The organism is Cupriavidus sp. SS-3 (assembly GCF_035818815.1).
Taxonomy (GTDB): domain Bacteria; phylum Pseudomonadota; class Gammaproteobacteria; order Burkholderiales; family Burkholderiaceae; genus Cupriavidus; species Cupriavidus taiwanensis_C.
The window spans coordinates 113,436-169,277 of record NZ_JAYLVT010000003.1 but is presented as its reverse complement, the minus strand read 5'-3'; the positions used below and the strand labels follow the sequence as shown (position 1 = coordinate 169,277).

Annotated in this window: 48 protein-coding genes (2 of these 48 running past the window's edge); 25 read left to right on the top strand and 23 right to left on the bottom strand. The window is 68.7% G+C overall.

Annotated elements, in window-relative coordinates; translation table 11 throughout:
* On the bottom strand, positions 1-2,621 hold the 5' portion of the coding sequence (glnE, locus tag U9J39_RS06675; protein WP_326346787.1) for a bifunctional [glutamate--ammonia ligase]-adenylyl-L-tyrosine phosphorylase/[glutamate--ammonia-ligase] adenylyltransferase. The gene continues 370 nt to the left of window position 1, outside the view; 2,621 of the gene's 2,991 nt are visible here — the first part of the coding sequence; the start codon lies at positions 2,619-2,621; its stop codon lies off the left edge, out of view.
* Positions 2,622-2,761: 140 nt separating this feature from the next.
* Here glnE and U9J39_RS06670 point away from each other — a divergent pair, with 140 nt between their 5' ends.
* The 3 genes from U9J39_RS06670 (at position 2,762) to tldD (ending at position 9,492) form a co-directional block, all read left to right on the top strand.
* A complete protein-coding gene (locus U9J39_RS06670; protein WP_326346786.1) occupies positions 2,762-7,081 on the top strand; it encodes a YhdP family protein in 4,320 nt (1,439 codons plus the stop codon).
* A gap of 17 nt (positions 7,082-7,098) precedes the next feature.
* Positions 7,099-7,935, top strand: a complete 837-nt coding sequence (locus U9J39_RS06665) for a carbon-nitrogen hydrolase family protein (RefSeq protein WP_115708866.1) — start codon at positions 7,099-7,101, stop codon at positions 7,933-7,935.
* A 96-nt stretch (positions 7,936-8,031) separates the two neighbouring features.
* Positions 8,032-9,492 (top strand): metalloprotease TldD, encoded by a 1,461-nt coding sequence (tldD, locus tag U9J39_RS06660; protein ID WP_115708864.1) that lies wholly within the window; start codon positions 8,032-8,034, stop codon positions 9,490-9,492.
* A gap of 68 nt (positions 9,493-9,560) precedes the next feature.
* On the opposite strand, the gene U9J39_RS06655 is transcribed toward tldD, so the two are convergent.
* Entirely contained in the window at positions 9,561-10,616 is a 1,056-nt protein-coding gene (locus U9J39_RS06655; protein WP_115708862.1) for a class I SAM-dependent methyltransferase, read from the bottom strand.
* 185 nt (positions 10,617-10,801) lie between these two features.
* Here U9J39_RS06655 and U9J39_RS06650 point away from each other — a divergent pair, with 185 nt between their 5' ends.
* Together U9J39_RS06650 and aroG are read left to right on the top strand one after the other, a co-directional pair.
* Complete coding sequence (locus tag U9J39_RS06650) at positions 10,802-10,963, top strand: hypothetical protein (protein WP_172581727.1); 162 nt, start codon at positions 10,802-10,804, stop codon at positions 10,961-10,963.
* 165 nt (positions 10,964-11,128) lie between these two features.
* A complete protein-coding gene (gene aroG, locus U9J39_RS06645; RefSeq protein WP_092313941.1) occupies positions 11,129-12,208 on the top strand; it encodes a 3-deoxy-7-phosphoheptulonate synthase AroG in 1,080 nt (359 codons plus the stop codon).
* 54 nt (positions 12,209-12,262) lie between these two features.
* Here the strand turns inward: aroG and U9J39_RS06640 are convergent, their stop codons facing one another.
* The 6 genes from U9J39_RS06640 to nosZ are packed head-to-tail and all read right to left on the bottom strand — an operon-like array spanning position 12,263 to position 20,431.
* On the bottom strand, positions 12,263-12,808 hold the full coding sequence (locus tag U9J39_RS06640) for a nitrous oxide reductase accessory protein NosL (protein ID WP_115708861.1): 546 nt from the start codon (positions 12,806-12,808) through the stop codon (positions 12,263-12,265).
* Entirely contained in the window at positions 12,808-13,644 is an 837-nt protein-coding gene (locus U9J39_RS06635; protein ID WP_373429535.1) for an ABC transporter permease, read from the bottom strand. The genes U9J39_RS06640 and U9J39_RS06635 overlap by 1 nt, the downstream gene beginning before the upstream one ends.
* Before the next feature lie 10 nt (positions 13,645-13,654).
* Positions 13,655-14,563, bottom strand: a complete 909-nt coding sequence (locus U9J39_RS06630; protein ID WP_240987655.1) for an ABC transporter ATP-binding protein — start codon at positions 14,561-14,563, stop codon at positions 13,655-13,657.
* A 7-nt stretch (positions 14,564-14,570) separates the two neighbouring features.
* A complete protein-coding gene (locus U9J39_RS06625) occupies positions 14,571-15,857 on the bottom strand; it encodes a nitrous oxide reductase family maturation protein NosD (protein ID WP_326346785.1) in 1,287 nt (428 codons plus the stop codon).
* Positions 15,854-18,460 carry a 4Fe-4S binding protein gene (locus tag U9J39_RS06620; RefSeq protein WP_116313252.1) on the bottom strand — a complete coding sequence of 869 codons (2,607 nt, stop codon included), beginning with the start codon at positions 18,458-18,460 and terminating at the stop codon, positions 15,854-15,856. Before U9J39_RS06620 ends, U9J39_RS06625 begins: the two co-directional genes overlap by 4 nt.
* Positions 18,461-18,490: 30 nt before the next feature.
* Positions 18,491-20,431 carry a TAT-dependent nitrous-oxide reductase gene (gene nosZ / locus U9J39_RS06615; RefSeq protein ID WP_326346784.1) on the bottom strand — a complete coding sequence of 647 codons (1,941 nt, stop codon included), beginning with the start codon at positions 20,429-20,431 and terminating at the stop codon, positions 18,491-18,493.
* Positions 20,432-20,800: 369 nt separating this feature from the next.
* Here nosZ and U9J39_RS06610 point away from each other — a divergent pair, with 369 nt between their 5' ends.
* Positions 20,801-21,751: an FAD:protein FMN transferase gene (locus U9J39_RS06610; protein WP_326346862.1), complete on the top strand. Its 951-nt coding sequence runs from the start codon at positions 20,801-20,803 to the stop codon at positions 21,749-21,751.
* Positions 21,752-21,826: 75 nt separating this feature from the next.
* On the opposite strand, the gene U9J39_RS06605 is transcribed toward U9J39_RS06610, so the two are convergent.
* Positions 21,827-22,225: a c-type cytochrome gene (locus tag U9J39_RS06605; protein ID WP_012352395.1), complete on the bottom strand. Its 399-nt coding sequence runs from the start codon at positions 22,223-22,225 to the stop codon at positions 21,827-21,829.
* Between the two features lie 11 nt (positions 22,226-22,236).
* Complete coding sequence (locus U9J39_RS06600; protein ID WP_012352394.1) at positions 22,237-22,584, bottom strand: c-type cytochrome; 348 nt, start codon at positions 22,582-22,584, stop codon at positions 22,237-22,239.
* 541 nt (positions 22,585-23,125) lie between these two features.
* On the opposite strand from U9J39_RS06600, the gene U9J39_RS06595 reads away from it, so the two are divergent.
* The 3 genes from U9J39_RS06595 to U9J39_RS06585 are packed head-to-tail and all read left to right on the top strand — an operon-like array spanning position 23,126 to position 25,832.
* Positions 23,126-24,007, top strand: coding sequence for an AAA family ATPase (locus U9J39_RS06595; protein WP_115708849.1), 882 nt, complete (start codon positions 23,126-23,128; stop codon positions 24,005-24,007).
* A gap of 17 nt (positions 24,008-24,024) precedes the next feature.
* Complete coding sequence (locus U9J39_RS06590; protein ID WP_115708847.1) at positions 24,025-24,627, top strand: GNAT family N-acetyltransferase; 603 nt, start codon at positions 24,025-24,027, stop codon at positions 24,625-24,627.
* A 29-nt stretch (positions 24,628-24,656) separates the two neighbouring features.
* The gene (locus U9J39_RS06585) at positions 24,657-25,832 is read left to right on the top strand and encodes a vWA domain-containing protein (protein ID WP_116312348.1); all 1,176 of its coding nucleotides are present in this window, start codon (positions 24,657-24,659) and stop codon (positions 25,830-25,832) included.
* Positions 25,833-25,939: 107 nt separating this feature from the next.
* Here U9J39_RS06585 and U9J39_RS06580 read toward each other — a convergent pair whose 3' ends face one another.
* The gene (locus U9J39_RS06580; protein ID WP_115679868.1) at positions 25,940-26,848 is read right to left on the bottom strand and encodes a LysR substrate-binding domain-containing protein; all 909 of its coding nucleotides are present in this window, start codon (positions 26,846-26,848) and stop codon (positions 25,940-25,942) included.
* Between the two features lie 130 nt (positions 26,849-26,978).
* Here U9J39_RS06580 and U9J39_RS06575 point away from each other — a divergent pair, with 130 nt between their 5' ends.
* From U9J39_RS06575 to U9J39_RS06565, 3 genes are all read left to right on the top strand, one after another.
* Entirely contained in the window at positions 26,979-27,965 is a 987-nt protein-coding gene (locus tag U9J39_RS06575; protein WP_115679867.1) for a tripartite tricarboxylate transporter substrate binding protein BugE, read from the top strand.
* A 14-nt stretch (positions 27,966-27,979) separates the two neighbouring features.
* The gene (locus U9J39_RS06570; protein WP_115679866.1) at positions 27,980-28,867 is read left to right on the top strand and encodes an N-formylglutamate amidohydrolase; all 888 of its coding nucleotides are present in this window, start codon (positions 27,980-27,982) and stop codon (positions 28,865-28,867) included.
* A 249-nt stretch (positions 28,868-29,116) separates the two neighbouring features.
* Positions 29,117-29,914, top strand: coding sequence for a BspC domain-containing protein (locus U9J39_RS06565; protein ID WP_442784888.1), 798 nt, complete (start codon positions 29,117-29,119; stop codon positions 29,912-29,914).
* An 82-nt stretch (positions 29,915-29,996) separates the two neighbouring features.
* Here U9J39_RS06565 and U9J39_RS06560 read toward each other — a convergent pair whose 3' ends face one another.
* Together U9J39_RS06560 and yaaA are read right to left on the bottom strand one after the other, a co-directional pair.
* On the bottom strand, positions 29,997-31,130 hold the full coding sequence (locus tag U9J39_RS06560; protein WP_115708842.1) for a M14 family metallopeptidase: 1,134 nt from the start codon (positions 31,128-31,130) through the stop codon (positions 29,997-29,999).
* A 38-nt stretch (positions 31,131-31,168) separates the two neighbouring features.
* Positions 31,169-31,954, bottom strand: a complete 786-nt coding sequence (gene yaaA, locus U9J39_RS06555) for a peroxide stress protein YaaA (RefSeq protein ID WP_115711604.1) — start codon at positions 31,952-31,954, stop codon at positions 31,169-31,171.
* A 49-nt stretch (positions 31,955-32,003) separates the two neighbouring features.
* On the opposite strand from yaaA, the gene U9J39_RS06550 reads away from it, so the two are divergent.
* Entirely contained in the window at positions 32,004-32,552 is a 549-nt protein-coding gene (locus U9J39_RS06550) for a PIN domain-containing protein (protein WP_116312346.1), read from the top strand.
* 73 nt (positions 32,553-32,625) lie between these two features.
* The gene (locus U9J39_RS06545) at positions 32,626-33,798 is read left to right on the top strand and encodes a pyridoxal phosphate-dependent aminotransferase (protein ID WP_115708838.1); all 1,173 of its coding nucleotides are present in this window, start codon (positions 32,626-32,628) and stop codon (positions 33,796-33,798) included.
* A gap of 109 nt (positions 33,799-33,907) precedes the next feature.
* Here U9J39_RS06545 and U9J39_RS06540 read toward each other — a convergent pair whose 3' ends face one another.
* Positions 33,908-34,549, bottom strand: a complete 642-nt coding sequence (locus U9J39_RS06540) for a glutathione S-transferase (RefSeq protein WP_115708836.1) — start codon at positions 34,547-34,549, stop codon at positions 33,908-33,910.
* 187 nt (positions 34,550-34,736) lie between these two features.
* Between U9J39_RS06540 and U9J39_RS06535 the strand changes: the two genes are divergently transcribed.
* The 5 genes from U9J39_RS06535 (at position 34,737) to U9J39_RS06515 (ending at position 39,890) form a co-directional block, all read left to right on the top strand.
* Positions 34,737-36,260 (top strand): 3-hydroxyacyl-CoA dehydrogenase, encoded by a 1,524-nt coding sequence (locus U9J39_RS06535; RefSeq protein WP_326346783.1) that lies wholly within the window; start codon positions 34,737-34,739, stop codon positions 36,258-36,260.
* A gap of 42 nt (positions 36,261-36,302) precedes the next feature.
* Positions 36,303-37,082 carry an oxepin-CoA hydrolase, alternative type gene (locus tag U9J39_RS06530; RefSeq protein WP_115708832.1) on the top strand — a complete coding sequence of 260 codons (780 nt, stop codon included), beginning with the start codon at positions 36,303-36,305 and terminating at the stop codon, positions 37,080-37,082.
* Positions 37,083-37,155: 73 nt separating this feature from the next.
* On the top strand, positions 37,156-37,884 hold the full coding sequence (locus U9J39_RS06525; RefSeq protein WP_115708830.1) for a histidine phosphatase family protein: 729 nt from the start codon (positions 37,156-37,158) through the stop codon (positions 37,882-37,884).
* A gap of 59 nt (positions 37,885-37,943) precedes the next feature.
* Positions 37,944-39,020 carry a phosphotransferase gene (locus U9J39_RS06520; protein WP_115679858.1) on the top strand — a complete coding sequence of 359 codons (1,077 nt, stop codon included), beginning with the start codon at positions 37,944-37,946 and terminating at the stop codon, positions 39,018-39,020.
* Between the two features lie 120 nt (positions 39,021-39,140).
* Complete coding sequence (locus U9J39_RS06515; protein ID WP_326346782.1) at positions 39,141-39,890, top strand: hypothetical protein; 750 nt, start codon at positions 39,141-39,143, stop codon at positions 39,888-39,890.
* Positions 39,891-39,981: 91 nt separating this feature from the next.
* Here the strand turns inward: U9J39_RS06515 and ggt are convergent, their stop codons facing one another.
* Entirely contained in the window at positions 39,982-41,862 is a 1,881-nt protein-coding gene (gene ggt / locus U9J39_RS06510; protein WP_326346781.1) for a gamma-glutamyltransferase, read from the bottom strand.
* Positions 41,863-42,069: 207 nt separating this feature from the next.
* Between ggt and U9J39_RS06505 the strand changes: the two genes are divergently transcribed.
* The 3 genes from U9J39_RS06505 to U9J39_RS06495 all read left to right on the top strand — a co-directional run bounded on the left by U9J39_RS06505 (position 42,070) and on the right by U9J39_RS06495 (position 45,672).
* Positions 42,070-43,788, top strand: coding sequence for a vWA domain-containing protein (locus tag U9J39_RS06505; protein WP_326346780.1), 1,719 nt, complete (start codon positions 42,070-42,072; stop codon positions 43,786-43,788).
* Positions 43,789-43,864: 76 nt separating this feature from the next.
* On the top strand, positions 43,865-44,479 hold the full coding sequence (locus U9J39_RS06500) for a sigma-70 family RNA polymerase sigma factor (protein ID WP_326346779.1): 615 nt from the start codon (positions 43,865-43,867) through the stop codon (positions 44,477-44,479).
* Positions 44,476-45,672 (top strand): hypothetical protein, encoded by a 1,197-nt coding sequence (locus U9J39_RS06495; protein WP_326346778.1) that lies wholly within the window; start codon positions 44,476-44,478, stop codon positions 45,670-45,672. The genes U9J39_RS06500 and U9J39_RS06495 overlap by 4 nt, the downstream gene beginning before the upstream one ends.
* 19 nt (positions 45,673-45,691) lie before the next feature.
* Here U9J39_RS06495 and U9J39_RS06490 read toward each other — a convergent pair whose 3' ends face one another.
* Both U9J39_RS06490 and U9J39_RS06485 read right to left on the bottom strand, forming a co-directional pair.
* On the bottom strand, positions 45,692-46,924 hold the full coding sequence (locus tag U9J39_RS06490; protein ID WP_442784887.1) for a CAP domain-containing protein: 1,233 nt from the start codon (positions 46,922-46,924) through the stop codon (positions 45,692-45,694).
* Positions 46,925-47,177: 253 nt separating this feature from the next.
* The gene (locus U9J39_RS06485; protein WP_062797837.1) at positions 47,178-48,116 is read right to left on the bottom strand and encodes a LysR family transcriptional regulator; all 939 of its coding nucleotides are present in this window, start codon (positions 48,114-48,116) and stop codon (positions 47,178-47,180) included.
* Positions 48,117-48,293: 177 nt separating this feature from the next.
* Here U9J39_RS06485 and U9J39_RS06480 point away from each other — a divergent pair, with 177 nt between their 5' ends.
* Both U9J39_RS06480 and U9J39_RS06475 read left to right on the top strand, forming a co-directional pair.
* A complete protein-coding gene (locus tag U9J39_RS06480) occupies positions 48,294-49,556 on the top strand; it encodes an acyl-CoA dehydrogenase family protein (protein ID WP_115679851.1) in 1,263 nt (420 codons plus the stop codon).
* Between the two features lie 166 nt (positions 49,557-49,722).
* A complete protein-coding gene (locus U9J39_RS06475; protein ID WP_115679850.1) occupies positions 49,723-50,415 on the top strand; it encodes a glutathione binding-like protein in 693 nt (230 codons plus the stop codon).
* A 35-nt stretch (positions 50,416-50,450) separates the two neighbouring features.
* On the opposite strand, the gene U9J39_RS06470 is transcribed toward U9J39_RS06475, so the two are convergent.
* Positions 50,451-51,296, bottom strand: coding sequence for a hypothetical protein (locus tag U9J39_RS06470; protein ID WP_326346776.1), 846 nt, complete (start codon positions 51,294-51,296; stop codon positions 50,451-50,453).
* 296 nt (positions 51,297-51,592) lie between these two features.
* Between U9J39_RS06470 and U9J39_RS06465 the strand changes: the two genes are divergently transcribed.
* Complete coding sequence (locus tag U9J39_RS06465) at positions 51,593-52,012, top strand: helix-turn-helix domain-containing protein (protein ID WP_240073985.1); 420 nt, start codon at positions 51,593-51,595, stop codon at positions 52,010-52,012.
* Here U9J39_RS06465 and ureG read toward each other — a convergent pair.
* The 5 genes from ureG to ureC form a co-directional block, all read right to left on the bottom strand.
* Positions 52,009-52,638 (bottom strand): urease accessory protein UreG, encoded by a 630-nt coding sequence (gene ureG / locus U9J39_RS06460; RefSeq protein WP_062797828.1) that lies wholly within the window; start codon positions 52,636-52,638, stop codon positions 52,009-52,011. The genes U9J39_RS06465 and ureG overlap by 4 nt on opposite strands.
* 14 nt (positions 52,639-52,652) lie before the next feature.
* A complete protein-coding gene (locus U9J39_RS06455) occupies positions 52,653-53,345 on the bottom strand; it encodes an urease accessory protein UreF (RefSeq protein WP_116312337.1) in 693 nt (230 codons plus the stop codon).
* Positions 53,342-53,692: an endonuclease domain-containing protein gene (locus U9J39_RS06450; protein ID WP_326346775.1), complete on the bottom strand. Its 351-nt coding sequence runs from the start codon at positions 53,690-53,692 to the stop codon at positions 53,342-53,344. The genes U9J39_RS06455 and U9J39_RS06450 overlap by 4 nt, the downstream gene beginning before the upstream one ends.
* A 260-nt stretch (positions 53,693-53,952) precedes the next feature.
* Positions 53,953-54,579, bottom strand: a complete 627-nt coding sequence (gene ureE / locus U9J39_RS06445; RefSeq protein WP_326346774.1) for an urease accessory protein UreE — start codon at positions 54,577-54,579, stop codon at positions 53,953-53,955.
* A gap of 30 nt (positions 54,580-54,609) precedes the next feature.
* Positions 54,610-55,842, bottom strand: the 3' portion of a protein-coding gene (ureC, locus tag U9J39_RS06440; protein WP_442784886.1) for an urease subunit alpha. The gene runs 483 nt beyond the window's last position; only the last 1,233 of its 1,716 coding nucleotides appear in the window; its start codon lies beyond the right edge, outside the window; its stop codon occupies positions 54,610-54,612.

Genomic DNA, 55,842 nt, shown 5'->3' with positions numbered 1-55,842 from the left:
ATCTCGCCGCGCAGCACCGCGGCGTCGCGCTCCTGGCACAGCACCTCGTCGCGCAACGCCTCGAAGCGCGCGCCGATGGCGGCGTCGCCGGCGCAGAAGCGTGCGCGCGTCAGCGCCTGGTGTTCCCACACCCAGGCGGTGTTGTCGCCCTCGCGCAGCTGGTAGCGGCGAAACGCGTCGAAGCTGGTCACCAGCAGGCCGGCCGCGCCATTGGGACGCAGCCGCGTGTCGACGTCGAACAGCGCGCCGGCCGCGGTATGGCTGGTGAGCCAGGTGATCAGGCGGCGCGCATAGGCGGCATAGACCTCGGGCGCGCGCTCGTGCTCGTCGTCGTACAAGAAGATGATGTCCAGGTCCGAGGCATAGCCCAGTTCCTTGCCGCCCAGCCGTCCATACGCGATCACGGCGAAGCGCGGCACCTCGCGATGGCGCGTGGCGAGCTGGCGCCACACCGTTTCCAGGGTCGCGTCGAGCATGGCATCGGCCAGGTCCGACAGGCGGTCGGCCACCTGCTCGACCGTCAGCATGCCCTGCAGGTCCTGCAGCAGCACGCGGAAGGTCTCCGCATGGTGCTCGCGGCGCAGGATGTCCATCTGCTGCTCGACCTGCCCCTCCGCGGCCAGCAGCCGTTCATGCAGGCGCTTGCGGAACGCGGCCCAGTCGGGCGCGCCGGCCAGCGCGTCGCTGTCGAGCAGTTCGTCCAGCAGTTGCGGATGGCGCGTCAGGTAGGCCGCGGCCCAGCGCGAGGCGTGCAGCGTCTGCGCGACGCGGTCCATCGCCTGCGGATATTCGGACAGCAGCGACAGGTAGGAGGCGCGCCGGCTGATCGCCTCGAGGAAGTCGATAAAGCGTCCGATGGTGCTGTCGGGATCGTCCTGGCGCGCGGCCAGGTCGAGCGCGCGGTTGACCAGCTGGTCGAAGCGCGCGCGGCTGGCTTCGGACAGCGCGCGATAGCGCAGCGACGCAGCAGTCGCGCGCAGCCGGTCCAGCAGCGCATTGCAGTCGGTAAAGCCGGCAGCCTGCAGCCGCTGGCACGGCACCGCGCTGTCGGCTTCGGCCTGCGACGCATCCTGGCGCGGGGTGTCCTGCGCGCGCGCGGCGCTGTCTTCCATGACGATGTCCGGCCACAGGGCCTCGCACGGGCCGGCGTCGGGGTCGGAAAAGGTGGCCTCGAACTGCTGCGCGACCGGTTCCTGCAGCTCGGCCAGCCGCGACAGCAACGCCGGCCAGTCGGCGCAGCCCATCATCCGCGCCACGGCCTGCTGCTCGTCCGGTGAAGTGGGCAGGTGGTGGGTCTGCGCGTCGTCGCGGTATTGCAGCCGGTGTTCGAGCTGGCGCAGGAAGCGATAGGCATCGCCCAGCTGTGCGGCCTGCCCGGCGGGCAGCAGGCCGCGCTCGACCGCCACCGCCAGCACCTCCAGCGTCGGCCGGATCCGCAGCGCGGGATCCTGGCCGCCGCGGATCAGCTGGAACACCTGCGCCATGAATTCGATCTCGCGGATACCGCCGCGGCCCAGCTTGATATTGAACGAGCGCTGGTTGACACCGTGCCCGGGCAGGCCGCCGCTGCGCTTGGCGGCCTCGCTGCGGATCTGCGCATGCAGCGAGCGGATCGCCGCGATCACGCCGTAGTCGAGGTAGCGCCGGAACACGAACGGCGACGTCAGCCGCGCCAGCAGGCCGGCGGTACGCTGCGCATGGGGCGAGTCCAGCGCCGACACCACGCGGCCCTTGATCCAGGCGTAGCGCTCCCACTCGCGCCCCTGCACCACCAGGTATTCCTCGAGCATGCCCAGGCTGCAGGCCAGCGGCCCGGCATCGCCATTGGGACGCAGCCGCATGTCGACACGGAAGACGTAGCCGTCGGCGGTCACGTCGGCAAGCAGGTTGATCAGCCGGCGGCCCAGGCGGATGAAGTACTCGTGGTTGGACAGTGTGCGCGGGCCGCCCTGGGTCTCGCCGTCCTCGTCGTAGAGGAAGATCAGGTCGATATCGGACGAGACATTGAGCTCGCGCCCGCCCAGCTTGCCCATGCCCACCACCACCAGTTCCTGCACCTCGCCGCTGTGCGCGCCGACCGGGCGGCCGAAGGTGGCGGCAAGATCGTCGCCCAGCACCGCCAGGCCATGCTGGATCGCCAGTTCGGCAAGGTCCGTCATGGCACCGGTGACCTCGCCCAGCGTCGCCAGGCCGCGCAGGTCGCGCTCGATCACCGCGCACATGACCTCGGCACGCAGCCGGCGCAGCGCGCGCTTGGCGGCATCTTCGGCATCGGCTGAGGGCGTGTGCAACGCCTGCAGCCGCGCTGCCATCCAGGCGCGCGTGAGCGGCTGCGCCACCGCGGCGGCGAGGATTTCCGGCAGGTCCGGGCGGGCCTGCAGCACGCGCCGCGCGTAGTGCGAGTACGCGGCCGAGTACAATACGTCGCCGCCTGCCCGGGCGCCTTCGCCATCCGGCTGCAGCGCCTGCGCCGCGGTGACGGCAAAGGCGCCGGCGGCCATGGTGCCGAGGCCCTGCCCCGGTGCGACGGACGCCGCATGGGCGGGTTCCGGTGTGGCGCGCGCGCCATGTTGGTCAGCAGCGTCGCCAGCGGCGGAACTCGTCGGATCAGAGGCAGTCATTCCAGTATTTGAAATGCAAGCAAAGGTGCGAAAGGTGCGGCCAGGGGTACCCGCCGCGGTGCGCGCAGCTTGCGCATTTCTTGTTTTAGCCGGCCGGGCACCAGATTGGAGAGCGGCTAGTATTGTCGGATAATCTGCGCATGTCCAGCCGCGCCCCACAACCCGCTGACGGTTCTCCCCCCAATGGCGGCGCGGGCGGGCACGAGGCCGCCACCACGCTGCCCGCTACGCCCACCGGTTCCCTTGTCATTGACGCCCCCGACGCCCCCCGGCGGAGTTCCACGTGGGCGCGCGCCGGGGCACTGGCCCGCGCCAGTGCGCGAGTGGTCGCGGCGGCCGTGCGCCATCCGTTCTGGCGCGCCCTGGGCCGCGGCCTGGTACGCGTGGCGCTGGTGCTGGCCGTGCTGGCGCTGGCGGCCGGGCTGCTGATCCGCTTCGTGCTGTGGCCGCAGGCCTCGGCCGCGCGCGAGTGGCTGGAACAGCGCGGCTCGCAGGCGCTGTCGGCGCAGGTCAGGATCGGCTCGCTCGATACCTATTGGGACGGCTGGCACCCCGCCTTCCGCGCGCGCGGCCTGAGCGCGGTGGACAGCCAGCAGCGCGCGCTGCTGTCGGCGGCCACGCTCGACGGCAAGCTGGCGTGGCGTTCGCTCATCAGCATGAACCTGCAGTTCGTCAGCCTGAGCGCCAGCGGCACCGACATCCTGGTGCGCCGCACGCCCGAGGGCCGGCTGCTGGTCGCCGGCATGGTGGTCGACGCCACCGGCGGCCAGCAGGACGACGACCGCTTCCTTGGCTGGCTGATGTCGCAAGGGCGCGTGGCGCTGTCCGACGGCAAGCTGCGCTGGCTCGACGAGAAGGCGCGCCTGCCCCGGCTCGACATCGGCGAGATCCGCCTCGACACCCGCCGCGACGGCGCGCGCCACACCTTCCACCTGGAAGCGCGCTCGCCGGCGCTGGGCCCGCGCCCGCTCGAGGTGCGCTCGACCTTCCGCGACGACTACCTGCACAGCGCCGGCAACTGGCGCCACTGGACCGGCCAGGCCACCTGGGACCTCGGCCAGCTGCAGCTGCCGGTGCTGCAGCGCTACCTGGCGATGTTCGAGCGCGTCGCCAGCGGCACCTTCAGCACCGACGGCAGCATCGAATTCCGCCAGGGGCGCATCGTGCGCAGCCAGACCCGGCTGCGCGCCAGCGGCGTCGACCTGCAGCTGGCCGGCGCCGCCGCGCCGCTGCGACTGGCCAACGCGCAGGCCCTGCTGCTGCACCGGACCGAGCGCGACGGCAGCAACCTGCTGACGGTCGACACGCTGCTATGGCAGCCGCAGGCCCAGCAGCCGGCAGTGCCCGATGCCAGCAACGCGCCCGCGGTGGCCGACGGCAGCTGGCGCGAAGGCATGCGCAAGGTCGCCATCGGCTGGGCCCGGGCCAGGGACGGCACCCTGAACAAGTTCTCGCTGAAGGCGCCCTCGCTGGACCTGAACACGGTGCGCGCGCTGGCCACCTCGATGCCGATCGATACCGCGGTGCTGCGCCAGTTGCGCGCGCTGCAGCCGGCGGGGCACATCGACAACCTCAACGTCAGCTGGACCCGCGCGCGCACCGGCATGCTCGAGCGCGGCGGCGGCAAGCCCCACTACAGCATCCAGGGCACGCTGCGCGAGGTCTCGATCAACGGGCAGCCCGCGGTGCCGGCGCTCGACGCCGCCGGGCATCCGCGGCTGGGCACGCCGGGCTTCTCGCGCCTGTCCGGCACCTTCACCCTCGACGACCAGCAGGGCACGGCGCGCTTCGAGGGCAATGACGCGGCGCTGGTGCTGCCGGGGCTGTTCGAAGACCCGCGCCTGCCGTTCGACCAGATCGGCGGCGACGTGCGCTGGCAGCGCCGCGACGGCAAGCTCGCGGTGACGCTGGAGAGCGTGCGCTTTGCCAATGCCGACGCCGCCGGCTCGGTGCGCGGCACCTGGCGCGAGGGCGGCGATGGCGTCTCGGGCATCGCCGACCTGGCCGGCGAGATGACCCGCGCAAGAGTCGCGCGGGTGCCGCGCTACCTGCCGCTGAGCATCCCCGCCGCGACCCGCCACTACCTGTCCGGCGCGCTCACCGGCGGCGAGGCTGCCGGGGTCAGCTTCGTGCTGCGCGGCGACCTCGCGCACTTCCCGTTCCAGGCACCGCACGAGCAGGCGGGCGAGTTCCGCGTCGAGGTCCCGATCGAACACGTCAGCTACCAGATCGCACCGCATGACGCGAGCCACGAGCCCGCGCACGGCACCCCCGGCGCATCGTCATGGCCGGTGTTCACCGACATCGCCGGGCGCGTGGTGTTCGACCGCGGCGGCATGACCTTCCTGGCGCGCCGGGCCACGGTGCAGGACATTGCCGGCGTCACGCTGCACGATGTCAGCGGCCGCATCGACGACCTGAGCCCGCGCGGCAAGCTCGCCATCGACGGCAGCGCCACCGGGCCAGTGCAAGGCTTCGTACGCTACATCAACGCCTCGCCGGTGCGCGAGTGGACCGGACACGTGGCCGATGCGGCCCGGGCCGGCGGCAACGGCGAGCTGAAGCTCAAGCTCGAGATGCCGCTGGAACACGCCGACGCGGCCAGGGTCGATGGCCGCTTCCGCTTTCCCGGCAACGATGTCGCGCTCAGCCCGCAACTGCCGCTGCTGGGCAATGCCAGCGGCGTCATTACCTTCAACGAGCATGGCTTTGGGCTGGAAAACATTCGCGCGCGCTTTCTTGGCGGCGAGCTGCGCCTTGCCGGCGGCACCCAGCCGGACGGCGCCACGCGCGTGAACGCCAGCGGCCAGGCCTCGGCCGCCGGACTGCGCGAGGCCGCCGCGGGCACGGCGCTGGCGCCGCTGGCGGCGCGGCTGGAAGGCGCCACCGGCTACAGCGCAGTGATCGGCGTGCGCGAACGGCAGATGCAGGTCCAGCTGAACTCCGAGCTCAACGGCATGGCGCTGCAGCTGCCGGCGCCGCTGGCAAAGGCCGCCGCGCCCGCATTGCCGCTGCGCGTCGAGCTGCGCCCGGCCGCGCAGGCGGCCAATGCCGCGCGCGCCGGCACCGACGAACTGTCGCTGCAGCTGGGCAATGTGCTCAACGCCCGCTACCTGCTGCGCCGCGATGGCGGCAGCGGCTTCGAGGTGCTGGCGGGCGGCATCGGCGTGCAGCAGGCGGCGCCGCTGCCGGCCGCCGGCGTCAGCGCCGCCGCCACCTTCGACCAGCTCGATATCGATGCCTGGCGCGCTGCCTTCGGCGCAGGCGCCGACGGGGCGGGTGCCGGCGAGCCGCCCTCGCCGTTCCTGCCGCACCGCATCGCGCTGCGCGCGCGCACGCTGCACGGCATGGGCCGCACGCTGGACGAGGTCGCCCTCGACGCGAGCCGCGAAGCCGAGGGCTGGAACGCGCGGATCGATTCCCGCCAGATTGCCGGCGCGGTGCAGTGGCGCCCGGGCGGATCGCCTGCCGCCGGCTCGCTGCGCTTGCGCCTGGCACGCCTGAACGTGCCCGATGCCAGCGACGAGCACAACGTGGTCGATGCACTGGCCAGCAGCATCGACACCTTGCCCGCGATCGACCTGGTCGCCGACCAGTTCATGCTGCGCGGCCACGACTTCGGCAAGCTCGAGGTCAAGGCGCATACCGAGACCAGTACCGGCGGCACCGATCCGGTCTGGACCCTGGACAAGCTGCAGATCGAACAGCCCGGCGCCACCCTGACCGGCAACGGCAGCTGGCGCGTGCCGCGCCGCCTGCGCGCCGACGCCAGCGCCGAGCGCCGCACGCTGCTGTCGTTCGCCATCGACGTGCGCGATGCCGGCGCGACGCTGGACCGGCTGGGGCTGCCGCATACCCTCAGCGACGGCAAGGGCAAGCTCGAGGGCCGCGTGGCGTGGCGCGGCTCGCCGCTGTCGATCGACTATCCGACGCTGACCGGCAAGTTGTCGCTGGACCTGGAGAACGGCCAGATCCTCAGCGTCGAGCCGGGCGCGGCCCGCCTGCTGGGCGTGCTCAGCCTGCAGGGCCTGCTGCGCTTTGCCACGCTGGACTTCCGCACGCTCTCGGGGCGCGGGCTGCTGTTCGACCGCATCACCGGCAGCGGCACCATCGAGAACGGCGTCGGCACCATCCAGGACTTCCGTCTGCGCAGCCCGCAGATCATCGCCAGCATGAGCGGCACCGCCAACCTGCTGCGCGAGACCCAGGACCTGCGCGTGGAGGTAGTGCCGCGCATCAACGCCACCACCACATCGATCGCGGCGGCCTTTATCAACCCGGCGCTGGGCATCGGCACGCTCGCCGCGCAGTTGCTGTTCGCCGACGAGTTCTCCAAGATGTTCACCCAGCACTACCGGATCTCGGGCAGCTGGGCCAACCCACAGGTCGGCAAAGTGGAGGACAATAAGGCGCAAGGCCCGACCTTCGACAACCGCGCGGACCCGGCCTTCCCGCGCTAGAAGAAGATGCCGCCCCCATGAGCCCAGCCAATCCAGCCAGCCCTGCCCCGTTCCGCGTTGCCGCCGTCCAGACCGTGACCGGCACCTCGCTCGACGCCAACCTGGCGCGCGCCGAGGCGCGCATCGCCGAGGCCGCCGCCGGCGGTGCCGAGCTGGTGCTGCTGCCCGAGTATTTCTGCATCATGGGCCGCGCCGAATCCGACAAGGTGGCCGTGCGCGAGCACGACGGCGACGGCCCGGTGCAGCAGTTCCTGGCCGACGCGGCGCGCCGCCATGGCATCTGGCTGGTCGGCGGCACGCTGCCGATGTGGTGCGACGACCCGCAGCGCGTGTACAACACCTCGCTCGCCTTCAACCCGCGCGGCGAGCGCGTGGCGCGCTACGACAAGATCCACCTGTTCGGTTTCACCCGCGGAACCGAGAGCTATGACGAATCGCGCACCATCCTGGCCGGGCGCACGCCGGTCAGCTTCGATGCGCCCTGCGGCCGGGTGGCGATGTCGGTGTGCTATGACCTGCGCTTCCCGGAGCTGTACCGCGGCCTGGCCGCCGACGGCGGCACCAGCCTGATCCTGATGCCGGCCGCCTTCACCTACACCACCGGGCAGGCGCACTGGGAAATCCTGCTGCGCGCCCGCGCCATCGAGAACCAGTGCTATGTGCTGGCGGCGGCGCAGGGCGGCAAGCACGAGAACGGCCGGCGCACCTGGGGCCATTCGATGCTGGTCGACCCGTGGGGCGAAGTCCTGGCGATGCTGCCCGAGGGCGAAGGCGTGGTCGGTGGCGTGATCGACCCGGCGCGGCTGGAGGAAGTCCGGCAGAACCTGCCGGCATTGCGGCACCGGGTGCTGTAGCATGTACGCAACTGCGGGGGCCGATGGCGCCCTCGCCCACAGGATTGTCTGCCGCGCCGGCCAGCCCGCGCGGCCCAAGGAAAAAAAGGACCTCTCATGAACGCCGGCGATCTCGGAATCCGCAACCTGGCCACCGCGCAGCAATTGCTGCTGGCGCCGTACGGCCTGGACGAAGCCAGGCTCCAGCGCGTGCTGGCCGATATCTTCACGCACAAGGTCGACTACGCCGACCTGTACTTCCAGTACACCCGCAACGAGGCCTGGAGCCTGGAGGAAGGCATCGTCAAGTCGGGCAGCTTCAGCATCGACCAGGGCGTGGGCGTACGCGCCGTCTCGGGCGACCGCACCGCCTTCGCCTACTCGGATGACATCAGCCTGCCCGCGCTGTCGCAGGCGGCAGCCGCCACGCGCACCATCGGCAAGGCCGGCAGCGGCCGCGTCAAGGTCGCCGGGGAGCTGGCCACGCACGCGGGGCGCAACCTGTACACCCCCAACGATCCGCTCGACTCCATGAGCGCGGCGGAAAAGGTGGCGCTGCTGGAGCGCATCGAGCGCATGGCACGCGCCAAGGACCCGCGCGTGGTGCAGGTCATGGCAGGGCTGGCCGGCGAATACGACGTGGTGCTGGTGGCGCGCAGCGACGGCGTGATTGCCGCCGACGTGCGCCCGCTGGTGCGGGTCTCGGTCACGGTGATCGCCGAACAGGGCGGGCGCCGCGAGATCGGCTCGTCCGGCGGCGGCGGCCGCTATGCCTACGGCTATTTCACCGACGACCTGCTGCAGCAGTACGTGGACGAAGCGGTGTCGTCGGCGCTGGTCAACCTGGACGCGCGCCCGGCCCCGGCCGGCGCCATGACCGTGGTGCTGGGCCCGGGCTGGCCCGGCGTGCTGCTGCACGAGGCGGTCGGCCACGGCCTCGAAGGCGACTTCAACCGCAAGGGCTCGTCGGCGTTCGCCGGCCGCATGGGCGAACGCGTCGCGGCCAGGGGCGTGACCGTGGTCGACGACGGCACGCTGGCCAACCGCCGCGGCTCGCTCAACCTCGACGACGAAGGCAATCCGACCCAGTGCACCACGCTGATCGAGGACGGCATCCTGCGCGGCTATATCCAGGACACGCTCAACGCGCGCCTGATGAAGATGCCGGTCACCGGCAACGCGCGCCGCGAAAGCTATGCCGCGCTGCCGATGCCGCGCATGACCAACACCTACATGCTCAACGGCGACAAGGACCCGCAGGAGATCATCGCGAGCGTCAAGCGCGGCCTGTATGCGGTCAATTTCGGCGGCGGCCAGGTCGACATCACCAACGGCAAGTTCGTGTTCTCGGCCAGCGAGGCCTACATGATCGAGGACGGCAAGATCACCTACCCGGTCAAGGGCGCGACCCTGGTCGGCAACGGCCCGGAATCGCTCAAGGACGTGACCATGATCGGCAACGACATGCGGCTGGATTCGGGCGTGGGCGTGTGCGGCAAGGAAGGCCAGAGCGTTCCGGTGGGCGTGGGCCAGCCGACGCTGCGCATCGAGAACATGACGGTGGGTGGGACCGCCTGAGGCCGCTGGTTTGCTCCCTCTCCCGCTTGCGGGAGAGGAGTACCCAATCAGCTAGCCAGACGGCCCTCTCACGGCCGCACCTCATACACCAGATTGAACGGCGTCTGCGCCGCCCGCCGGAAGCTGCGGAAGCCCGCCTGCTCCGCCACCGCGCGCATGCGCGTCTCGCCCGCCTGCGCGCCCAGGCACAGGCCGACTTCCTGCGAGCGCGATGCCGGCGTGCAGATGAAGGTCGACGCGGAATAGAACACCCGGCCCACCGGGTTCAGGTTCTGCTCCAGCGCGTCGTTGGCAAAGGGTTCGACGATCATCCAGGCGCCGTCGGCGCGCAGGGTCTCGCGCACGTGGCGCGCCGCGCCCACGGGATCGCCCATGTCGTGCAGGCAGTCGAACACCGCCACCAGGTCATAGTCCTTGCCGTCGTAGTCCTTGGCGCTGGCCACTTCGAAGCGCACGCGCTCGGACACGCCGGCGCGGCGCGCGGCCTCGGCCGCATGGCGCACCGAAGGCTCGTGGTAGTCGAAGCCGACGAAGCGCGACGCCGGAAACGCCTGCGCCATGATGATGGTCGACGCCCCATGGCCGCAGCCCACGTCGGCCACCATGGCCCCGGCCTTGAGCCGCGCCGCGATGCCGTCGAGCGCCGGGATCCATTCCGACACCAGGTGCGCCGCATAGCCGGGCCGGAAGAAGCGTTCAGTGCCGTGGAACAGCGCGGGGTCGTGCTCGTGCCAGCCCAGCCCGCGGCCATTGCGGAAGATGTCGATCATCTTCGGAATCGCGCGGAACTGCGCCACCGCGATCTGGAACGCGCCCGGGATAAAGGCCGGGCTGCCTTCCTGCGCCAGCGCATAGGCCTGTTCCTCGTTCAGGCTGAACTGCCCCGAACCCGCGTCATAGTCGACATAGCCGCTGGCCGCCTGCGCCGACAGCCATTCGCGCAGGTAGCGCTCGTCGGTATGGGTCTTGGCCGCCAGCATGGCGACGGTCATCGGTTTTTCCGCCAGCGCCTTGTACAGCCCGAGTTCATCGCCGACGACCACGGTCGCGGCATGCATCACCGCGCCGATATCGCCGACGAATTTTTCCATGAAGGCATTCAGCCTCGCTTCATCGACGCTCATGATGCACCTCCCCGTGCCCACTGCTCCCCGCTTCCAATATAGCCATCGGCTATGCCCGGAAAAGCCGAAAAGCGACGGCAACAGCAACCTCGCAAGGCATCGCCGAAATGCAAGGCGGGTGGGTGCGCCAGCGCACGGCATGGCTGCGGCGACACTTGCCAACCCCGGCAAAAGGCGCTATAAAGATGCTTCGTCGCGCGGCCAGCAGCCAATGCGCAACGAAAATTATCGAAGCGGCGCGCAATTTCCTGCCTTTCTGCCACGCAGTGCAGCATAAATCCAGCGCCCGCGAAGAAAATCGTTTCAAGCTGACCCAAGCCAACGCCTTTTCCCGCCATGTCCGCTAAGTTTTACTTTTACTTTTTTGGCGATCTCACACCGCTGGCGGATAGGGAGGGATGGCTGTAAGCAGCGCCCCGAATACAAAAAAAACCGCCAGCGACCCTGGCGGTTTTTTTATACCCCTTTGTTTTCCCACCCACTCACGACCTCACAAGAATCCTGGAGCCATCATGCTGAAGAACACCGACGACCTGCGCATCCGCGAACTCAAGGAGCTGCTGCCGCCCGCGCACCTGATCCGCGAGTTCGGCTGCTCCGAACAGGCTTCGGACGTGATCTACGGCGCGCGCCAGGCCATGCACCGCATCCTGCACGGCATGGATGACCGGCTGATCGTCATCATCGGCCCGTGCTCGATCCACGATACCCGCGCCGCGCTGGAATACGCCAAGCTGCTCAAGGTGCAGCGCGAGCGCTTCGCCGGCGAGCTCGAGGTGGTGATGCGGGTGTATTTCGAGAAGCCGCGCACCACGGTGGGCTGGAAGGGCCTGATCAACGACCCGCACATGGACGGCAGCTTCAAGATCAACGACGGCCTGCGCACCGCGCGCGAGCTGCTGCTGACCATCAGCGAAATGGGCGTGCCGACCGGCACCGAGTACCTCGACATGATCAGCCCGCAATACATCGCCGACCTGGTCAGCTGGGGCGCGATCGGCGCGCGCACCACCGAGTCGCAGGTGCACCGCGAGCTGGCGTCGGGTCTGTCGTGCCCGGTCGGCTTCAAGAACGGCACCGACGGCAACGTCAAGATCGCGGTCGACGCGATCAAGGCCGCATCGCAGCCGCACCATTTCCTGTCGGTGACCAAGGGCGGACATTCGGCGATCGTGTCGACCTCGGGCAACGAGGACTGCCACGTGATCCTGCGCGGCGGCAAGGCGCCCAACTACGACGCCGCCAGCGTGCAGGAAGCCTGCGACGCCATCGCCAAGGCCGGCCTGGCCTCGCGCCTGATGATCGACGCCTCGCATGCCAACAGCAGCAAGAAGCACGAGAACCAGATCCCGGTGTGCGCCGAGATCGGCCGCCAGATTGCTGCCGGCGACCAGCGCATCATCGGCGTGATGGTCGAATCGCACCTGGTGGCCGGCCGCCAGGACCACGTCCAGGGCCAGCCGGTCGACGAGCTGACCTATGGCCAGTCCGTCACCGATGCCTGCATCGGCTGGGACGACTCGGTCAAGGTGCTCGAGGGCCTGGCCGAGTCGGTGCGCCAGCGCCGGCTGGTGTCGGGCAGCGGCAACTGAAGCGCAGACGCAAGCAACGACTGAAGCAACACGGCGGGCACTCAGCCCGCCGTGCTACATCCGGCTGTCGTGCATGGCGCCGCCGCTGAGGTCGGCCAGGTCCGGCGTCACCTCGGCGTAGCGCAGCAGTTTCCCACCATGACGGGCAGCGAAGGCGGCCGCATCGCGTTCCGTGCTGAAGCTTGCCAGCGTCGGTCCCATCGATCCGTGGCGCCGGCTGCCGGCCACGTAGACGCCGGTGGTGGCATCGAACCAGTGGCCGCGCGGCCGCTCCCAGTCGGCGCGGGCCATGTCCTGCACGAAGGCCGCCTGCACCGGCCGCACCTGTTCCGGCCGCAGCAGCGCGTGGAACATCTCCACCGTATCGCAGAACCAGTGCGGGCGCGCCTCGCCCACATAGAACACCTGCGCCTTGGGCCCGGCGTAATCGGCCAGCAGCATGCCGTCCAGCGCGCAGGCGGTGGCGGCGTCGAACTCTTGCGGCCGAGCCGGGGCTTGCGGCTTGCGGCCGCAGCCGGCGAGCAGCACGGCGCTGCCGGCAAGCGTCAGCAACAGGTGGCGGCGAGGCCATGAGAACGGGGTACACAGCGGGGTACACATCAGCGGAAACTCCTGGCGGCAAGGGCCAGCGGCACGGCGATCCACGCCAGCAGCGCCGCGCCGGTCGGCCAGGGGCTGGCCAGCGCGGGCGGCACGATGCTGGCAACGCCCCCGGCGCTGCGCAGCTGGTCCAGTGAAAAGGCATTGACGATGCGAAACAGGTCGGCGGGGTTGAGCAACAGCAGCCACGCGATCCAGTCGGTGGCGGCATGCTGTGCGTCCGCGCCGCTGCCGGCGACCAGCATGCCGAGCAGCAGCAGGTCGAACACCAGCACGAAGAAGAACCACAGCCCGATCGCCAGCCCCGACGCCTGCGCGCGGTCGCGGCTCAGCACCGACAGCCACAGTGCCAGGCTCAGGAACGCCAGCCCCAACAGCACCGCACTGGCGACGAAGCCGAGGGTGTGATACAGCCCCGCCCAGCCGAACTGGCGCGCCAGCAGCAGCGCCATCAGCGCAAAGCCGCCGGCCGTGGCCAGCACCAGCGCGGCGGCCAGGCCGAGGTACTTGCCCAGCAGCAGCTCGCCGCGCGTCAGCGGCAGCGACAGCAGCAGGTCCAGCGAGCCGCGCTCGCGCTCGCCCACCACCGCGTCGAAGCCGAGCAGCAGCGCGATCATCGGCACCAGGTAGATCACCAGGCTGGCCAGGCTGGTGATGACGAGCTCCAGCGAGCGCGGGCCCAGCACGCCCTGCTCCGCGCCACCGAAGTAGCCGATCGCCAGCGACAGCGCCGTGAACACCGCCGCCACCGCCAGCACCCAGCGATTGCGCATGCGGTCGCGGAATTCCCTGCCGGCCAGCGCCGCCACCTGCCGCGCATCGAACCACTCGCCCATGCTCATGCCCTCATCCCCTCATGCCGAGAAACAGGTCCTCGAGCGACGGCTCGCGGATCTGCAGGTCCAGCAGCCGGCCGGCGAGCGGTTGCAGCGCCGCCAGCACCGTCATCTTGGCGGCGGGCGCACAACGCACCGTCAGTGCGTCGGGCAGCGCACTGTCGATCTCCAGCGCAGGCAGCGCGCTTAGCCGCCGCAGCGCCTCGTCGCGCGCGCCCGCCTCGACCCGCAGCACCAGCGTCAGCGGCAGTCCGGCCCGGGCGCGCAGCGCCTCGAGGCTGCCGGCGGCCTGCAGCCGGCCCGCGGACAGGATGGCAAAGCGGTCGATGCGCTGCTGCAGCTCGGCCAGGATGTGCGAGGTGATGACGATGGTGACGCCGCGCCCGCGCAGCGCGTTCAGCATGGCGTAGCAGTCGCGGATCGCGGCGGGGTCCAGGCCGTTGGTCGGCTCGTCCAGGAACAGCACGCGCGGCGCGCCCAGCAGCGCCTGTGCAAAGCCCAGGCGCTGGCGCATGCCCTTCGAGTATTCGCGCACCGGACGCGCGGCGGCACAGGACAGGCCCACCTGCCCGAGCATCGGCGCGCAGGCTTCCGCCTTCACGCCCTTCAGCCGCGCGAAGAAGCGCAGGGTCTCAAGGCCGCTCAGGTTGTCATGGAGCACCAGATGTTCGGGCAGGTAGCCGATGCCGCGGCGTGCCGCACGAAATGCGCGGCTGCCCACGTTGGCACCGGCCACGCGCAAGGTGCCGTGCGTCGGCGGCAACAAGCCCAGCATCATCCGGAACAGCGTGCTCTTGCCCGCGCCGTTATGGCCGATCAGCCCGAGCAGCTCGCCCTGCCCCACGCTCAGGCTGACATCGTCGACGGCGCGCAGCGCGCCGAAGTGCTTGCTGACGTTGGACAACACGATGGCATCCATGGCCGGTTCAGCGGCTGGCGTCGGCCGGCTCATGCCATTGCCTCCAGTCGGCGCGGGCCGGACGCATGCGCGGATATTGATCGACCACTCCCGGCGCACGGATCACCGGAAACTGGCGCCCCGCCAGCCGCAGCGCCTGCAGCGCCGGACTGCCCAACAGCAGCGCCACGCCCGGATAACGCCAGCTGAGCCGGTCGACCACGTCATTGGCCCGGTACGGGATATCGCCCACGCCATCGGCATCGCGGTCCCAGCCCAGGTAGTTGCTCCAGTAGTTGCCTTGCGCGCGCTCGGACCGGTCGCGTCCGCCCCAGGCCTCGTCGCGCGCGCCGACATAGCGCACCGGCTCGCGGTTGCCGATAAAGTCGTTGCCCTGCACCACGTTGCGCGTCGATCCCGCCGACAGGTGCACGCCGATGGCGTTGCCGAGCACCAGGTTGCCGCGTAGCTGCGCATACTCGACATCGTAGATAAAGAACCCGCGCTGGTTGTGCGCGACCACGTTGCCTTCGATCACCGAGTCCTGCAGCGTGCGCAGCATGATGCCGTGGTCGGCATTGGCCCAGGTGCGGTTGTTGCGCACCACCTGGTCGCGTACTTCCATCAGCGCCAGTCCGCCGCGGTTGCGGTAGCTGTCGTTGTTCTCCCACAGGTTGTGGTACGAGTTCATGTAATGGGTGCCGTAGCGGCTATGGTGCAGCCGGTTGCCGCGAAACACGGCATGGTGCGAGACGTCGACGTAGAGCGCGTCGCGCACAAAGCTGATGTGGTTGTCGAGAATGCGCGCGCCGCGCGTGTTGTAGAGCTGCACGCCGTTGCCGCGCTGCGCCGAGTTGTAGTCGCGCTTGCCGGTGATGGTGTTGGCCTCGACGCGGACCTCGTCGGCCTTTTCGATCCACAGGCCGAACAGGTTGTAGGTCAGCTCGCAGTGCCGCACTACCGCGCGGTGCGCGCCCGGCTGGATGTAGATGCCGGCGTTCTGGTCCTTCAGGCTGTCGCCGGAGTCGCGCACGATCAGCCCCTCGACCGTCACGTCGGGCGCGGCGATGCGCAGCGTATCGCCGCGCAGCGCGCCGCTGAGCGTCGGCCGCGCGATGCCGCGCAGCACCAGCGGCCTGGCGACGGTGAAGTTGCCGGTGTAGTGGCCGCGCGCGATCTCGATGGTATCGCCGGCAACAGCGGCATCGATCGCCGCCTGCAGCGACTGGCCGGGCTGCACGCGCCAGGTCGCTGACTGCACGCAGCCTGCCTCGCACGCAAGCCATAGGAGTGCGATACCGGACAGCAGCTTCATGCGGCCAGCATCCCCATCGCCTTCAGCGCCAGGAACAACACGGCACCAACGAGCAGGTTTTTGAAGCCGACATAGCTGAGCATGTCCATCACGGTGGCGCGACGATGGCGGCCGCGCCACCACGGGCCATCCTTGACATAGCGCTTTGCCGACAGGCGGATCAGCACCTCGTAGAGGCTCCAGCCCAGCCACCAGCCGATCACCGCGCCGGCGCGCAGTTGTCCGCTGGCCGCCAGCGCCCACGCCACGGTTGCCGCCAGCGCGACCGCCACGCCCGCCAGCTGCAACGCCGCGGCGGAGCGCCAGCCCTGCCCGCTCCAGGGCCACAGGTGGTCCCACAGCTCGGCGAAGAGGCGCGCGGCGCCCTTGGTGGCGGCGTAGTGCGGCGCTACGGGCTCGGTCGGCATGCGTGGATCGGGGTCCGACGGTTGTGCCGCGGCGGCCGTTACCGGCACCAGCGGAATGAAATACCCGTCGCGGCCCACCGGCGTCAGCGGCAGCCCGTCGCGCTCGCGCCGCTTGCGCTCGCGCGCCAGCGGCGGGCAGCCATGCGTATCGGTATAGAGCACCATGCAGTCGAGGCAATGCAGGCACTCGCGCTGGTCGATGCGGCCATCGGCATCGATCGCCTGTGCGCCGCAGCCCGCCGCACACGCCTTGCAATGGTTGCAGTCCGGCTTGCGCCGCAGGCCGAACCAGCGGAACGTGCTCGGCATTGCCAGCGCCGCGCCGAGCGGGCACAGGTACTTGCAGTAGGGACGTTCGATCAACAGCGACAGCGCCAGCAGCGCGCACGCGAACAGCCCGTAGGGCCACGCGCGATTGGCGATGCCGACCAGGAAGATGGTCTTGAACGGCTCGATCTCCGCCAGCCGCTCGGCCAGTCCCATCGAGAACACCGACACCGCCAGCAGCGCGAAGAACACGCCGTACTTGACCCACTTGAGCCGGTCGTGCCAGCGCCGTGGCAGCTGCCGCTGCCAGCGCTTCAGCCCGAGCAAACGGCCGAGCTTGTAGAGCGCCTCGGACAGCGAGCCGAACGGGCACAGCCAGCCGCAGAACAGCCCGCGCCCGAACAGCAGCACCGTGACGATGATGAAGATCCAGAAGCAGAAGATAAAGGGATCGCTCAGGAACAAGGCCCAGTCCCAGCGCAGCAGCAGCGCATGGAACCACGTCAGCACCTGCGTCACCGAAGGCTGCGCCATCGCGCCAAACCCCACGAAGACGATGCTGATGGCCCACGCCGTGTACTTGAACGCATTCACCGGCCACTTGTGCTTGTGGGTGGCGCGCCGCGTCAGGCGGTCGCGCAGTGCGTAGACCAGCGTGACCGCGCCCAGCAGCGCCACGAACAGCGCGATGGCGCCGGCCTGCCGCCGCCAGACCTTGCGCCACGGCGCCTGCGGCACGTCGATGCGAGGGCGCCCGCCCTGCAGCAGCGCCGCTGGCAACCAGTACGGCGCGTCGAAGCTGGCAAAGCTGCGCGTGCCGGTGGCGCGATCGACCCGGTTGCCGAGGAACGACAGCTTCCAGGGATACGCCGCCGAGAACGCCGGCGAACGGATCAAGAAGATTGCCGACTCGGTCGGCGCCGGCGCCCCCGGCGCGGCCACGCCATAGAGGTTCAGGTAGTCGAGGTCGCGGAAGGTGAAGGCGTCGGCGTCCTGGCGCACCTGCACCCGGTCATAGATGCCGCCACGCACGAAGCCGGAACCCTTGAACGACTCGGTGCCCGCGGTGCGGATCACGAAGATGGCGTGTTCGCCCGGCCGCAGCTGCGCGCGCAGCCCCTGCCAGCCGGCATCACCCAGCACGCTGCGCGCGAGATCGGGATGGTTGAGGTCGCCGAACCACAGCTCGATAAACGGGCCCCCGCCGCCCGGCAGCCCGACCTGCGCGGGCTGCACCAGCAGGCGCTGCACCGCCCCCATCGCCACCAGCTGCGGCCAGCTGTAGTGCGTGCCGCTTTCAACGAAGCGCGCCGTGGCGCGTTGTGTCGGCGACAGGATGCCGACCTGCCGCGCCACCGCCGCGCCCGCCGTGGTCAGCACCTGGTTCTGCGCGATCACCGTCACCGTGGCGCCCGAAATCGCATCGACACCGACCACGCCTTCGTCGGGACGCGACTGCCCCACTTCGATCTTGTCGGCGACCGACTTGCCGACGTACTGCCGGTTGAAATCCAGCAGCGCCGATTCCGGGATGCCCAGCAGCAGGATCGGCTCCGAATGCTTCAGCACCTTGACGCCGGCATAGCGGCCCTGCGTGTCCATGCCGATCAGCGTCACCACCGGCTTGCCCGAGTACGCCGGGGTATCGGTGATGTCGGTGGACAGCATGACGTAGCCGAGCCGCTCGCGCGTGCCGCCGGGGCCGGTGCGATAGCCTTCGACATAGGGCGGCTGGCCCATGCGCTGCGAGAACTCGGTGGCGCCGGGCAGCACCTGCGCGCACGGCACCAGTGCGCACAGGTCGGCAGCCGTGGCCAGCTGCGGCGGCAGCTCGGCCTCGTAGGCGCCCGCATGCGCCGGCGAGAGCAGGCCAAGCGAGAGCAGCCACGCGGCCAGGGCCGCGACCAGTCCTTTGAAGATTGCGTGCATCATGGAAAAGCAGCGCTACGCCAGGCCGGCTCAGGCCTCGACGATCATGCGGCTGCGCATCTCGAGATGCAGCGCGTGGCAGAAGTGGGTGCAATAGCACCAGAACACACCGGGCTTGTCGGCGACGAAGGTCACCGACGCCGTCTCCTGCGGATTGACGATGAAGTTGATGTTGTACTTCGGGATGGCGAAGCCGTGCGTCAGGTCCTCGATCTTGTCGAGGTTGGTCAGGATCAGCGTGACCTCGTCGCCCCGCTTCAGCCTGATCTCGCGCAGGCTGAACACCGGCGCCTGCGAGGTGAGCTTCACCGTGACCTTGCGGCCGTTGCGGAACACGCCGGACTGCTGCGCATCCTTGATTGCCAGCGGAAAATCGTCGAGCGCGTAGACCTGCTTCGGCCGCAGCAGCTCGCGCCGGAAGATGATGAAATCGTGCGGCTCGCTGTGCACGGGGTGGTCCGCCAGCAGCACCATCTTGTCGCCGGAGATGTCGATCAGCTGCTCGTTCTCGGCGTGCAGCGGACCCACCGGCAGGAAGCGGTCCTTGGAAAACTTGCAACCCACCGCCAGGAATTTGCCGTCGGCGGCGACGGTCTCGGATTGCGAGGCATTGAGGTGGCCGGGCTGGTATTGCACGTCGAGCCGGTCGACCACGTATTTGGCGCTCTTGTCGCCCCGGTGGAAGCGGATCGCCGCGTCGAGGTTCCACTTGACCACCTGGCTGTCCAGGAACAGCGTGGTGTAGGCGTTGCCGCGGCCGTCGAAGGCGGTATGCAGCGGCCCCAGCCCCAGCTCGACTTCAGCCACGATGGCGTCGTCCAGCTTGGCCAGCTTGCCGTCGAACCAATCCAGCACCCGGGCCAGCTCGATCACCGTGCCGGTCGGCGACAGCTTGCCGGCGCAGATAAAGTACTTCTGGTCGGGGCTGGCGTTGACACCGTGCGGGTTCTTGGGCACCGACACATAGGCGGTCAGCGCCGTGGCCGGGTCCTGGTTGGCGGCATGCGTGCCGTCGACCACCGGCACCCGGGAATCGCCGATGGTCCTGAACTTGCCGGCCTTCACCGCGGCTTCGATGCGGGCAATGTTGAAGAACAGGCAGGCATCGCGCTCGGCCGACATCATGTCCTCGAAGCGCACGCCCATTTCCACGTTGTACTGGTTGGTCGCGGCCAGCTTGCCGTCGTACGAGGTCGCCACCAGGTCGCAGTTGCCGTCGATCAGCACCTGCCAGCGCACCGCCATCGATTCGGCGTCGACGCAGGTAAACAGCGAGCGGTACTTGCTGCCGTCCTCGGTCGGCGCATTGGGCAGCGGCACGCCGAACTCGGCGCCGCAGAACACGCGCGTGGTGTAGTTGATGCTGGCGTCGACGGGATCGCGCTTGTCCGGGAAGATGCCGTGGAAGCCCTGCACATTGGGCAGCTCGGTGATCTTGTCGCAGATGAAGTAGTCGAGCCGGATGCGTGCCAGCCGCGCATTGATCTTGTCGTTGATCCAGGCATAGCGGCCGTCGTAGTTGCCGTCCTTGTACGAGGCATGCACGTGATGGGTATCGCCGACGGTGTACTGCAGGCTGCCGTCGGCGCGCGTGCCCATCACGCGCTTCGACTCATTGGTGATGCCCCACCCCGTCAGCGCGTCCGGCACGAAGCACGGAATCCGGTGCAGCTCGCGCCCGGAGGGCAGGCCCAGCACGCGCATGTCGCCGGCATGGCCGCCGCTCCACAGCCCGTAATAGGTGTCCAGCTCGCCGGGCTTCAGGTGCACCGCGGTAGCGGTGTTGCCGGCATGGCCGGCATGGGCACCGGCGCCGCTCGCGGGCGTGGTCGCGACCGGCGCACCGCCGTTGTCGGTGCACGCGGCCACGCCGGCAAGGCCGGCGAGCGCCGCGGTATTGATGAAGCGCCGCCGTCCGGGCGCAGCCGGTGCATCGTGGGTCGGCAGGGGATGCTGCGTATGCCTGGTCATCTTCGTTCCTCGAACCGTCATGGCAAAGGCGGAGTCCGCTCCGCCGGCTTGCTGCTTGTGTTGTCTTGTTGTGGCTTGCTGCTGCCGGCTACAGATGGTCGAAGCAGTTGGCGCGATCCAGCTTGATGATCGTCATGGTTCTCTTGAATATTCATTATCGATGCATGTTTTTCTCCGGCAGCGCAGACAGAATGGCGGCACGGCAAGGCTCGCCGCCGCTTTCGCGATCGATACCACCTCGTCATGCGCTTCAAGACCCTACTGCCAGCACAGCCTTCCCTCCCCCACTTTGACCACGCTGACCACATCGACCGCCGGCGCCGCGCCCTCGTCCGCGGCGCCGCGAGCGTGCCGCTGCTCGCCACCGCGATGTTCGTGCGGCCGGCGCTGGCCGATCCCTCGGTCACGCGTGCATCACGCCGCTTGCTGGGCACGCGTGTCGACATCGTGGTGCAGGACAACTGCCACGGCGCGGTGCAGGCCGCCCTCGCCGCGGCCTTTGGCGAGATGGCGCGGCTGGAGCAGTTGATGAGCCGCTATCGCCCTGACAGCCAGGTCAACGCACTGCAGCGCGCGGCCGGGCGCCACTCAGTGCACGTCTCGCCGGAATTGATGACGGTGCTGCAGGCCGCCGCGGCCGTTTCGGCACGATCGCGTGGTGCCTTCGATATCACCGTCGGAGCGTTCGCCGGCTGGCGCTTCGGCGCGGATGGCAACCGCTTGCCCGATGCCGCCGAACTGGCGCGCGAGCGCCCGCTGGTGGACTACCGGCAAGTGCGGCTCGACGCCCGCCGCGGCAAGGCCATGCTGGCCCGCCCCGGCATGCGCCTGGACCTGGGCGGCATCGCCAAGCTGCCGATACTCGATGCGGGCATGCAGGTGCTGAGGCGCCACGGGCTGGCCAATGCGATGATCAACGGCGGCGGCGATGTGCTGGCCATGGGCCAGTTGCAGGGACGGGACTGGCGCATCGGCCTGCGCGACCCGCTCGCGCCGGCACGGCTGATGGGCGTACTGCAGGTGAGCGACGCCGTGGTGGCGTCGTCGGGCGACTACGAGCGCTGCTTTGTCGCCGGCGGCCGGCGCTATCACCATGTACTCGATCCCGCCACCGGCCTGCCGTCGGCCGGGCCGCACGGGGTGACGCTGTTGGCGCCGACCGTGGCGGCGGTCAACGGGCTCGGCGCCGCGCTGATGGTGGCCGGCCGGGCGGCCTGGGCACGGCTTACTGGCGACAACGCCGCCGTCGACGGGCTAATCGTGGGCGACGGCGGCCGATGGATGTCCGCCGGCATGGCGCAAAGGTTGCGGGTGGCCTGAACCCCTGGCCGCGGACGAAAAAAAAGCCGCTTCCAGCGAAGCGGCTTGCTTGCCTGCGGCCAGCGCCGCCGGCCGTTACTTCTTCAGCACCAGGTCGCCCGGCAGCGACTCGATGTAGGCGGCCATGTCCTTCAGTTCCTTGCGCGTGAATGGGCGCGGCTTGCCGTCCTTGTCGGTGACTGCCGGGTTGGCATTGACCTGGCCGGCCATGATCGCGTTGGAACGGCCCACCAGCGCATTGCCCGACACCTGGTAGGACATCAGCGCGTGATACAGGTAGTCGGCATGCTGGCCGGCCAGCTTGGGGTAGTCGGGCGAGATCGGCTTGTTCATGCCGGCGCCATGGCAGGCCACGCAGTTGCCTTTTTCGACCAGGGTCTTGCCGTTGGCAAGGTCGGCGGCCGAGGCCGGCATGGCGGCAGCACCCAGCACGAGTGCGCCGAGCGCGAACGAAAGCGTCTTGAGCGTCTTCATGTGGGGGTCTCTTACTTGAGGGAATTGTTCTGCGTGCCGGCGTTCTGCTGCGAATAGTACGCCGCCACGTTGGCGATGTCCTGCTCGGTCAGCGTCGCGGCGATGCTGCGCATGGTGGGGTGCTTGCGCTCGCCCTTCTGGTAGGCCTTCAGCGCGTTCTCGATGTACTTGGCGCTCTGGCCGCCCAGCAGCGGGACTTCATAGATCTCGGGGAAGGACGCACGGTAGCCCGGGATGCCGTGGCATCCGATGCACATTGCAACCTTGTCCTTGGCAGCGTCTCCATTGCCCTTGACTTCCTGTGCCTGCACGGCCGTTGCAGCCGCGCCCAGCACCACCATCGTGAGGAGCTTTTTCATTGTCTTTGCGGATTGGAAGTTAAACCGTGTGACCTGCCCTGCCGGGCGGAGACGGTTTCAGAATGCTTCTGCGGAGCAACCAGGGCAGCCAGTCGGTTGGCCGGGGTGCAACCCGCCAGAGATGTCGCATCCGGTCGGTTTGCCGGGGAGTGGAACACCATTCTGGAACCACCTCGCGCAATCGCCGCGACCCGGAAGGGCCGCAGGGACTTCTGAACGCGGACTGCCGGATACTGGAGAACTGGACGTGGGGGCGCGTCAAACCGCCGCATTGTACCGCAGCCGGCACCTGCCAGTCCAGCCAGCGGCCGGCGCCGGCGGAACCCTGTCGGCGCGCCCCAACACGAACCGCAAAGGTCTTTTATACTGGCCCATCCCGGGGATCCGCACGACCGTTCGCAGACACTGCGCCAGCGGCACGCGGGCGCCCGCCACGGACCCTTGTTTCCATAACGAAAGCGCGCATCACAGCGCGAAGAGACCGCGCCCAGCACGCCAACCCGGCCCTCGCCCGCGAGCGGCCGCCACCTCAGGTTGCCTCATGTCAAACACCGCCAACGCCCAAGCCTTATCCCAGCCGGTCCGCTTCGAAGGCAGCGACCAGTACGTTGCCACCGACGACCTCAAGCTCGCCGTCAATGCCGCGCGCACGCTGCAGCGCCCGCTGCTGATCAAGGGCGAGCCTGGCACCGGCAAGACCATGCTGGCCGAGGAAGTCGCCGCCGCGCTGGGCATGCCGCTGCTGCAATGGCATATCAAGTCGACCACCAAGGCACAGCAAGGCCTGTACGAGTACGACGCCGTGTCGCGCCTGCGCGACTCGCAGCTGGGCGACGACCGCGTCCACGACATCCGCAACTACATCGTCAAGGGCGTGCTGTGGCAGGCCTTCGAGGCCGACCAGCAGGTGGTGCTGCTGATCGACGAGATCGACAAGGCCGACATCGAATTCCCCAACGACCTGCTGCGCGAACTCGACCGCATGGAGTTCTATGTCTACGAGACGCGCGAGCTGGTCAAGGCCAAGCACCGCCCGCTGGTGATCATCACCTCGAACAACGAGAAGGAGCTGCCCGACGCCTTCCTGCGCCGCTGCTTCTTCCACTACATCAAGTTTCCCGATGCCGAGACGATGCAGCAGATCGTCGACGTGCACTACCCCGGCATCAAGCGCGAGCTGGTCGCCGCGGCGCTGGAATCGTTCTACGAGATGCGCAACCTGCCGGGCCTGAAGAAGAAGCCGTCGACGTCCGAGCTGATCGACTGGCTCAAGCTGCTGATGGCCGAGGACATCCCGCCCGAGGCACTGAAGAGCCCCGACAAGAAGGCCGCGATCCCGCCGCTGCATGGCGCGCTGCTGAAGAACGAGCAGGACGTGCACCTGTTCGAGCGCCTGGTGTTCATGAATCGCGCCAACCGCTGAGCGCGCGGCCAAGCCCGATGAACGACACGACCGCTTTTGCCAAACCCGTGATCCTGGCGGGCCGGCATGCCACGCTGGAACCGCTGCGGCCCGAGCACGCCGACGGCCTGCGCGCCGCCTGTGCCGACGGCGAGCTGTGGAAGCTCTGGTACACCAGCGTGCCCGCGCCCGAGCGCATGGAGGCCGAGATCGCGCGGCGCCTGAGCCTGCAGGAACAGGGCTCGATGCTGCCGTTCGCGGTGCGCGACGCGGCCGGCGCGCTGGCCGGCATGACCACCTACATGAATATCGACGCGGCCAACCGGCGCGTGGAGATCGGCTCGACCTGGTATGCGCGCCGGGTCCAGCGCACGCCGCTCAATACCGAGTGCAAGCTGATGCTGCTGGGCCATGCCTTCGACCATCTCGACTGCATCGCGGTGGAATTCCGCACGCACTGGATGAACCAGCAAAGCCGCGCCGCGATTGCCCGCCTGGGCGCCAGGCAGGACGGCGTGCTGCGCAACCACATGCGCATGCCGGACGGCACGCTGCGCGACACCGTGGTGTTCTCGATCATCGCCAGCGAATGGCCGGCGGTGCGGCAACACCTGCAATTCCAGCTCGAGCGCCCGCGCTGACGCGCCGCGCCGACTGAAAGCGAGGCACCATGCTGATCGATTTCTTCTTCTCGCTGCGCCACGCCAAGCTGCCGGTTTCGGTCAAGGAATACCTGACCATGCTGGAAGCGCTCAAGGCGCAGGTCATCACGCCCTCCATCGACGACTTCTACTACCTGTCGCGGATGACGCTGGTGAAGGACGAGAAGCACTTCGACAAGTTCGACCAGGCCTTCGCCGCCTACTTCAAGGGCGTGGACAGCCTGGTCGACTGGAAGTCCGACATCCCGCTCGACTGGCTGCAGAAGACGCTGGAGCGCGAGCTGTCGCCCGAGGAAAAGGCCAAGATCGAGGCCATGGGCGGCCTCGACAAGCTGATGGAGCGCCTCAAGCAGCTGCTCGAGGAGCAGAAGGAAAAGCACGAAGGCGGCAACAAGTGGATCGGCACCGGCGGCACCTCGCCGTTCGGCCATGGCGGCTACAACCCGGAGGGCATCCGCATCGGCGGCCCGTCCAAGGGCAACCGCACCGCGATCAAGGTGTGGGAGGCGCGCAGCTACAAGGACTATGACGACCAGGTCGAGCTGGGCACGCGCAACATCAAGGTCGCGCTGCGCCGGCTGCGCCGCTTCGCCCGCGAAGGCGCCGACACCGAGCTGGACCTCGACGACACCATCCACTCCACCGCGGCCAACGCCGGGCTGCTCGACATCAAGCTGCGGCCCGAGCGCCACAACAAGGTCAAGGTGCTGATGCTGATGGACGTGGGCGGCTCGATGGACGACCACATCAAGCGCGTCGAGGAGTTGTTCTCGGCCACCAAGACCGAGTTCAAGCACCTCGAGTACTACTACTTCCACAACTGCCTGTACGACTACGTGTGGAAGAACAACCGTCGCCGCCACGCCGAGAAGCTGGCGACCTGGGACCTGCTGCACAAGTACACGCCCGACTACAAGATCATCTTCGTCGGCGACGCCACCATGAGCCCGTACGAGATCCTGCAGCCCGGCGGCTCGGTCGAGTACAACAATGCCGAGGCCGGCGCGGTGTGGCTGAACCGCATGACCGAGCAGTTCCCGCACTTCGTCTGGCTCAACCCCGAACCCGAAGGGCTGTGGCAGTACCGGCAGTCGATCACGGTGATCAACCAGCTGATGAAGGGACGGATGTTCCCGGTCACGCTGGCGGGGCTGGAGCAGGCGATGAAGGTGCTGTCGAAGTAGGACTTGAAACGCGCAACGCGCGCCGCAGCCAACGCCGCGCGAATAAGGCTCCCCTCGCTCGCTTGCGGGAGAGGGGAGCAAACCACCGGCATGCTGCAACCTCTGACTCACCCGGGCCGCGCCAGATCCGCCCCCTCCATCACCCAGGCCCTGAACGTGCGCAGCGCCGGCAGGTGCTGCTTCTGCTCCGGATAGCACAGGTAATAGCCCTTCTTGGCCAGCACCTGGGCGGGGTGCGCCACCACCAGCGCGCCGCTGGCCAGCTCTGCCTCGATCAGGCACCGCGGGATCAGCGCGATGCCCAGTCCCGACAGCGCCGCCTGCGTCAGCAGCGAAAACTGGTCGAAGCGCGCCCCGCTCCAGGCGTCGCGCGTGGGCAGGCCCAGCGTGGCGAACCAGTCGGGCCAGGCCTCGGGCACGGTGGTGTGGTGCAGCAGCGGATAGCGCAGCAAGGCCGCCGGCGTCGGCGCGACGCCATCGGGCTCGGACGCCAGCAGGCCCGGCCGGCATACCGGCAAGACCTCGCGGCCGGTCATGTAGTCGGCCAGGCTGCCGGGCCAGACGCCATCGCCGAAGCGGATCGCGGCATCGAGATCCGGCTCTGAAAAATCATAGCCCTGCGCATGCGGCACGAACTCCAGCGTCACCTCCGGATGGCGCGCGAAGAACTGCGGCAGGCGCGGGATCAGCCACTTGGCGCCCAGCGTCGGCATGCTTGCGATATGCAGCACGCCGCCCCGCCCCTGCCCCGCCATCAACTCCACCGTGGCGGCTTCCAGCTCGTTCAGGCTGGGCGCGATGCGCTCGAGGTAGCGCTCGCCCGCGGGGGTCAGCACCAGCCGCTGGCGCACCCGCTCGAACAGCTCCACGCCGAGGTAGGCCTCGAGGCTGCGCACCTGCTTGCTGACCGCGCCCTGCGTGACATGCAGCTCACGGGCGGCTACGGTAAAGCTGTTATGGCGCGCTGCCGCCTCGAAGGCGTGCAACTCGGTCAGCGACGGACATAGGCGTCGCATAAATCACCTCTACTTCACGACCAAATGGAATGAGCTAGGGATTTTATTTCGTTTGCGAGGGTCCTGCTTGCACGAGCAGAATCGTGAAAACGCCTTTGTCTCTTCCTTGATACCTTTCGCCACAAAGATCATGCAACGTCGCCACCTGCTCCGCGTCCTGGCCGCCACCTCGGCCGCCCTCGCCACCGGCCTGTCGTTCAGCGCCGCCGCCCAGTCCGGCTACCCGACCAAGCCGATCACGCTGGTGGTGCCGTTCCCCGCCGGCGGCACCACCGACATCGTCGCGCGCATCGTCGCCGACAAGCTCGGCCAGCAGCTGGGCCAGGCCGTGGTGGTCGACAACCGCGGCGGTGCCGGCGGCAGCATCGGCACCACCTTCCTGTCCAAGGCCGCGCCGGACGGCTATACGCTGGGCATCGCCACGGCCTCGACCCACGGCATCAATCCGGCGGTCTACCCGCGACTGTCCTACGATGCCACCAAGGACTTCACTCCCATCACCAACCTGGCCTCGGTGCCGAACGTGATGAGCATCCACCCGTCGGTCAAGGCCACCGACATGAAGTCGTTCATCGCGCTGGCGCAGGCGCAGCCCGGCAAGCTGGCCTATGGCTCGGCCGGCAACGGCAGCGTCTCGCACATGATGGGAGAACTGTTCAAGCTGAGCAGCAAGACCGAACTGCTGCACGTGCCGTACAAGGGGGTGGGCCCGGCGCTGAACGACGCGCTGGCCGGCCAGGTGCAGGTGCTGTTCGACAACCTGCCGTCGTCGCTGCCGTTTATCGAAGGCGGCAAGCTGCGCGCGCTCGCGGTGGCGGCACCCAAGCGCGTGGCCGCGCTGCCCAATGTGCCGACCTTTGCCGAACTCGGCCTGGGCGAAGTCAACGACGCCGCCTGGTTCGGCCTGATCGCGCCGGCCAACCTGCCGGCCGACCTGCAGACCAAGCTGCATGCCGCCGCGGTCAAGGTGCTGGCACTGCCGGAAGTCAAGGCCAAGCTGGAGAAGCTCGGCGCCACGCCGGTGGGCGACACCCCGGCGCACTTTGCCGCGCAGATCAAGACCGAAGTCGCCAAGAACAAGCGCGTCGCCGCCGCCGCCAAGATCTCGCTCGACTGAACGCAACGCACACCATGACCGACACCGACCGAACCATCGCGGACAGTCCGTTCTGCCTGTACCAGCCCGAGGGCGAGCCAGCGGCGCTGTTCCTGGACTCGCCGCACAGCGCGACCACCTACCCGACGGACTTCCGCCCCGATCCCGCGCTGCCGCTGCCGCTGCTGCGCCAGGCCGAGGACACCTTTGTCGACGAGCTCTACGCCGGTGCCCCGGCGCGCGGCATCCCGCTGCTGTGCGCGGGTTTTCCGCGCAGCTACCTCGACGCCAACCGCGCGCTCGAGGAAATCGACGAAGCTTTGCTCGACGCGCCCTGGCCCGGCGCGAAGCAGGAGACCGCCAAGACCCGTCTGGGCAAGGGCCTGGTCTGGCGCGTGCTGGACACCGGCGAAGCCATCTACGACCGCAAGCTGAGCGTGGCCGAGGTGCAGGCGCGCATCGAACGCTGCTACCTGCCCTACTACGCGCAGCTGCAGAAGCTGGCCGAGCGCGCCGTTGCCAGCCATGGCAGCGCCTGGCATATCAACTGCCACTCGATGCCCAGCCACGCCGCACCGTTCGCGACTGAATTCCCCGGACTGGAGCATCCGGATTTCGTCGTCGGCGACCGCGACGGCACCACCTGCGACAAGCGCTTCACCGACCGGGTCGAGGGGCTGCTCAAGGAGATGGGCTACGAGGTCTGGCGCAACCACCCGTACAAGGGCGTCGAGATCGTGCGTGTGGTCGGACAGCCGCAGGCCGGCCGCCACAGCCTGCAGCTGGAGGTCAACCGCAAGCTCTACATGGACGAGGCCGGCCTCACGCATACCGCCGGCTTCGCCAAGCTGCGGCACGACCTGAACAGCCTGCTCGACGAACTGCTGCGCTTTACGCGCGCGATGCCGTCGCGCGTGGCCTGAAAAATCCTGTGCCCCCGGCCCGTCTGCGCCGCCGGGGCCAGCTTCGGAAACTTCGAGCCCGCGCCGGGATCACTTCGCGCGGGCGTTAGCGTGTCGGCCAGGCTTTAGAAGAATGGGTAACAAGATTTAGGAACTTTGGCAGATGGGTTTCCTCTATCATGGCAATCCTTTGCGAACCCATCCTGGCCGCCGGCCCCTGGCGCCGGCAGGCAATCCCAGGCAAGCACACACGCTCACAACGCTAACACCGTGATCCGACGAATCTCCGCAATGCTCGGCAGCCGGCTGCGCATGGTGGCCGCCGCCGTAGCCGGTGCGATCGCGCTGGCAGGCTGCGCCAACCTGCCGGACGAAGCCGCCGGCACCGCTGCCAGCCCGGCGCCGTCCCCTGCAACCGCCGCACCCGCCCCGGTACCAGCCCGCCCCGCAGCTCTCCCCACCCCGGCCGCTTCCGCTTCGCCTCCCATCAAGACCATCAACCTGCCCGACCGCGGCCGCGTCAGCCTGTCCGAGTACCGCGCGCGCATGCGCGAGCAGCTGATGAAGACCGAGAACGCCAGCAGCGACGTGGCCGACTGCGCCGCGCACGCCAGCTGGGTGGTGCCGCGCTCGGCCACCTACGATGCGCTGAAGATCCCCACCGGCGCGCTCGCAGCGGGACAGGCCACCACCGAACCCTGGAGCGGGCGCTTCTCGCCGGGCAAGCAGGCGGTGCCGGTCAGCTCGGTGGTCACCTTCGCCGCCACCGCGCACAAGCGCAAGGGCAGCGACGACTGGCAGCCGGTGAAGGTGCGCTGCGGCTATGACGACGGCATGATGCTGGCTTACGAGCTGCTCGACAGCAGCGGCGCCACCATCAGCGAACCCGCGGCCGCGCCGGCGGTGCCCACCGCCACGCGCACCTCGGCCAGCAAGAGCCGCAAGGGGGCCAAGGGCAAGAGCACGGCGTCGAAGTCCGGCAAGGCCTCGGCATCGAAGTCGGTGAAGTCGAGCTCGGCCAAGTCGACGTCGGCCAAGGCGACCAGCAAGAGCAAGAAGAAGCAGTAGGGCCTCCGTTCGAGCGCTTGTGTTCTCGCCTCTTCCGCTTGCGGGAGAGGCGAGAAAACCACCAGCGTGCCGATGCCTCGGCTCAGCCCAGATAATCCAACATCGCCTGCAGCATCGCCGTTCCCAGCAGCGCGCTGCGCGCCCCGTTCCAGCCGACCGCCGGATCCGGCAGGTCGGCGTTGTCCTTGAACGGCATCTCCAGCGTCAGCGCCAGGCAGCCGAAGGTATGGCCGATGTACTTGGACGCCAGCTTGAGCGCGTCGGCGTTGTACTTGCTGGCGGCGTAGCCGTGCACGTCCTGGAAGTCCGGCGAGGCCCGCTTGAAGGCCTCGATAAAGCGCTGCTGCTCGCGCCGGCGCGCTTCGGTGAAGCCCGGCAGCATCTCGCTGCCGGCGACGAAGTTGTACGGCAGGCCCTCGTCGCCATGGATATCGAAGAACATGTCGCAGCCGCTGGCTTCGATCGCACGGCGCACGTGATAGACCTCGGGGCTGGACTCGGGGCTCGGCGCCATCCACTCGCGGTTCAGGTTGGCGCCCGCGGCGTTGGTGCGCAGGTTGCCGCGTGCCGAGCCGTCGGGGTTCATGTTCGGCACGATATGGAACACCGCGCGCTCGAGCAGCTTGCGTGCGACCGGGTCGCCCGCCCACACGCCGGTGCCGGTCAGCCGCTGCAGCACGCCCTCGACGAACCACTCGGCCATGCTCTCGCCCGGGTGCTGGCGCGCGATCATCCAGATGGTGGACTTGCCCGGTCCCGGCTCGCCGATGGTGACGCGCGTCATGTCGCGCCCGTCGACGGTGCTGCCCAGGTGCGACAGCCGCGCCAGCGGCGAGCGCTGGCAGCTCGCCAGCAGCGACAGGTGGCGCTCGTCCGGATAAGGCTCGAAATACGCGAACCAGATGCTGTCGTGCTCGGGCGTGACTTCCACCGTCATCACCTGGCCGTCGAAACGCGTCGGCACGCGGAACCAGTTGGCGCGGTCGTACGACGCCACCGCGCGGTAGTCGCGCCAGCCGTCCGGATAGGTGCAGTCGCCCGCGTTCAGGAAATGCATGCGGCAGGCCTGCCCGGCCGCGCCCTGCAGCCGGAAATGGAACCACTGGCGGAAGTCGGCATGCGAGTCGGCACGGATGCGCAGGCGGATATCGTCGGCGCGGTCGAGCGCCTCGACCTCGATGGCACCGGAATCGAAATGCGAAGAGATATGCAGCATGGCTGGCGGTCTCGTGGCGATGGGTTCAGGACGCGTGGTCAGTCTTCGAGGCGACGGCGGAACACCCAGCGGGTCGCGTCCGAGGCCGCCTGGTCGAAGGCATAGCCGTCTTCGGCGAAGCGCTTGAGCTTCTCCGGCTCGGTCACGCGGTGCGTCACGGCGTAGCGCGCCATGGTGCCGCGCGCGCGCTTGGCGTGGAACGAAATGATCTTGTAGCGGCCGCCCTTCCAGTCCTCGAACACCGGCGTGACGATGCGCGCCTGCAGCACCTTGGGCCGCACCACCTTGAAATACTCTTCCGAGGCCAGGTTGACCAGCACCGGCGCGCCCTCCTGCTTGAGCTCGGCCATGTCGGCGTTGAGCATCTGCGTGACGTCGTCGCCCCAGAACGCGTACAGGTCCTTGCCGGCGGCATTGTCCAGGCGCGTGCCCATTTCGAGCCGGTACGGCTGCATCCAGTCCAGCGGGCGCAGCACGCCGTACAGGCCGGACAGGATGCGCAGGTGCTTCTGCGCAAAGCCAAGCTCGTCGGCCGACAGCGATTTGGCGTCGAGGCCGTCGTAGACGTCGCCGTTGAAGGCCAGCACCGCCTGCTTGCTGTTGGCCGCGGTGAAGGTCGGCGACCAGTCGGCGTAGCGCGTCACGTTGAGCACCGCGAGCTTGTCCGAGATGTCCATCAGCGCGCCCACGTCCTGCGGCGCCAGCCGGCGCAGGCGTTCGATCAGCGCGGCGGAACGGTCGATGAAGCGCGGCAGCGTGTGGGTCTTGATGCGGGCGGGAGTCTCGTAGTCCAGCGACTTGGCGGGAGACAAAACGATGAGCATGGCAAAATCGCGGCAGTAGCCAAGGACAAACAAGCCCAGATTGTAGCGAATGCGCCTCGACACCACCGCAACCACCCCGCCCGCCGGCACTGCCGGGGACGCCGGCCGCCCCGCCGGCATCACATCCGCGCCGCGCGTGGTGCTGGATTCCAATATCTGGGTGGACCTGCTGGTCTTCCAGGACCCGCATGTCGAGCCGATCCGCGCCGCGCTGGAAGCCGGCACCATCGCCCCGGTGATCCGCGCCGACTGCCGCGAGGAGCTGCGCCGGGTGCTGGCCTATCCGCAATTTGCCCGTTTTGAAATCGATATCGGCGCCGCGCTGGCCACCGTCGACCGCCTCGCCAGCCTCGAAGCGGCACCGCCGCAGGCGGACTGCGACGCCCTGCGCCTGCCGCGCTGCAAGGACACCGACGACCAGAAGTTCGTCGAGCTGGCACACTTTGCCGGCGCCGCCTGCCTGGTGTCGAAGGACAAGGCCGTGCTCAAGCTGCGCAGCCGCCTGCGCCGCAGCAGCGGCGTGGAAGTGATGACGCCGCCGGCGTTCGCCGCCTGGCTGGCCGCGCTGGACCCGGCCACGGCCGCCGATCCGCTTTAGAATGGCGGCTCGCGGCGGCGCCCTGCGCCGCCGCACACCTGCCTACCGTCCCCACTGCATTGACTCGCGCCCTATGTCCGCAGACACCACGCTCGCCCCACTGACGCCGCCGCCGTCGCGCCTGCCCAACGTCGGCACCACCATCTTCACCGTGATGTCGGCGCTCGCCGCCGAAAAGAACGCGGTCAACCTGGGCCAGGGCTTCCCGGACTTCGACTGCGACCCGAGCATCGTCGATGCCGTGGCCGGTGCCATGCGCGCCGGCCATAACCAGTACCCGCCGATGGCGGGCGTGCCGCGCCTGCGCCAGGCCATCGCCGCCAAGATCGCCAGCCTGTATGACCACCAGTACAGCTGGGACAGCGAGATCACGGTCACCGCGGGCGCCACGCAAGGCATCCTGACCGCGATCCTGTGCGCAGTGCATCCGGGCGACGAGGTGATCGTGCTGGAGCCGTGCTACGACAGCTACCTGCCGGCGATCGAACTGGCCGGCGCCACCGCGGTGCCGGTCGCGCTGGAAGCGCCCGCGTTCCGCGTGCCCTTCGACAAGCTCGCCGCCGCGATCACGCCGCGCACGCGCATGATCCTCATCAACACGCCGCACAACCCCACCGGCACGATCTGGCGCGCGGGCGACATGGACCAGCTGGCGCAGATCCTGGCCGGCACCGACATCCTGCTGCTGTCGGACGAGGTCTACGAACACATGGTCTACGACGGCCAGCAGCATGAATCGGTGTCGCGCCATCCCGAACTGGCGCGCCGCAGCTTCGTCATCTCCAGCTTCGGCAAGACCTATCACGTGACCGGCTGGAAGGTCGGTTACGTGGCGGCACCGGCCGCACTGATGGCGGAGTTCCGCAAGGTGCACCAGTTCAACGTGTTCACGGTGAACACGCCGGTGCAGCACGGCCTCGCCGACTACATGGCCGATGCCGCGCCCTACCTGCAGCTGTCGGCGTTCTACCAGGCCAAGCGCGATTTTTTCCGCGCGGGTCTGGCGGGCTCGCGCTTCAAGCTGCTGCCGTCGGACGGCACGTATTTCCAGTGCGTCGACTATTCCGCCATCTCGGACCTGAGCGAGGCCGACTTCGCCATGTGGCTGACGCGCGAGATCGGCGTGGCCGCGATTCCGGTCTCGGCCTTCTATTCGCAGCCGCGCGAATCGGGCGTGGTGCGCTTCTGCTTCGCGAAGAAGGAAGAGACGCTGGCGCTGGCGCTGGAGCGGCTGGGGAAGCTTTGAAGTAAATCGAAAACGCCCGCGGATCGCGGGCGTATTTGCATCTGAGGGCGGTGTTTCTCGCCTTTCCCGCAAGCGGGCGAGGGAGTACCCAAGCGGCAAGCCGAACCCCTTACTTCCTCCGGCTCATCATCAGCTCGGTATTCGCCTTGCGGTCCGCATTGACCTTCTGCACCGACTCGCGCTGCGACAGCGTCTTCAGGTAGTCCTTGACCGGCAGCTCCGCCAGCATGTCGGTGCCGTAGATGATCTTGGTGCACGACGACACCAGCGGCAGGTGCACCGCGGCGGCGCAATCGGCCAGCGTGAAGCGGTCGCCGGCGATGTACGGCGAAAACTTCGCCAGGCTGGCGAAGGCGGGGATATAGCGGCTCAGCAGCTTGTGCTGGCGCTCCTTGACCCCGTCGCTGACCTTGCCGCCGAAGAAGGCTTCCGGGTACAGCTCGCGCGCGGTCAGCTCCAGGTAGAGCTCCAGGAACACGATGATCTCGCGCACCTTGGCCGCCTGGTACGGGTCGGCCGGCAGCAGCGGCGTCTGTGGATACGCAGCTTCGACGTATTCGGCGATGGCCTCGGACTCGCACAGCGGGCCGGATTCGGTGATGATGTAGGGCACCTTGCCCGCCGGCGTCGCCGCCGGGTCGGTCTCGCCGATCCAGGCCAGCACCTCTTCGAACGGCACGTTCTTTTCCAGCAGCGCCAGCTTCACTTTGTTGTAGTAGTTGCTGGCGGCAAATCCGCAGAGCTTCAGCATGTCGTCTGTCTCCGTTATGGGATGGGTTCCCGCATCGAATCGCGTGGAACGGGGGATTGTGGACCATCCGGCGTCTTCAGTGAACCGGCTGGCCGATCAGCGCACGCGGCCTGCCCCGCCGGTCTGTCGCGGAAGGTGCAAAAAACGTACGATCGTGCTAATTTAACCACAACTTTTGGGACGAATGATGAGCACTTTCACCATCGATACGCTGGGTATCGTCGGCACCGGCGCCATGGGCCGGGGCATCGCGCAGATCGCCGCGCAGGCAGGCCTGACCGTCAACCTGTACGACGCCAACCCGCAGGCGGTGGAAGCCGCGCGCAAGTATCTGCAGGACACGCTGGCCAAGCTCGCCGACAAGGGCAAGCTCAGCGCCGCCGACGCCGAGGCCGCGCTGGCCCGCGTCAAGCCCTGCGGTGCGCTGGAAGACCTGGCCGACTGTGACATGGTGCTCGAAGCCATCGTCGAAAAGCTGGAAGTCAAGCGTGACCTGGTGGCCAAGCTCGAAGCCATCCTCCGCGAAGACGCCATCATCGCCTCGAACACCTCGTCGCTGTCGATCACCGCGATCGCGGTCGGTTCGAAGCACCCCGGCCGCATCGCCGGCTATCACTTCTTCAACCCGGTGCCGCTGATGAAGGTGGTCGAGGTCATCGACGGCCTGTCGGGCAACCCGGCGGTGGGCGACGCGCTGATGGCGCTGTCGCGCCGCATGGGCCATACGCCGGTGCGCTGCAAGGATATGCCGGGCTTTATCGTCAACCATGCCGGCCGCGGCATGAATATCGAAGGCCTGAAGGTCGCGCAGGAAGGCGTGGCCGAGTTTGCCGACATCGACAACATCATGCGCGAGCAGGCCGGTTTCCGCATGGGGCCGTTCGAGCTGATGGACCTGACCGGGCTGGACGTGTCGCACCCGGTGATGGAATCGATCTACAACCAGTTCTACCAGGAGCCACGCTACCGTCCGTCGCCGATCACCGCGATCCGCGCGGTCGGCGGGCTGATCGGGCGCAAGGCCGGCGCCGGCTTCTACGCCTACGCCGATGGCCAGAAGCAGGTGCCGGCCGCCGCCGCGGTGCCAAGCGCGCGCCCGTCGAGCGTGTGGGTCAGCCACGCCAGCGAGCGCGGCCACGCCATGGTCACCAAGCTGCTGGGCGCGCTCGGCGTGACCCCGGAAGGCGGCAACCAGCCCTCGGCCGACGCGCTGATCATCGTCACGCCGCTGGGCCTGGACGCCACCACCAGCGCGCTGCAGCAGGGCCTGGACCCGGCCCGCACCGTCGCCATCGACACGCTGCTGCCGTTCGAGGCCACTAAACGCCGCACGCTGATGACCACGCCGGCCACCAGCGCCGCCGCGCGCGACGCCGCGCACGGCCTGTTCGCCAGCGACGGCGTGCCGGTCACGGTGATCCGCGACTCCGCCGGCTTCGTTGCCCAGCGCGTGCTCTGCTGCATCATCAACATCGCCAGCGATATCGCGCAGCAGCGCATCGCCACGCCGGCCGACATCGACCTGGCCGTGAACCTGGGCCTGGGTTACCCCAAGGGCCCGCTGGCGCTCGGCGACGCGGTCGGTCCGCAACTGGTGCTGGAAACGCTGCGCAACATGGAAGCGCTGACCGGCGACATGCGCTATCGCCCGAGCCCGTGGCTGTGGCGCCGTGCCGGCCTGGGCCTGTCGCTGCTGGCCGAAGAGCAGTAACCGGCCTGTCGTCCGCCTCCGCCCTCACCGAGCCCCCCGCCCATGCCCGCACAGCTGCTTTCCCACCGCGTCGATTCGACGCTGGTGCTGACCATCTCGAACCCGGAGGCGCGCAATGCGCTGCACCCGGACATCTACGCGGCCTCGCAACAGGCGCTGGAACAGGCCGCGGCGGATGACTCGCTGCGCGCGGTCATCATTACCGGCGCCGACGGCATCTTCTGCGCCGGCGGCAACCTGAACCGGCTGCTCGGCAACCGCAGCCAGCCGCCCGAGGTGCAGGCCGCCAGCATCGCGCTGCTGAACGGCTGGATCGAGTCGCTGCACGCCTTTCCCAAGCCGATCATCGCGGCGGTGGAAGGCGCGGCCGCGGGCGCGGGCTTCTCGGTGGTGCTGGCTTGCGACTTCGTGGTGGCGGCGAGCGATGCGAAGTTCGTGATGGCCTACGTCTCGGTGGGCCTGACGCCCGACGGCGGCGGCTCGTACGAGATCGCACGCGCACTGCCGCGGCCGCTGGCGAGCGAACTGATGATGGAAGGCAAGCCGGTCGACGCCAACCGGCTGGCGCAGTTCGGCCTGGTCAACCGCGTTACCGGGCCGGGCCAGGCGCTGGACGAAGCGCTGCGCCTGGCATCGGGCCTGGCGCGGCAGTCGCCGCACGCGGTGGGCCGCATCAAGGCGCTGATCAACCATGCCGCCACCGCGTCGCGCGCCGAGCATCTGCTGGCCGAGCGCGACAGCTTCGTGGCCGCGCTGCACCACCCCGACGGCGGCGAAGGCATCAGCGCCTTCCTGGAGAAGCGCAAGCCACAATACCGCTGATCCGCGCGGGCGTATCATTCACACGGCGAGCCCGCGCAGACGGGCATGCCGGCACAATGCAAGGAGACCACGCATGGAATTGCCGCCGTCCTCGCGTCGCCGCATCTACCTGATGCGGCATGGTGCCGTGTCTTACTTCGACGACGCCGGCCGCCGCACCGCCCTGCCCGAGCTGGTGCCGCTGAACGAGACCGGCCGCATGCAGGCCACTGCCGCCGGCCGCGCCTTTGCCGCGGAGCAGATCCGCTTCGACCGCGTCATCGTCAGCGGCCTGCCGCGTACGGTCGAGACCGCACAGCGCGTGCTGGCCGAGCTGCCGGAGATGGACGGCATCGCCCCCGAAGTCTGGCCGGAACTGCAGGAAATCCGCGGTGGCGACCTGACCGCGATCGCCAGCGAGGACCTGCGCGATGCCTTCGTCGGCGCCTTCGAAGGCGAAGTGCCCGAAGCCAAGCGCTTTCTCAACGGCGAGACCATCGGTGCCTTCCTGGACCGCGTGCTGCCCGCGCTGGCGCGCCTGCGCGACGACCCCGACTGGGATACCGTGCTGATGGTGCTGCATGGCGGCACCAACCGCGCCATCCTGTCGCAGGCCATCACCTGCGGGCGGCGCGTGTTCTTCGGCTCGCTGCTGCAGACCGCCGGCTGCATCAATGTGCTCGACATGGGCGACGGCCCGCTCGACTGGGTGGTGCGCATGACCAACTATTCGCCGCCCACGCCCGTGCACAGCGGCTCGCGCCACACCACCATGGAAGTGCTGCTGCACCAGTATTTGCGCGGACGCCAGCCGCCCGGCTGAGCTTCCCCGCCCCCGATTTCCTCATCGAACCCGAACAGAAAACACCCAACGGAGACAGCATGACCAGCAACGTATCGCACTTCGAAGGCACGCGCCCGGTGGCCGAGCAGCAGCGTTTCGACACCGCCGCGCTGGAAGCCTGGATGCGCCAGCACGTGGAGGGCTTTGCCGGCCCGCTGACCGTGGAGCAGTTCAAGGGCGGCCAGTCCAACCCGACCTTCAAGCTGGTGACGCCGGGGCAGACCTACGTGATGCGCGCCAAGCCCGGCCCCAAGAGCAAGCTGCTGCCGTCCGCGCACGCGATCGAACGCGAGTACCGCGTGATGGCCGCGCTGGCCGGCACCGATGTGCCGGTGGCGCGCATGTATGCGCTGTGCGAGGACGAATCCGTGATCGGGCGCGCCTTCTACATCATGGAATTCGTCGCCGGACGCGTGCTGTGGGACCAGTCGCTGCCGGGCATGGGCACGGCCGAGCGCAGCGCCATCTACGACGAGATGAACCGCGTCATCGCCGCGCTGCACTCGGTCGACTACAACGCCATCGGCCTGGGCGACTACGGCAAGCCCGGCAATTACTTCCAGCGCCAGATCGAGCGCTGGACCAAGCAGTACAAGCTGTCCGAGACCGAATCGATCCCGGCCATGGACGCGCTGATGGACTGGCTGCCGCAGCATATCCCGCAGGAAGACGCCGACCTGACCTCGATCGTGCATGGCGACTACCGCCTCGACAACCTGATGTTCCACCCGACCGAGCCGCGCGTGCTGGCTGTGCTGGACTGGGAATTGTCCACGCTGGGCCACCCGATGGCCGACTTCAGCTACCACTGCATGAGCTGGCATATCGCCCCGGGCCAGTTCCGCGGCATCGCCGGCCTCGACTTCGCCGCGCTCGGCATCCCCGACGAAGCCAGCTACCGCCGCCTGTACGAGCAGCGCACCGGCCGTCCCATCACCGGCGACTGGAATTTCTACCTGGCCTTCAGCATGTTCCGCATCGCCGGCATCCTGCAGGGCATCATGAAGCGCGTGGTCGACGGCACCGCCTCGTCGGCGCAGGCCACCGACGCCGGCAAGCGCGCGCGGCCGATGGCCGAGATGGGGTGGGAGTATGCGAAGAAGGCGAAGGGCTGAGGGCTGAGCAGCCCTATCGCCACGCCCCTGCAAGCCTGAAGGCTTGCAGGGGCGTTTTCTTGTCGGTGCGGCAAAGCACGGCATAATCGCCAGAATCCACAGAAACACCCAAATCGCAGGATGTTCTGGCTTTACTACTTGCTCCCTGCAGCCATCGCGGCGTCTATGGTGTGGTCAGACTATGGCGCCCTCGCCGGCCTGGCCACCCTGGTCGCAGTGCCTCCCGTGCAGACGGTCTTGCTGTTCTGGCTGGCGGACCGCACCAACGGCATGCTCGCCACTGCCCCCGCCAAAGAGACGCCGCGCCAACGGCTCGAAGTGCCGCTCCAGGGCGGAGCAAAGACACGGTTCAAGCGATTTTTCCTGACCGATGAAGCGGAAGGCCGGCGTGAAGGCACCCGCCGCCTCTATGACGACCTGATGGTGACGATCGGGCAATACCTGGACGTCGAGTCGGGTGGCGAGGGTTCCGACGCCTCGATGGTTTCCTGCACGGAACTGGCCGACCAGCACGATGCGACGACGCATCCTGGCGATTCGCTTGTGGTGTTCCGCTCGCGTGACCGCGCATGGTCGGGCTTCCGCTTCGGCGGCGATAGCTTCCGCTTCCCCTGCTGGTCGATCTCCACAATACGCTTTACGGAGATCCTCCCCGCCAAGGGCGGCGGCTACTACGCGGTAACGCTTGAGTTCAAGGTTCCTGCCAGGAACCGGCCGCCGGGAACGAGCGCCGGGGCCTGGAGGTCGAGCGGATTCGAATTGTTGTTCGACTATTCGGCGTCACGCTCTGATGCCATCACTGCGGCATTTGTCGAGATTGCCGGGGTTCTTGGCGCGAAGTATGAGTACCAGAGCTATATGAACGTATAGCAGCCGATGCCGGGCGCCAAACGGCGACGCCTGGACCTGCGGCGTCCTGCAGCGCCCAGTCGTTGTGAAGTCGCGCACGCCCCGGCTTCGCTCAATCCCCCAGCGCCACCCCCTCACGCCGCGGATCCGCCCCGCCTGCCCACACCATCTTCCCATCCGGTCCCTGGCGGCGCACGATCGCCTGCGTGCCGCTGGTCATCTCGATCGCCGTCACCTGGTGGCCGCGCGCCTGCAGTGCCTGCACCAGCCCCGGCGACACCAGACCTTGCTCCACTTCGGTCGGGCCGTTGCGGCTGCCGAAGTTCCCCATGCCGATCGCCGCCTGCGGGTCCAGGTTCCAGTCGAGCATGCCGACCAGGGCCTTGGATACGTACTCGATGATCTGCGAACCGCCCGGCGAACCGACCGTTGCCACCAGCTGGCCGCTCTGGCGATCGAACACCAGCGTCGGCGCCATCGACGAGCGCGGGCGCTTGCCCGGCTGCACGCGGTTGGCCACCGGCTTGCCGTTTTCGCTGGGCACGAAGGAGAAGTCGGTGAGCTGGTTATTGAGCATGAAGCCGCGCACCATCAGATGCGAGCCGAAGTACGACTCGATCGTGGTGGTCATGGAAATGGCGCCGCCGCGGTCGTCGACCGCGACGATCTGCGAGGTGGAAACGCGCGGCGGCGAGCGGTCCGGCGCGTAGGCCAGCGTGGCGCCCGGCGGCGTGCCCGGCTGGGCCTTGCCCATGCTCTGCTCGCCGATCAGATCGGCGCGCGCGGCAAGGTAGGACGGGTTGACCATGCCGCTGACGTCGACCGGCACGAAATCCGCATCGGCGACGTACAGGCCGCGGTCGGCATAAGCCAGCCGGTCGGCCTCGGCAATCGCATGGACGGCATCGGGATGGGCTTCCAGCTGCGCCGGCGTGTTCACGGCCTGCGGCTTTAGCGCCGCCAGCGCGTATTTGGGATTCTTGGTTTCCAGCGCCTGCAGCGTGCCGAGGATCTGCGCGATGGCGATGCCGCCCGACGACGGCGGCGGCATGCCGCAGACCTTATAGCGCTTGTAGTCGGTGCATACCGGCACGCGCTGCTTGGCGCGGTAGCTGCCGAGGTCGGCCAGCGACAGCGAGCCGGCATTGCTGCCGTTGTTGACCTTGGCCACGATGTCGCGCGCGATCGGGCCGCCGTAGAGCACGCCCGCGCCGCGCCGGGCTATGTCGCGCAGCGTCTGCGCCAGCTTCGGGTTCTTCAGCACCGTGCCGGCCGGCTTGGGCTTGCCCTGGCCATCGAGGAAGTAGGCGGCCATCTCCGGCGAACCGGCCAGGAACTTGTCTGCCGCGACCTGCGTGTAGAGCCGCTGCGAGATCGGGAAGCCCTTCTCCGCCAGCTCGATGGCGGGCTGGAACAGCCTGGCCCAGGGCAGGCGGCCGTGCTTGCGGTGGACCATCTCCAGCGCGCGCATCACGCCGGGCGTGCCGACCGAGCGCCCGCCGATCTGGGCCTCGCTGAACGACATGGGCTTGCCGTCGGGGCGCATGAACAGGTTCTCGCTGGCGCCGGCGGGGGCGGTCTCGCGGCCGTCGAAGGCCTGCACGTTCTTGCCGTCCCAGTACATGATGAAGGCGCCGCCGCCGATGCCGGTGGCCTGCGGCTCGACCAGCGTCAGCACCGCCTGCATGGCGATGGCGGCATCGATGGCCGAGCCGCCCTGGCGCAGCATGGCGCGCCCGGCCTCGGTGGCGAGCGGATTGGCCGCCGCGGCCATATGGCGCTGCGCATAGACGGTGGTCAGGCCGGGGCGGTAGCCGGAGGACACCTCCGGCGCAGGGGGCATCGCCGCCGGCGGAGTCGCCGCTGCCGGCGCAGTGGAGGCCGCCGGGGTGGCGGGGCCTTCGCCCGGGGTACCACAGGCACCGAGCAGCGCCGACAGGGCCAGCGCCAGCGCGCCGCGCCACGCCATCGAAGTGAGGTCTGGGTGAGCCATGCGATATCTCCGGCAGAGGGATCCAACGATTGTAGTGTCGATCGGAGCATCCCGCGAGGACGGAAGTCTGGCGCCCGACACATCCGCTCCCTGGCAGCCGGCACGAAAAAATATTTCGCCCGCCTCAACCCCACTCCTCCGCGTGGCCCGTTACATCGACAAGCCGTCCACGCCAACGCCCTGCCCGCGGCCTTCCAGGAGAACAACATGCAACCACGCGCACCGGTCCTTCTTTCCAGCCTTGCCGCCGCCCTGGCGCTTGTGCTGGCCGCTTGCGGAGGCCCTTCGCGGCCGCTGCCGGAGCAGACTTCCCAGCCGGCGTCGCCGGCGATGGCCCCGGCGCCGCGCCCCGACCATGACCACGCCGCCAGGGCAGCCCAGTCCAAACCCGTCGCGGAAATGCACAGCATCGAACCGCACGCCACGCTGGCAATGCCGCACCCTTACCCTTTGCCGGCGCCCGCCGCGGAAGAGCGCGAACGCTACGGCGCCATCGACGAGAACGGCGTCCGGCTGGTGGCCCAGGCGCCGGTGTCCACTTTCAGCATCGATGTCGATACCGGCAGCTACAGCAACGTGCGGCGCCTGCTCAATGCCGGCCGCGTGCCGCCGGCCGATGCGGTGCGCGTGGAAGAACTGCTGAACTACTTCCCCTACGACTATGCCCAGCCCGCCGACGGCCGCCCGTTCGCCGTGCACACCGCGCTGGCGCCGGCGCCCTGGCACCCGTCCAATGTGCTGCTGCGCATCGGCATCAAGGGCAAGGACGTGGCCAGCGGCGCGCTGCCCGCGGCCAACCTGGTGTTCCTGGTGGACGTGTCGGGCTCGATGAACGCGCCGGACAAGCTGCCGCTGCTGAAGTCCTCGCTCAAGCTGCTGGTGAACCAGTTGCGCGCGCAGGACCGCATCACGCTGGTCACCTACGCCGGCAGCACGCGCGTGGCATTGCCGCCCACGCCGGGCAGCGACAAGGCCGCGATTAGCGCCGCCATCGACCAGCTGGTGGCGGGCGGCAGCACCGCCGGCGCCAGCGGCATTGCGCTCGCCTACCAGGCCGCGCAGCAGAGCTATATCGCCGGCGGCATCAACCGCGTGCTGCTGGCCACCGACGGCGACTTCAACGTGGGCGTGACCGACTTCCGCCAGCTCAGGAGCATGGTGGAGGACAAGCGCAAGTCCGGGGTGTCGCTGTCGACGCTGGGCTTCGGCACCGGCAACTACAACGAGCAGCTGATGGAGCAGCTGGCCGATGCCGGCGACGGCGCCTACTCCTACATCGACAACCTGATGGAAGGCAACAAGGTGCTGGTCAGCGAGATCAGCTCGACGCTGGCGACAATTGCGCGCGACGTGAAGATACAGGTCGAGTTCAACCCGGCCACGGTGACGGAGTACCGGCTGATCGGCTATGAGAACCGCATGCTGGCGCGCGAGGATTTCAACAACGACAAGGTCGACGCCGGCGATATCGGCGCGGGCCATACCGTGACCGCGCTGTACGAGCTGACGCTGGCGGGGCAGCCCGGGCTGGTCGACCCGCTGCGCTACCAGCGCGCGGCGCCGGCGCCGGGGCGCGATGGCGAGCTGGCGCATGTGCGGCTGCGCTACAAGCTGCCGGCGGCCAGCACCAGCCAGTTGCTGGATGTCACCGTGGCGCGGCAGGCGCTGCGTCCGCTGGCCCAGGGCGACGACGACTTCCGCTTTGCCGCGGCGGTGGCCGGCTTCGGCCAGGTGCTGCGCGGCGGCAGGTTCACCGGCGACTGGCGCCACGCCGACGCGCGCGCACTGGCGCAAGGCGCGCGCGGCGCCGACCGCTTCGGCTACCGCGGGGAATTCGTCAAGCTGGTGGACCTGGCGCAGAGCCTGGCCACGATCACGCCGGCTGCCTCCGGTGGCAACGACCCGGCCACGCGTGCGGCCCGTTGAGCCCCGCATAAGCCGCCACGCAGCGCAGGGCGGTGCGGATTGTCGCGCCGCCTGGCACTCTCCTATACTCGGGCGCATGCAGGCTTCCGACCCCGCTCCTTCCTCCGCCCCCGGTGCCGCACTGGCGGCACTGCCCGACCACGACCTGATGCTGCTGGTCGCGGGCGGCATCATCGAGCAGCCGGTCACCGAGCTGTTCCGCCGGCATAACGCCGGCCTCTACAACTACCTGGCCTGGTTGTGCCAGGGCAATACCGGCGAAGCCGAGGACCTCGCGCAGAAGACCTGGGTCAAGCTGATGACCCGCTGCGGCGACTACCAGCCGAGCGCGGCGTTCCGCACCTTCCTGTTCCAGATCGCGCGCAATGCCTGGCTCGACCAGGTGCGCAGCGCCGATGCGCGCCAGCGCGACGCGCTCGACGACCACCTGCCCGAACTGCCCGCCGGCGACCTGTCGCCGGAAGCCGAACTGCAACTGCGACAGCATGCGCAGCACGTCCACCGCGCGCTGCTGCAGTTGCCGGTCGCGCAGCGCGAAGTGGTGGTGCTGCGCTTCTTCAGCAATATGAGCGTCGAAGAAATTGCCGCAATGCTGGGCGAGAAGTTCGAGACCGTGAAGAGCCGGCTGCGCTATGCCTTTGCGCGCCTGCGCGCGGACCTGGCGGGCAGCGTGCCGGAGTCGGGGCCATGAGCGCGGGCAACGCCGCATCGCAGGCGGCCGAACGTTTCATCGCGGGCGAGGACCGGCTCTCGGCCCTGCTGAAAGCACTTCCGCCCTACCCGCCGCCGGCGGCACTGGAAGCCGCCGTGCTTGCTGCCGCGCGCGCCGCGCAGGAGCAAGCCGGGCGCCACCAGGCCGAGGCCGCGGCACTGCCCTTTGCCGCGCCGCCGGCACTGGCCGCGGCCGTGCTGGAAGAAGCCGCGCGCCTGCAGGCGGCCCAGTCGGCGCGGCGCGATGCGGTGCTGGCACGGGTGGCCGCCGGCGCCGCCGCGGAGGACGTGCTCGGCGCGCGCCTCGGTCCGGATGCGGCGGCGTGGCTGCGGGCACAGGCTGCGGATTCGACACGAAACGCCGCACGACCCGCCACGATGGAGCAGTCCACGCATGCCGCGCGCGCGCGCCGGTGGTGGCGTTCGCTCGGACTGGTCGCCAGCGTCGCGGCGGTGGCCGGACTGACCACCAGCATCGTGCTGCGGCAGATCGACGATGGCGCGCTAATGCCGGCGGGGACGGCCGAGATGGCGGCGACCGAGATGGCCGCGCCCGCGCCAACGCCGGCAGCGACGGCTGCACCATCGCCGCCCTTGCCGGAAACCGCCGCAGCACCGCCCCCCAAACCCGCAGCCCCGGCCGCCAAGGCAGTTGCACCTGCTGCCCGCCCGGCACCCCGCGCAGCGCCTGGCACGGAGGCCATCCGAAGCGTTCCGCGCGAACCCGCGCTGGATAGCGAGGCCCCGGCACAAGCGAACCCGCCTGCGCCGCCCGCGCCGGCGACCGCTGCCGCGCCGCAGGCACCCGCTGGCGCAGCCATCGCGGAAGCCGCACCATCGGCGCCCGCGCCTGCCGCACCGTCCGCCTATGCGCGCAAGGCTGTCCCCGCGATGGCTTCGCGCGCACCGGCTGCGGCGTCCGCCCTGACCGTCTCGACCCAGGACGATCCCGCGGCCATCGCGGCGCGCCTGGGCACGGCAGCGCCGCTCAGGCTGTGGGCAGCCGAGCCCGACCATGTGGAGATCCGGGAATGGGCGCAACGGCTGTGGCAGGCGATGCCGGCGGGACAGCGCCCGCCCGTGCCGGTTGCGGTGCAGGCCGACCCCGCCCTGGCGCCAGGCCAGGTGCGGATCGAGCTGCGTGGAGAGTTTCCGCCCGGCGCGCCGCAATGAGCGCGCCGCGGCGTGGGGGTCAGCGCGTGGTGAATGACCAGCTCAGGTCCACCGGCTGCGCGCCGAGCCGGCCCGTGACGCGCACGGTATAACGCTGCTGGCTGGCCAGCGGCGCCATCGGCGTGCACACCGCCAGGCCGCGCGCGGCGCTGCTCAGGCCAGAGGAACGGCTGTCGACCTTGATGCAGTCGACGTTGCTGCCTTGCGCATCGGTGATGACGAAGTTGTCGGCATCGAACTGCAGCGAGGTATTGATCGCCTGCAGCGACACCGGGTAGCCCATGGTGCGGTTTTCATAGCCCGGCGCCGGATTGGGGCTTTCGGTGTTGACCCAGTTGGCCGGCACGTCGTTCTGGCCATCGAACGGATAGGCCACCATCTGGCTGTCGCTGCCGCCCTTGACCCGGTCGGCGAGATCTACGGTCTGGTAGTAGCTGGCCGAGGTGCCGCTGCCGTTGGCGCCCACGCGCTCGGCAAAGCCGCTGCCGGCCGAGCCATAGCTGCCCAGCAGCGCGGCGCGGTGGAACGGCGCGTCGACCAGGTCCGACACCAGTGCGTCCTTGGGCGACATCGACAGCTGCGCATTGGCCACCGAGGTCCAGCGGTTGGCGCCGGCCACCACTTCGGCGGTGGCATCGGTCGGATAGGCGGCCTGGATGCGCTCGTGGGCGGTGGCGCCGGTGTAGCCCGGATTGCCGCTGCTTTCGTCGTGCGTCAGCGTGGCGTTGGCCAGCATGTAGTCGGTATGCGCCTGCGCGGCGGCATTGAGCGGATCGCGCGCGGCCAGCGGCGGCAGGCCCACCTGCTCGCGGCGATAGTTGGCGTAGCACAGGCCGGCGGTGCGCGGCTCTTCCAGCACGCGGTAGTTGCTGACCGCGCTGCCGCGCGCCGGCAGCAGCGAGATGCCGCTGCCTGGCGCGGCGGCGGGCGCGGAACCGCTGACGGTGTAGCAGGCCCCGGCCGTGGTAGTGGTAGTAGTGGTGGTGCCGTCGGTCGGTGTTGTCGGGGAGGTCGGCGACGGCGACGTGGCCGCACCCTGGCCGCCAGCGGGCGCGCTGGCCTGCGCACCGGCTGGGGCCGACCCGCCGGGGGCGGCACTGGAGGTCGTGCCACCGTCACCGCCATCGCCGCCGCCGCAGGCGGCCAGCGCCAGCGCCGCGGCGGTACAGAGCGTGGTCAGGGCCAGCGTGGTGTGCCGCGCGCGGTGCGGCGGCATGGAAGGGCAATCGGCAGGCAAGCGTTTCCCAATCATCGGTCTGAGTCGTCGTGGTGGAGTTCGGCGAATTGGTCTGCCCGGGGGATCCGCGAGCGCGGACAGCCGGCGTGACAACCATCGCGGGCGCCGTGCGGCAGGGGCTCGAGGTGGCTCTGCCGGGGGCAGAAAGACCGGACGATGGTATGGGCCGAGACCGCGAGGGTCTAGCGCGCGAACAATTGCTTACGTGTGACCCGCGCGCGCCGCACCTGACCTGAACTCAGGCAGCGGCGGCCCCATCGGGCGCTGGTCAGCCGGCCGCGGCCACGTCGGCCATGCCGCTGCCGAGCGAGGCCATCACCGCCATCAGCTGCTCGCGCAGCCAGCGGTTGGCGCCGTCGTTCTCGCCACCCGCGTGCCAGTACAGGTGCAGTTCCAGCGACGGCACCTTGAACGGCAGCGACAGCAGCCGGTTGGCATAGGGCTCGTTGGCGATGCGGGCATAGCGCAACGGCAGCGTGGCGAGCAGGTCGGTGCAGCTGACCACGCGGCACGCCGCGGCGTAGTGCTGGCAGCGCAGCCGCACGCGCCGCGTCAGGCCCATGCGATGCAAGGCCTGGTCCTCTAGACCGGCGCCGCGGCGGCGCGACGACACGTGGACGTGCTCGGCCGCGAGGTAGCGCTCCAGCGTCAGTTCCTTCTTCACCAGCGGATGATCGCGCCGTGCCAGCACCACCATCGGGTCGGCCATGAACGGGGCATGGTGGATCGCCGGCGACACCGGCAGCAGGATGTCGAGCGCGGCGTCGAGCGTGCCGGCCAGCAGTTCCGATTCCATCTCGCGGCGGTCGAAGCGGATCGCGGCAATCTCCACCTGCGGCGCCACCGCCGTGACGCGGCTCATCAGCGGCGGCAGCAGCGTCGACTCGAGCGCGTCGCGCATGCCGATGGTGAAGCGGCGCACGGTGTTGGTGGGATCGAAGTGCGGCGTGTCCTGCAGCGTGCGCGCGAACGATTGCAGCGCGCTGCGCACCTCGGCCGCCAGCGAGCGGGCCAGCGGCGTGGGCGCCATGCCCTGCCCGCGCCGCTCGAACAGCGGATCGTCGAACAGCGTGCGCAGCCGCCCCAGCGCGTGGCTGACCGCCGGCTGCGTCAGGTTGAGCTGGCGCGCGGCCGCGGTAATGCTGCCTTCGCTGTAGATGGCGTCGAACACGACGAAGAGGTTGAGGTCGATGCGGGAGAGCTGCATGCCGGTGATTCTGGCACGGAATGCAGGGAATTGATACTGGCAAATCCAGAAAATTCATTTTTCTAATTACCGGCTTTCAGATAGAGTGCATTGCATCGGCAAGGTTTATTGCCCGAAGACCCAGCCACCGGCGCCGGCGGCCGCCCGCGCCCACCGATCCCGTAGCGAGGAGACCACATGGATTTCGAGTACAGCCCGAAGGTCAAGGAGATGCAGGCCAAGCTGCTGGCCTTCTTCGACCAGCACATCTATCCGAACGAAAAGCGCTTCGCCGAGGAGATCGACGCCAACCGCCGCGCCGGCAACGCCTGGATCCCCACCAAGGTGATCGAGGAACTGAAGCCGCTGGCGCGCGAAGCCGGCCTGTGGAACCTGTTCCTGCCGCGTTCGCCGCGCGCCCCGCAAGGCCTGTCGAACCTGGAATACGCCACGCTGTGCGAGATCATGGGCCGGGTGCCCTGGTCGGCCGAGGTGTTCAACTGCGCCGCGCCCGACACCGGCAACATGGAGACGCTGGAGCGCTATGCCTCCGAGGAACTGAAGGACAAGTGGCTGGAGCCGCTGCTGGCCGGCGAGATCCGCTCGGCCTTCCTGATGACCGAGCCGGCGGTGGCCTCGTCGGACGCGACCAATATCGAATGCCGCATCGAGCGCGATGGCGACCACTACGTGATCAACGGCACCAAGTGGTGGTCGTCGGGCGCCGGCGATCCGCGCTGCAAGGTCTATATCGTGATGGGCAAGACCGATCCCGAGGCCGGCCGCCATGAGCAGCAGTCGATGGTCGTGGTGCCGGCCGATACCCCGGGCATCACCATCAAGCGCTTCCTGCCGGTGTTCGGCTACGACGACGCGCCGCACGGCCATATGGAGATCGAGCTGAAGAACGTGCGCGTGCCGGTCTCGAACATCCTGCTGGGCGAAGGCCGCGGCTTCGAGATCGCGCAGGGCCGCCTCGGCCCGGGGCGCATCCACCACTGCATGCGCAGCATCGGCGTGGCCGAGCGCGCGCTGGAACTGCTGTGCAAGCGCGCGCTGTCGCGGGTGGCGTTCGGCAAGCCGGTGTCGGCCCAGGGCGTGACCCAGGAGCGCATCGCCGAGGCCCGCTGCGAGATCGAGATGGCGCGCCTGCTGACGCTCAAGGCCGCGTACATGATGGACACGGTCGGCAACAAGGTGGCCAAGGCCGAGATCGCCATGATCAAGGTGGTGGCCCCCAACGTCGCGCTGAAGGTAATCGACTGGGCCATCCAGGTCCACGGCGCCGCCGGCGTTTCCAGCGACTTCCCGCTGGCCAACTGGTGGGCGCACCAGCGCACGCTGCGCCTGGCCGACGGTCCGGACGAGGTGCACCGCAACGCCATCGCCAAGCTGGAACTGGCCAAGCACATGAACGTCAACCCGGACACCATCAAGATGCCGGTGGCGCGCGGTTTCTGAGCGCCCCGGAGCACCCGGAAGCGCCGGCGGGGGCCCGCCCCTGCCGGCATTGTGGAAAACGCGCAGCCGGCCTGCGCGTTTTTTTCTTCTGTGCTTAAATCGCGCGGTTCGCCACGTCGGTGGTCGATGTGGCCGTTCCCATGAAAGCAGCCAGGAGATCCCTGCAATGATCGACGTCTACACCTGGGCCACGCCCAATGGCCACAAAGTCCACATCATGCTGGAGGAATGCGGACTGGAGTACCGGGTTCATCCGATCAACATCGGCGCCGGCGACCAGTTCGGCGAAGACTTCCTGAAGATCAGCCCCAACAACAAGATTCCCGCCATCGTCGACCCGGACGGTCCCGACGGCAAGCCGATCTCGCTGTTCGAATCGGGCGCCATCCTGCTCTACCTGGCCGGCAAGACCGGCAAGTTCCTGCCCGAGGACGTGCGCGGCAAGTACGAGACGCTGCAGTGGCTGATGTTCCAGATGGGCGGCGTGGGCCCGATGCTGGGCCAGGCGCACCACTTCCGCATCTATGCGCCCGAGCAGATCGAGTACGCGGTCAACCGCTACACCAATGAGGCGAAGCGCCTGTACGGCGTGATCGACACGCAGTTGTCGAAACACGAATGGCTGGCCGGCGACCAGTACACCATCGCCGACATCGCCACCTTCCCGTGGCTGCGCAGCTGGCAGAACCAGGGCGTGGAGCTGGACGACTACCCGCACCTGAAGCGCTGGTTCAACCAGATCGCCGAGCGTCCGGCGGTCAAGCGCGGCGTCGAGGTGCTGGCCAGCGCGCGCAAGGCGCTGCAGGACGACAAGGCGCGCGAAGTGCTGTTCGGCGCCACGCAGTACAAGCGCCACTGAAAGGCAAGCGGCGGCCACCGCGGCCGCCGCGCTCATCAGGCCAGCGCCAGCGCAGCGCGCGCCACGGCGTGGCCATCCGCGCGCCGGCCGCCGCGGGCGTCCACGCCATCATGCGGCGCATTGCCCGCGCCGAAGCAGCACAGCAGGCCGGTGCCCGGCACCAGCACGTCGAGCCGGCATGACTCGTGCGCGTCCGGCGCGTAGAGCGCGCCGGGCTGCAGGAAGACCATGTCACCGCCGCTGCGCACCAGCGCGCCATGCCAGTGCAGGGCGAGCGCGCCCCGGTAGCACAGCGCCCAGCGCAGGCCGCGCGCCTGCAGGTGCCGGCCCCAGTCATCCACCGAACCATCCAGCTGCACAAACTTCGGGCGCATGCCCAGCTGCGCCTGCCAGTCATCCGCTGCCAACGTGTCCGCCAGCGCATGGGGCCCGGCCACGCCATCGGCATCGGCCCCGGCACCGACGGGCGCAATGGCGCCCAGCCCGCACTGCCACGCGCCCGCGGGCATCGCCACGGGGCGCGAGGCCTCGACCGGGCCTTGCGGCACCGCGCGCACAAGGATGGTGTCGGCGACCGCCTGCACCTGCATCGGCACACCGGGCGCGGGCGCGAACAGTTCGCCGCCGCCCACCAGCAAGCTGCCGCGGCCGGGCGAAGACAGCCGCAGGCCACCGCGCAGGCAACCCCACCATTCATGGCAATCCGCTGAAAATTCGGGCTGGCGCTCGCCGGCGCAGAGGAAGATGTAGTCGCAGGTGCAGCCGAGACCGGCAGCGGCGGCAAGCAGGCGAGGCTGGAATCCGGGAAGGAAATCCGACGGCGCGTGACGGTCGGCATCGATGGCGCGCATGCGCGCCTCGAACAGCGAGAAGATCTGCATGGCAATCCCCCTGCAGGGCGACAGGCGCGCTGCGCCTGTCCGCGCAGCCGGCGCACGCATGGCGGCGTGACGCGCGGTCTTGCGCAATAACCCGTCTGGCGCGGCGCTGCGAGGCAGGCCGTCCGGTTGATGCCATCGTGCCGCGCCATTGCCTGGCGCGCCCCTCAGTTTGCGGATCGGACACCGATAGTGAGGATGAGGATAAGTTGTCGTGGGCTCAAGGTCAAACCCTTAGCCTCAGACCACTCCGAACTTTTGTTGAACCCATGACCTCTCGAAATCTCAGACTTTTCGGATTGCATCTCGCCTGGCTACGCAAGCAACGAGGCTGGTCCCAGGAGACGCTTTCGCTCGAAAGCGGACTGTCGCGCTCGTATCTGAGCGGCATTGAAAGCGGCAAGCGCAACCTGGCGCTGGCCAACATCTGCAGGCTCGCCGAGACCCTCGCCGTGCCCACCGCCGAGATGCTCGACTTCAGCCGCCACGACGCCAGCCAGCTGCAGGTCGAGCAAGCGCGCGCGCCCTTCGGCAACCGCCAGCGCGCGGCAATCGAGGCCACCATGCACCACATGGCCGAGCTGACCGAGCCCGAGCTGAACCTGGTGGCCGCGGTGGCGCGGGCGCTGGCGGGCAAGGGCAGCTTCCGTCCGGCGCTCGGGCACGGCAGCTCCGGCACCAGGCCGGCACCCGATGCCGACGCAACTCCGGAAGGCTAGAGCCCCAGCATGCCCTGCCGTTCGATGAAGCCGATCACCTGGTCCAGCCCCTGTCCGGACTTGACGCTGCCCATCACGAACGGCCGGCTGCCACGCATCTTGCGCGCATCGCTTTCCATCACCGGCAGCGATGCGCCCACATACGGCGCCAGGTCGGTCTTGTTGATCACCAGCAGATCGGACTTGGTGATGCCAGGCCCGCCCTTCCTAGGAATCTTCTCGCCCCCGGCGACGTCGATCACGTAGATCGTAAGATCAGAAAGTTCTGGGCTGAAGGTCGCAGCCAGGTTGTCGCCGCCGGACTCTATGAAAACCACGTCGGCATCCGGGAAGCGCGCCAGCATGCGATCCACCGCTTCCAGATTGATCGATGCGTCCTCGCGGATCGCGGTGTGCGGGCAGCCGCCGGTTTCCACGCCCAGGATGCGCTCGGCCGGCAGCGCGCCGGAGATCGTCAGCAGGCGCTGGTCTTCCTTGGTGTAGATGTCGTTGGTGATCGCGACCAGGTCATAACGGTCGCGCATCGCCTTGCACAGCATTTCCAGCAACGTGGTCTTGCCGGAGCCGACGGGGCCGCCGACGCCGACGCGCAGCGGAGGGTTCTTCTTGGTACGGGCGTGGGTCATGGTGCGGTTTCGGTTCAGGATCGGAACAGCCGGGAGTACTGCGTTTCGTGGCGTGCGCACAGCAGTCCCAGCATCGGTGAAAACGTCGACAGTTGCGGTGGCGTGGCTTCGGCGCGGCGGCCGGCTTCATCGACGGCATCGAGCACGGCGCCATGCAGTCGACGCAGCATGTGCTGCCCCGCCACCTGCCCCAGCGGCACCGCCTTGATCGCCGCGGCCACCTGGTTCTCGGCCCAGTTGAAGCAGTAGGCCGCCAGGCCGTCGCGCGCACCGATCTGCAGCGCCACGCAGGCGGCGGTGAACGCGGTCGGCAGGCATACGGGCGACAGCGTGGCCAGCGTGTCGCGCATCGTCGGCGTGCCCCACTCCATCTGCGCGATCAGGCGGGCCAGCGACCAGCCCATCTGCTCGGTCTCCAGCCGCAACTCCGAGGTCTCGCGGGTGGCGTGGAACCAGTCGTTCCAGGTCCGCACCTGCGCGGTGTCGCCCGCCTGCCAGTGGCGATGCAGCAGCAGCCACAACGGCGCCTCGCATTGCGCCTGGACAAGCCGCAGGTTGTCGTGAATCCAGCGCTCGGCTGTCGTGGCGTCATGCACAACGCCGCATTCGATAGCGGCTTCGAGACCTTGCGAATAGCTGAAGCCGCCGATGGGCAAGGCTGGGGATGCGAGGTGCAGGAGGGAGATGAGTTGGTGGAGGTGGGTCATCGGCGCTCCGGGGGACGGACTCGCTCTAGCACAAAATGACGAATTGTTTCCAAGACCGCGTCCGTCTGCCCCAACACCTCTGAGTTCCAGAAGCGCAGCACATGGAAACCTTGCCGCCGTAACCAGGCATCGCGTGCCGTGTCCCGAGCATCGCCATGCTGGCCTCCATCTGCTTCGATCACCAGCATGGCGTCGATACAAATGAAATCGACAATGAACGGGCCCATCTGGTGTTGCCGCTTGAATTTCAACCCCATGAAGCGGCGGTCGCGTAGTTGATACCAAAGACGCTGCTCAGCGTTGGTCTGATTCGCACGTAGCAAGCGGGCGAACGCAGGCTTCGGCATACGCCCGCCCTCACCCCCTGCCCCTCTCCCGCAAGCGGGAGAGGGGAGCAAACCCACAGCGCTGGACTGCGCTGCAGCGCCTGATACTTGCCGAGTGTTGACTCCCTCTCCCGCTTGCGGGAGAGGGTTGGGGTGAGGGCCGGGTGCGCCCACAAGGTCGAAGCCAGCGGTGTGCCCGCGCACAGTAGACACCCTTTTGGATGAGTTGAAATCGTTATCTCTGACCATAGCTCAAGCCCCCTCCACACCGACCCTACCCATCACAGCCGATGCCCGCAATGCTCCCCATGGACATGCTCGCCACCATGACCATGATCATGACCATGCGAGTGCGAGTGCGAGTGCGAGTGCGAGTGCGAGTGCGAGTGCCCATGATGCTCCTCATACACCGCCTGCGCCGCCGCATAATCCTCCGCGAACGTAGCGTCATGCCCATGCTTGTGCCCGCCGCCATAGGCCCCCGCCTCCGGCTCGAACGGCAGTTCGGCGCGCTCCGCAAGCACGCCCAGCCGCCGCAGCATGTCGGCCAGCACCGCGTCGTATTCGAGCCGCAGGTAGTCGCGCCCGATCTCCACCGGCGTGTGGCGGTTGCCGAGGTGGTAGGCCGCGCGCATCAGCGCGTGCGGGTCTTGCGCGCGCACTTCCAGCACGGACTCGGCCGCTGCCTGGACTTCGACGAAGCTGCCGTCTTCGGCCACCAGCAGGTCGCCGCCGCGCAGCACGGTGCCGCGCGGCAGGAACAGTGCGGCGTCGGCGCCGTTGTCCAGCACCGCGCGCAGGCGGCTCTTGCTGCGGTCGGCGAACGGCAGCACCAGCTTGGGGGCGCGGCGCACCAGCACGCTGGCAATGCCGTGCGGAGCGGCCAGGACTTTATCGATCTTCAGCATGGGCATATCCGCGGCACGGGCCGCGGCCGTTCAGAACAGGAAGTAGCGCTGCGCCATCGGCAGCTCGGTTGCGGGCTCGCAGGTCAGCAGCTGGCCGTCGGCGACGACCTGGTAGGTCTCCGGGTCGACCGTGACATGCGGCTGCCAGTCGTTGTGGACCATGTCGCGCTTGCTGACGGTGCGGGTGCCGCGCACGGCGGCAAGGGTCTTGGCCAGCCCGTAGCGTTCGCCGATGCCGGCCGCCAGCGCCGCCTGCGAGACGAAGGTCAGCGAGGAACGATGCAGCGCGCCGCCGGCCGCGGCGAACATGGGCCGGTAGTGCACCGGCTGCGGCGTCGGGATCGAGGCATTGGGGTCGCCCATTGCGGCCGCGGCGATCATGCCGCCCTTCAGGATCAGGCTGGGCTTGACGCCGAAGAACGCGGGCCGCCACAGCACCAGGTCGGCCCACTTGCCGACTTCGACCGAACCCACTTCGTGCGCGATGCCATGGGTCAGCGCCGGATTGATGGTGTACTTGGCGACATAGCGCCGGACGCGGAAGTTATCGTGCCCGCCGCGCGCATCGTGCGGATCGCCCGGCAGCTTGCCGCGCTGCGCTGCCATCTTGTGCGCGGTCTGCCAGGTACGGATGATGACTTCGCCGACGCGCCCCATCGCCTGCGAATCGCTCGAGATCATCGAGAACGCGCCGAGGTCGTGCAGGATGTCCTCGGCGGCGATGGTCTCGCGGCGGATGCGGCTTTCGGCGAAGGCAATGTCCTCGGCGATCGCCGGGTCCAGGTGGTGGCACACCATCAGCATGTCGAGATGCTCGTCCAGCGTGTTGATGGTGTACGGGCGCGTCGGGTTGGTCGACGAGGGCAGCACGTTGGCCTCGCCGCAGACCTTGATGATGTCCGGCGCATGGCCGCCGCCCGCGCCCTCGGTGTGGTAGGTATGAATGGTGCGGCCCTTGAACGCGGCGATGGTGGCCTCGACAAATCCTGCTTCGTTCAGCGTGTCGGTATGGATCGCGACCTGCGTATCGGTCGCATCCGCCACCGACAGGCAGGTATCGATCGCCGCCGGCGTGGTGCCCCAGTCTTCATGCAGCTTCAGGCCGATGGCGCCGGCTTCGACCTGCTCCAGGATCGGCCCCGGCTGGCTGGCGTTGCCCTTGCCCAGCAGCCCGATATTCATCGGGTAGGCATCAGCGGCCTGCAGCATGCGCTCCATGTACCACGGCCCCGGCGTCACGGTGGTGGCGAAAGTGCCGGTGGC

What these genes read in the sequence shown, in the direction of transcription:
- U9J39_RS06550 (WP_116312346.1), top strand. Translation starts at nt 32,004, where the DNA reads ATGCGCCTCGACACCACCGCAACCACCCCGCCCGCCGGCACTGCCGGG.
- U9J39_RS06655 (WP_115708862.1), bottom strand. Translation starts at nt 10,616, where the DNA reads ATGAGCGTCGATGAAGCGAGGCTGAATGCCTTCATGGAAAAATTCGTC.
- U9J39_RS06570 (WP_115679866.1), top strand. Translation starts at nt 27,980, where the DNA reads ATGACCGACACCGACCGAACCATCGCGGACAGTCCGTTCTGCCTGTAC.
- U9J39_RS06470 (WP_326346776.1), bottom strand. Translation starts at nt 51,296, where the DNA reads ATGCAGATCTTCTCGCTGTTCGAGGCGCGCATGCGCGCCATCGATGCC.
- U9J39_RS06580 (WP_115679868.1), bottom strand. Translation starts at nt 26,848, where the DNA reads ATGCGACGCCTATGTCCGTCGCTGACCGAGTTGCACGCCTTCGAGGCG.
- U9J39_RS06650 (WP_172581727.1), top strand. Translation starts at nt 10,802, where the DNA reads ATGCTTCGTCGCGCGGCCAGCAGCCAATGCGCAACGAAAATTATCGAA.
- U9J39_RS06605 (WP_012352395.1), bottom strand. Translation starts at nt 22,225, where the DNA reads ATGAAGACGCTCAAGACGCTTTCGTTCGCGCTCGGCGCACTCGTGCTG.
- U9J39_RS06450 (WP_326346775.1), bottom strand. Translation starts at nt 53,692, where the DNA reads ATGCCGAAGCCTGCGTTCGCCCGCTTGCTACGTGCGAATCAGACCAAC.
- U9J39_RS06620 (WP_116313252.1), bottom strand. Translation starts at nt 18,460, where the DNA reads ATGCACGCAATCTTCAAAGGACTGGTCGCGGCCCTGGCCGCGTGGCTG.
- U9J39_RS06525 (WP_115708830.1), top strand. Translation starts at nt 37,156, where the DNA reads ATGGAATTGCCGCCGTCCTCGCGTCGCCGCATCTACCTGATGCGGCAT.
- U9J39_RS06610 (WP_326346862.1), top strand. Translation starts at nt 20,801, where the DNA reads ATGTTCGTGCGGCCGGCGCTGGCCGATCCCTCGGTCACGCGTGCATCA.
- U9J39_RS06540 (WP_115708836.1), bottom strand. Translation starts at nt 34,549, where the DNA reads ATGCTGAAGCTCTGCGGATTTGCCGCCAGCAACTACTACAACAAAGTG.
- yaaA (WP_115711604.1), bottom strand. Translation starts at nt 31,954, where the DNA reads ATGCTCATCGTTTTGTCTCCCGCCAAGTCGCTGGACTACGAGACTCCC.
- U9J39_RS06590 (WP_115708847.1), top strand. Translation starts at nt 24,025, where the DNA reads ATGAACGACACGACCGCTTTTGCCAAACCCGTGATCCTGGCGGGCCGG.
- U9J39_RS06505 (WP_326346780.1), top strand. Translation starts at nt 42,070, where the DNA reads ATGCAACCACGCGCACCGGTCCTTCTTTCCAGCCTTGCCGCCGCCCTG.
- U9J39_RS06635 (WP_373429535.1), bottom strand. Translation starts at nt 13,644, where the DNA reads ATGGGCGAGTGGTTCGATGCGCGGCAGGTGGCGGCGCTGGCCGGCAGG.
- U9J39_RS06630 (WP_240987655.1), bottom strand. Translation starts at nt 14,563, where the DNA reads ATGGATGCCATCGTGTTGTCCAACGTCAGCAAGCACTTCGGCGCGCTG.
- U9J39_RS06490 (WP_442784887.1), bottom strand. Translation starts at nt 46,924, where the DNA reads ATGATTGGGAAACGCTTGCCTGCCGATTGCCCTTCCATGCCGCCGCAC.
- U9J39_RS06480 (WP_115679851.1), top strand. Translation starts at nt 48,294, where the DNA reads ATGGATTTCGAGTACAGCCCGAAGGTCAAGGAGATGCAGGCCAAGCTG.
- ggt (WP_326346781.1), bottom strand. Translation starts at nt 41,862, where the DNA reads ATGGCTCACCCAGACCTCACTTCGATGGCGTGGCGCGGCGCGCTGGCG.
- ureE (WP_326346774.1), bottom strand. Translation starts at nt 54,579, where the DNA reads ATGCTGAAGATCGATAAAGTCCTGGCCGCTCCGCACGGCATTGCCAGC.
- tldD (WP_115708864.1), top strand. Translation starts at nt 8,032, where the DNA reads ATGAACGCCGGCGATCTCGGAATCCGCAACCTGGCCACCGCGCAGCAA.
- U9J39_RS06585 (WP_116312348.1), top strand. Translation starts at nt 24,657, where the DNA reads ATGCTGATCGATTTCTTCTTCTCGCTGCGCCACGCCAAGCTGCCGGTT.
- U9J39_RS06530 (WP_115708832.1), top strand. Translation starts at nt 36,303, where the DNA reads ATGCCCGCACAGCTGCTTTCCCACCGCGTCGATTCGACGCTGGTGCTG.
- U9J39_RS06535 (WP_326346783.1), top strand. Translation starts at nt 34,737, where the DNA reads ATGAGCACTTTCACCATCGATACGCTGGGTATCGTCGGCACCGGCGCC.
- U9J39_RS06485 (WP_062797837.1), bottom strand. Translation starts at nt 48,116, where the DNA reads ATGCAGCTCTCCCGCATCGACCTCAACCTCTTCGTCGTGTTCGACGCC.
- U9J39_RS06575 (WP_115679867.1), top strand. Translation starts at nt 26,979, where the DNA reads ATGCAACGTCGCCACCTGCTCCGCGTCCTGGCCGCCACCTCGGCCGCC.
- U9J39_RS06500 (WP_326346779.1), top strand. Translation starts at nt 43,865, where the DNA reads ATGCAGGCTTCCGACCCCGCTCCTTCCTCCGCCCCCGGTGCCGCACTG.
- U9J39_RS06520 (WP_115679858.1), top strand. Translation starts at nt 37,944, where the DNA reads ATGACCAGCAACGTATCGCACTTCGAAGGCACGCGCCCGGTGGCCGAG.
- U9J39_RS06515 (WP_326346782.1), top strand. Translation starts at nt 39,141, where the DNA reads ATGTTCTGGCTTTACTACTTGCTCCCTGCAGCCATCGCGGCGTCTATG.
- U9J39_RS06665 (WP_115708866.1), top strand. Translation starts at nt 7,099, where the DNA reads ATGAGCCCAGCCAATCCAGCCAGCCCTGCCCCGTTCCGCGTTGCCGCC.
- U9J39_RS06600 (WP_012352394.1), bottom strand. Translation starts at nt 22,584, where the DNA reads ATGAAAAAGCTCCTCACGATGGTGGTGCTGGGCGCGGCTGCAACGGCC.
- U9J39_RS06475 (WP_115679850.1), top strand. Translation starts at nt 49,723, where the DNA reads ATGATCGACGTCTACACCTGGGCCACGCCCAATGGCCACAAAGTCCAC.
- U9J39_RS06625 (WP_326346785.1), bottom strand. Translation starts at nt 15,857, where the DNA reads ATGAAGCTGCTGTCCGGTATCGCACTCCTATGGCTTGCGTGCGAGGCA.
- U9J39_RS06560 (WP_115708842.1), bottom strand. Translation starts at nt 31,130, where the DNA reads ATGCTGCATATCTCTTCGCATTTCGATTCCGGTGCCATCGAGGTCGAG.
- U9J39_RS06595 (WP_115708849.1), top strand. Translation starts at nt 23,126, where the DNA reads ATGTCAAACACCGCCAACGCCCAAGCCTTATCCCAGCCGGTCCGCTTC.
- ureG (WP_062797828.1), bottom strand. Translation starts at nt 52,638, where the DNA reads ATGACCCACGCCCGTACCAAGAAGAACCCTCCGCTGCGCGTCGGCGTC.
- nosZ (WP_326346784.1), bottom strand. Translation starts at nt 20,431, where the DNA reads ATGACCAGGCATACGCAGCATCCCCTGCCGACCCACGATGCACCGGCT.
- U9J39_RS06640 (WP_115708861.1), bottom strand. Translation starts at nt 12,808, where the DNA reads ATGTGTACCCCGCTGTGTACCCCGTTCTCATGGCCTCGCCGCCACCTG.
- U9J39_RS06670 (WP_326346786.1), top strand. Translation starts at nt 2,762, where the DNA reads ATGTCCAGCCGCGCCCCACAACCCGCTGACGGTTCTCCCCCCAATGGC.
- aroG (WP_092313941.1), top strand. Translation starts at nt 11,129, where the DNA reads ATGCTGAAGAACACCGACGACCTGCGCATCCGCGAACTCAAGGAGCTG.
- U9J39_RS06545 (WP_115708838.1), top strand. Translation starts at nt 32,626, where the DNA reads ATGTCCGCAGACACCACGCTCGCCCCACTGACGCCGCCGCCGTCGCGC.
- U9J39_RS06495 (WP_326346778.1), top strand. Translation starts at nt 44,476, where the DNA reads ATGAGCGCGGGCAACGCCGCATCGCAGGCGGCCGAACGTTTCATCGCG.
- U9J39_RS06455 (WP_116312337.1), bottom strand. Translation starts at nt 53,345, where the DNA reads ATGACCCACCTCCACCAACTCATCTCCCTCCTGCACCTCGCATCCCCA.